At 48.8% G+C, this 56,977-nt stretch carries 55 protein-coding genes, 1 tRNA gene and 9 pseudogenes (2 of these 65 running past the window's edge); 30 read left to right on the top strand and 35 right to left on the bottom strand.

The annotated features are described in order from the left end of the window. The 4 genes from P6574_RS10130 to P6574_RS10115 form a co-directional block, all read left to right on the top strand. Window positions 1-615: the 3' portion of an acyl-CoA dehydrogenase family protein gene (locus tag P6574_RS10130; protein WP_310620164.1), read on the top strand. Its footprint begins 510 nt before the window's first position; the window shows 615 of its 1,125 coding nt (coding positions 511-1,125); the start codon falls outside the window, past its left edge; the stop codon is at window positions 613-615. Window positions 616-677: 62 nt separating this feature from the next. After that, the gene (locus tag P6574_RS10125) at window positions 678-1,037 is read left to right on the top strand and encodes a PaaI family thioesterase (protein ID WP_310620163.1); all 360 of its coding nucleotides are present in this window, start codon (window positions 678-680) and stop codon (window positions 1,035-1,037) included. A gap of 127 nt (window positions 1,038-1,164) precedes the next feature. Then, on the top strand, window positions 1,165-2,667 hold the full coding sequence (locus P6574_RS10120) for a class I adenylate-forming enzyme family protein (protein WP_310620162.1): 1,503 nt from the start codon (window positions 1,165-1,167) through the stop codon (window positions 2,665-2,667). Between the two features lie 802 nt (window positions 2,668-3,469). Continuing rightward, a complete protein-coding gene (locus P6574_RS10115) occupies window positions 3,470-3,604 on the top strand; it encodes a hypothetical protein (protein WP_310620161.1) in 135 nt (44 codons plus the stop codon). 630 nt (window positions 3,605-4,234) lie between these two features. Here the strand turns inward: P6574_RS10115 and P6574_RS10110 are convergent. Then, window positions 4,235-5,257: an IS110 family RNA-guided transposase gene (locus tag P6574_RS10110; protein ID WP_310620160.1), complete on the bottom strand. Its 1,023-nt coding sequence runs from the start codon at window positions 5,255-5,257 to the stop codon at window positions 4,235-4,237. A 122-nt stretch (window positions 5,258-5,379) separates the two neighbouring features. Between P6574_RS10110 and P6574_RS22110 the strand changes: the two genes are divergently transcribed. Next, window positions 5,380-5,484: an AMP-binding enzyme gene (locus P6574_RS22110; protein WP_405048141.1), complete on the top strand. Its 105-nt coding sequence runs from the start codon at window positions 5,380-5,382 to the stop codon at window positions 5,482-5,484. A 438-nt stretch (window positions 5,485-5,922) separates the two neighbouring features. Here P6574_RS22110 and P6574_RS10105 read toward each other — a convergent pair whose 3' ends face one another. Both P6574_RS10105 and P6574_RS10100 read right to left on the bottom strand, forming a co-directional pair. Next, a complete protein-coding gene (locus tag P6574_RS10105; protein ID WP_310620159.1) occupies window positions 5,923-7,095 on the bottom strand; it encodes an iron-containing alcohol dehydrogenase in 1,173 nt (390 codons plus the stop codon). Window positions 7,096-7,521: 426 nt separating this feature from the next. Continuing rightward, the gene (locus P6574_RS10100) at window positions 7,522-7,860 is read right to left on the bottom strand and encodes a hypothetical protein (protein WP_310620158.1); all 339 of its coding nucleotides are present in this window, start codon (window positions 7,858-7,860) and stop codon (window positions 7,522-7,524) included. 53 nt (window positions 7,861-7,913) lie between these two features. Here P6574_RS10100 and P6574_RS10095 point away from each other — a divergent pair, with 53 nt between their 5' ends. Further along, entirely contained in the window at window positions 7,914-8,393 is a 480-nt protein-coding gene (locus P6574_RS10095) for a hypothetical protein (RefSeq protein ID WP_310620157.1), read from the top strand. Between the two features lie 220 nt (window positions 8,394-8,613). Here P6574_RS10095 and P6574_RS22105 read toward each other — a convergent pair. Beyond that, window positions 8,614-8,658 (bottom strand): annotated as a pseudogene (locus tag P6574_RS22105) (hypothetical protein); the annotation flags it as partial. Between P6574_RS22105 and P6574_RS10090 the strand changes: the two are divergent. Further along, window positions 8,639-8,977 carry a hypothetical protein gene (locus P6574_RS10090; RefSeq protein WP_310620156.1) on the top strand — a complete coding sequence of 113 codons (339 nt, stop codon included), beginning with the start codon at window positions 8,639-8,641 and terminating at the stop codon, window positions 8,975-8,977. The pseudogene P6574_RS22105 and the gene P6574_RS10090 overlap by 20 nt on opposite strands. Window positions 8,978-9,056: 79 nt before the next feature. On the opposite strand, the gene P6574_RS10085 is transcribed toward P6574_RS10090, so the two are convergent. After that, window positions 9,057-10,538 carry an inorganic phosphate transporter gene (locus tag P6574_RS10085; protein WP_310620155.1) on the bottom strand — a complete coding sequence of 494 codons (1,482 nt, stop codon included), beginning with the start codon at window positions 10,536-10,538 and terminating at the stop codon, window positions 9,057-9,059. A gap of 477 nt (window positions 10,539-11,015) precedes the next feature. Between P6574_RS10085 and P6574_RS10080 the strand changes: the two genes are divergently transcribed. Next, window positions 11,016-11,321, top strand: coding sequence for an ETC complex I subunit (locus tag P6574_RS10080; protein ID WP_310620154.1), 306 nt, complete (start codon window positions 11,016-11,018; stop codon window positions 11,319-11,321). 83 nt (window positions 11,322-11,404) lie between these two features. Next, window positions 11,405-11,481: transfer RNA gene (locus P6574_RS10075), tRNA-Arg, on the top strand. Between the two features lie 54 nt (window positions 11,482-11,535). Here the strand turns inward: P6574_RS10075 and P6574_RS10070 are convergent. From P6574_RS10070 to P6574_RS10015, 12 genes are all read right to left on the bottom strand, one after another. Further along, window positions 11,536-12,060 (bottom strand): tyrosine-type recombinase/integrase, encoded by a 525-nt coding sequence (locus tag P6574_RS10070; RefSeq protein WP_310620153.1) that lies wholly within the window; start codon window positions 12,058-12,060, stop codon window positions 11,536-11,538. A 10-nt stretch (window positions 12,061-12,070) separates the two neighbouring features. After that, on the bottom strand, window positions 12,071-12,559 hold the full coding sequence (locus P6574_RS10065) for a hypothetical protein (RefSeq protein ID WP_310620152.1): 489 nt from the start codon (window positions 12,557-12,559) through the stop codon (window positions 12,071-12,073). 183 nt (window positions 12,560-12,742) lie between these two features. Continuing rightward, window positions 12,743-13,003 (bottom strand): hypothetical protein, encoded by a 261-nt coding sequence (locus tag P6574_RS10060; protein ID WP_310620151.1) that lies wholly within the window; start codon window positions 13,001-13,003, stop codon window positions 12,743-12,745. Between the two features lie 123 nt (window positions 13,004-13,126). After that, window positions 13,127-13,384 (bottom strand): hypothetical protein, encoded by a 258-nt coding sequence (locus P6574_RS10055; protein WP_310620150.1) that lies wholly within the window; start codon window positions 13,382-13,384, stop codon window positions 13,127-13,129. Between the two features lie 22 nt (window positions 13,385-13,406). Continuing rightward, on the bottom strand, window positions 13,407-13,604 hold the full coding sequence (locus P6574_RS10050; RefSeq protein ID WP_310620149.1) for a hypothetical protein: 198 nt from the start codon (window positions 13,602-13,604) through the stop codon (window positions 13,407-13,409). 2 nt (window positions 13,605-13,606) lie between these two features. After that, window positions 13,607-13,795 carry a hypothetical protein gene (locus P6574_RS10045; protein WP_310620148.1) on the bottom strand — a complete coding sequence of 63 codons (189 nt, stop codon included), beginning with the start codon at window positions 13,793-13,795 and terminating at the stop codon, window positions 13,607-13,609. Continuing rightward, window positions 13,792-14,175, bottom strand: a complete 384-nt coding sequence (locus P6574_RS10040; protein WP_310620147.1) for an HNH endonuclease signature motif containing protein — start codon at window positions 14,173-14,175, stop codon at window positions 13,792-13,794. Before P6574_RS10040 ends, P6574_RS10045 begins: the two co-directional genes overlap by 4 nt. Further along, on the bottom strand, window positions 14,176-15,096 hold the full coding sequence (bet, locus tag P6574_RS10035; RefSeq protein WP_310620146.1) for a phage recombination protein Bet: 921 nt from the start codon (window positions 15,094-15,096) through the stop codon (window positions 14,176-14,178). After that, entirely contained in the window at window positions 15,096-16,031 is a 936-nt protein-coding gene (locus P6574_RS10030) for a PD-(D/E)XK nuclease-like domain-containing protein (protein ID WP_310620145.1), read from the bottom strand. Before P6574_RS10030 ends, bet begins: the two co-directional genes overlap by 1 nt. Window positions 16,032-16,204: 173 nt before the next feature. Continuing rightward, the gene (locus tag P6574_RS10025; RefSeq protein WP_310620144.1) at window positions 16,205-16,468 is read right to left on the bottom strand and encodes a hypothetical protein; all 264 of its coding nucleotides are present in this window, start codon (window positions 16,466-16,468) and stop codon (window positions 16,205-16,207) included. Window positions 16,469-16,528: 60 nt separating this feature from the next. Next, complete coding sequence (locus P6574_RS10020) at window positions 16,529-16,720, bottom strand: hypothetical protein (RefSeq protein WP_310620143.1); 192 nt, start codon at window positions 16,718-16,720, stop codon at window positions 16,529-16,531. 210 nt (window positions 16,721-16,930) lie between these two features. Beyond that, on the bottom strand, window positions 16,931-17,920 hold the full coding sequence (locus P6574_RS10015) for an IS481 family transposase (RefSeq protein WP_310620142.1): 990 nt from the start codon (window positions 17,918-17,920) through the stop codon (window positions 16,931-16,933). A gap of 166 nt (window positions 17,921-18,086) precedes the next feature. On the opposite strand from P6574_RS10015, the gene P6574_RS10010 reads away from it, so the two are divergent. Together P6574_RS10010 and P6574_RS10005 are read left to right on the top strand one after the other, a co-directional pair. Next, window positions 18,087-18,542: a DNA cytosine methyltransferase gene (locus P6574_RS10010; RefSeq protein WP_310620141.1), complete on the top strand. Its 456-nt coding sequence runs from the start codon at window positions 18,087-18,089 to the stop codon at window positions 18,540-18,542. Window positions 18,543-18,980: 438 nt separating this feature from the next. Beyond that, the gene (locus P6574_RS10005) at window positions 18,981-19,583 is read left to right on the top strand and encodes a transcription termination/antitermination NusG family protein (RefSeq protein ID WP_310620140.1); all 603 of its coding nucleotides are present in this window, start codon (window positions 18,981-18,983) and stop codon (window positions 19,581-19,583) included. 769 nt (window positions 19,584-20,352) lie between these two features. On the opposite strand, the gene P6574_RS10000 is transcribed toward P6574_RS10005, so the two are convergent. Beyond that, window positions 20,353-21,030 carry a hypothetical protein gene (locus P6574_RS10000; protein ID WP_310620139.1) on the bottom strand — a complete coding sequence of 226 codons (678 nt, stop codon included), beginning with the start codon at window positions 21,028-21,030 and terminating at the stop codon, window positions 20,353-20,355. A 287-nt stretch (window positions 21,031-21,317) separates the two neighbouring features. On the opposite strand from P6574_RS10000, the gene P6574_RS09995 reads away from it, so the two are divergent. Next, window positions 21,318-21,569 (top strand): hypothetical protein, encoded by a 252-nt coding sequence (locus P6574_RS09995; protein WP_310620138.1) that lies wholly within the window; start codon window positions 21,318-21,320, stop codon window positions 21,567-21,569. Window positions 21,570-21,631: 62 nt separating this feature from the next. Here P6574_RS09995 and P6574_RS09990 read toward each other — a convergent pair whose 3' ends face one another. Then, window positions 21,632-22,567 carry an IS110 family RNA-guided transposase gene (locus tag P6574_RS09990; RefSeq protein ID WP_310618894.1) on the bottom strand — a complete coding sequence of 312 codons (936 nt, stop codon included), beginning with the start codon at window positions 22,565-22,567 and terminating at the stop codon, window positions 21,632-21,634. 289 nt (window positions 22,568-22,856) lie between these two features. Here P6574_RS09990 and P6574_RS09985 point away from each other — a divergent pair, with 289 nt between their 5' ends. From P6574_RS09985 to P6574_RS09975, 3 genes are all read left to right on the top strand, one after another. Next, complete coding sequence (locus P6574_RS09985; protein WP_310620137.1) at window positions 22,857-23,234, top strand: winged helix-turn-helix domain-containing protein; 378 nt, start codon at window positions 22,857-22,859, stop codon at window positions 23,232-23,234. Beyond that, the gene (locus P6574_RS09980) at window positions 23,206-23,811 is read left to right on the top strand and encodes an IS630 family transposase (protein ID WP_310620136.1); all 606 of its coding nucleotides are present in this window, start codon (window positions 23,206-23,208) and stop codon (window positions 23,809-23,811) included. Before P6574_RS09985 ends, P6574_RS09980 begins: the two co-directional genes overlap by 29 nt. Window positions 23,812-23,890: 79 nt before the next feature. Beyond that, entirely contained in the window at window positions 23,891-24,880 is a 990-nt protein-coding gene (locus P6574_RS09975) for an IS481 family transposase (RefSeq protein WP_310620135.1), read from the top strand. A 261-nt stretch (window positions 24,881-25,141) separates the two neighbouring features. On the opposite strand, the gene P6574_RS09970 is transcribed toward P6574_RS09975, so the two are convergent. Further along, window positions 25,142-25,516, bottom strand: coding sequence for a hypothetical protein (locus P6574_RS09970; protein WP_310620134.1), 375 nt, complete (start codon window positions 25,514-25,516; stop codon window positions 25,142-25,144). A 179-nt stretch (window positions 25,517-25,695) separates the two neighbouring features. Here P6574_RS09970 and P6574_RS09965 point away from each other — a divergent pair, with 179 nt between their 5' ends. From P6574_RS09965 to P6574_RS09955, 3 genes are all read left to right on the top strand, one after another. Further along, complete coding sequence (locus P6574_RS09965) at window positions 25,696-26,001, top strand: hypothetical protein (protein WP_310620133.1); 306 nt, start codon at window positions 25,696-25,698, stop codon at window positions 25,999-26,001. A gap of 89 nt (window positions 26,002-26,090) precedes the next feature. After that, window positions 26,091-27,080 (top strand): IS481 family transposase, encoded by a 990-nt coding sequence (locus P6574_RS09960; RefSeq protein ID WP_310620132.1) that lies wholly within the window; start codon window positions 26,091-26,093, stop codon window positions 27,078-27,080. Next, window positions 27,055-27,663 (top strand): IS6 family transposase, encoded by a 609-nt coding sequence (locus tag P6574_RS09955; RefSeq protein WP_405048140.1) that lies wholly within the window; start codon window positions 27,055-27,057, stop codon window positions 27,661-27,663. The genes P6574_RS09960 and P6574_RS09955 overlap by 26 nt, the downstream gene beginning before the upstream one ends. Before the next feature lie 312 nt (window positions 27,664-27,975). On the opposite strand, the gene P6574_RS09950 is transcribed toward P6574_RS09955, so the two are convergent. The 3 genes from P6574_RS09950 to P6574_RS09940 all read right to left on the bottom strand — a co-directional run bounded on the left by P6574_RS09950 (window position 27,976) and on the right by P6574_RS09940 (window position 31,423). Continuing rightward, a complete protein-coding gene (locus P6574_RS09950; protein WP_310619544.1) occupies window positions 27,976-29,004 on the bottom strand; it encodes an IS110 family RNA-guided transposase in 1,029 nt (342 codons plus the stop codon). A 228-nt stretch (window positions 29,005-29,232) separates the two neighbouring features. Then, a complete protein-coding gene (locus P6574_RS09945; protein ID WP_310620131.1) occupies window positions 29,233-29,964 on the bottom strand; it encodes a hypothetical protein in 732 nt (243 codons plus the stop codon). A gap of 97 nt (window positions 29,965-30,061) precedes the next feature. Next, window positions 30,062-31,423: an ATP-binding protein gene (locus P6574_RS09940; protein WP_310620130.1), complete on the bottom strand. Its 1,362-nt coding sequence runs from the start codon at window positions 31,421-31,423 to the stop codon at window positions 30,062-30,064. 874 nt (window positions 31,424-32,297) lie between these two features. On the opposite strand from P6574_RS09940, the gene P6574_RS09935 reads away from it, so the two are divergent. From P6574_RS09935 to P6574_RS09920, 4 genes and pseudogenes are all read left to right on the top strand, one after another. Beyond that, window positions 32,298-34,259 (top strand): glycosyltransferase family 2 protein, encoded by a 1,962-nt coding sequence (locus P6574_RS09935; RefSeq protein ID WP_310620129.1) that lies wholly within the window; start codon window positions 32,298-32,300, stop codon window positions 34,257-34,259. 12 nt (window positions 34,260-34,271) lie between these two features. Further along, entirely contained in the window at window positions 34,272-34,964 is a 693-nt protein-coding gene (locus P6574_RS09930) for a hypothetical protein (protein ID WP_310620128.1), read from the top strand. Window position 34,965: 1 nt separating this feature from the next. Then, window positions 34,966-35,652 carry an FkbM family methyltransferase gene (locus P6574_RS09925; RefSeq protein WP_310620127.1) on the top strand — a complete coding sequence of 229 codons (687 nt, stop codon included), beginning with the start codon at window positions 34,966-34,968 and terminating at the stop codon, window positions 35,650-35,652. A gap of 197 nt (window positions 35,653-35,849) precedes the next feature. Beyond that, a pseudogene (locus tag P6574_RS09920) lies at window positions 35,850-36,460 on the top strand (IS6 family transposase). Between the two features lie 174 nt (window positions 36,461-36,634). Here the strand turns inward: P6574_RS09920 and P6574_RS09915 are convergent. The 4 genes and pseudogenes from P6574_RS09915 to P6574_RS09900 all read right to left on the bottom strand — a co-directional run bounded on the left by P6574_RS09915 (window position 36,635) and on the right by P6574_RS09900 (window position 39,783). Beyond that, on the bottom strand, window positions 36,635-37,291 hold the full coding sequence (locus P6574_RS09915) for a Crp/Fnr family transcriptional regulator (RefSeq protein ID WP_310620126.1): 657 nt from the start codon (window positions 37,289-37,291) through the stop codon (window positions 36,635-36,637). A 122-nt stretch (window positions 37,292-37,413) separates the two neighbouring features. After that, window positions 37,414-38,171 (bottom strand): annotated as a pseudogene (locus tag P6574_RS09910) (IS5 family transposase). 165 nt (window positions 38,172-38,336) lie between these two features. Beyond that, window positions 38,337-39,154 (bottom strand): IS5 family transposase gene (locus P6574_RS09905; protein WP_310620125.1). Its coding sequence is split into 2 segments (ribosomal slippage): window positions 38,337-39,049 and window positions 39,049-39,154, totalling 819 coding nucleotides; the frame shifts between segments, so codons are not numbered across the junction. 302 nt (window positions 39,155-39,456) lie between these two features. Next, window positions 39,457-39,783, bottom strand: coding sequence for a hypothetical protein (locus P6574_RS09900; RefSeq protein WP_310620124.1), 327 nt, complete (start codon window positions 39,781-39,783; stop codon window positions 39,457-39,459). Window positions 39,784-39,930: 147 nt separating this feature from the next. Here P6574_RS09900 and P6574_RS09895 point away from each other — a divergent pair, with 147 nt between their 5' ends. After that, entirely contained in the window at window positions 39,931-40,302 is a 372-nt protein-coding gene (locus P6574_RS09895; protein ID WP_310620123.1) for a hypothetical protein, read from the top strand. 32 nt (window positions 40,303-40,334) lie between these two features. Here P6574_RS09895 and P6574_RS09890 read toward each other — a convergent pair. After that, a pseudogene (locus P6574_RS09890) lies at window positions 40,335-40,986 on the bottom strand (IS6 family transposase). A 572-nt stretch (window positions 40,987-41,558) separates the two neighbouring features. Between P6574_RS09890 and P6574_RS09885 the strand changes: the two are divergent. Next, window positions 41,559-42,650, top strand: coding sequence for a cadherin-like domain-containing protein (locus tag P6574_RS09885; RefSeq protein WP_310620122.1), 1,092 nt, complete (start codon window positions 41,559-41,561; stop codon window positions 42,648-42,650). Then, a complete protein-coding gene (locus tag P6574_RS09880; RefSeq protein ID WP_310620121.1) occupies window positions 42,611-44,128 on the top strand; it encodes a BspA family leucine-rich repeat surface protein in 1,518 nt (505 codons plus the stop codon). Before P6574_RS09885 ends, P6574_RS09880 begins: the two co-directional genes overlap by 40 nt. Before the next feature lie 17 nt (window positions 44,129-44,145). Here the strand turns inward: P6574_RS09880 and P6574_RS09875 are convergent. Then, a protein-coding gene (locus tag P6574_RS09875; RefSeq protein WP_310620120.1) for an IS3 family transposase occupies window positions 44,146-45,272 on the bottom strand; the annotation gives its coding sequence in 2 pieces (ribosomal slippage) (window positions 44,146-45,008 and window positions 45,008-45,272; 1,128 coding nt in all). Between the two features lie 564 nt (window positions 45,273-45,836). After that, window positions 45,837-45,998, bottom strand: a pseudogene (locus P6574_RS09870) (IS6 family transposase); the annotation flags it as partial. Between the two features lie 62 nt (window positions 45,999-46,060). On the opposite strand from P6574_RS09870, the gene P6574_RS09865 reads away from it, so the two are divergent. Next, window positions 46,061-46,183, top strand: coding sequence for a hypothetical protein (locus P6574_RS09865; RefSeq protein WP_310620119.1), 123 nt, complete (start codon window positions 46,061-46,063; stop codon window positions 46,181-46,183). Window positions 46,184-46,343: 160 nt separating this feature from the next. Here P6574_RS09865 and P6574_RS09860 read toward each other — a convergent pair whose 3' ends face one another. Further along, the gene (locus P6574_RS09860) at window positions 46,344-47,345 is read right to left on the bottom strand and encodes a GlxA family transcriptional regulator (protein WP_310620118.1); all 1,002 of its coding nucleotides are present in this window, start codon (window positions 47,343-47,345) and stop codon (window positions 46,344-46,346) included. 165 nt (window positions 47,346-47,510) lie between these two features. On the opposite strand from P6574_RS09860, the gene P6574_RS09855 reads away from it, so the two are divergent. Beyond that, complete coding sequence (locus P6574_RS09855; protein WP_310620117.1) at window positions 47,511-47,738, top strand: tautomerase family protein; 228 nt, start codon at window positions 47,511-47,513, stop codon at window positions 47,736-47,738. A 250-nt stretch (window positions 47,739-47,988) separates the two neighbouring features. Beyond that, the gene (locus P6574_RS09850; protein ID WP_310620116.1) at window positions 47,989-48,126 is read left to right on the top strand and encodes a hypothetical protein; all 138 of its coding nucleotides are present in this window, start codon (window positions 47,989-47,991) and stop codon (window positions 48,124-48,126) included. 68 nt (window positions 48,127-48,194) lie between these two features. Here the strand turns inward: P6574_RS09850 and P6574_RS09845 are convergent. From P6574_RS09845 to P6574_RS09830, 4 genes and pseudogenes are all read right to left on the bottom strand, one after another. Then, window positions 48,195-49,213: pseudogene (locus tag P6574_RS09845) on the bottom strand (IS110 family RNA-guided transposase). Window positions 49,214-49,356: 143 nt separating this feature from the next. Further along, a pseudogene (locus tag P6574_RS09840) lies at window positions 49,357-49,838 on the bottom strand (IS6 family transposase); the annotation flags it as partial. Between the two features lie 67 nt (window positions 49,839-49,905). Then, window positions 49,906-50,157, bottom strand: a complete 252-nt coding sequence (locus tag P6574_RS09835; RefSeq protein WP_310620115.1) for a hexameric tyrosine-coordinated heme protein — start codon at window positions 50,155-50,157, stop codon at window positions 49,906-49,908. Between the two features lie 80 nt (window positions 50,158-50,237). Next, window positions 50,238-50,468, bottom strand: a pseudogene (locus P6574_RS09830) (IS6 family transposase); the annotation flags it as partial. Window positions 50,469-50,756: 288 nt separating this feature from the next. Between P6574_RS09830 and P6574_RS09825 the strand changes: the two are divergent. Then, window positions 50,757-56,138: pseudogene (locus P6574_RS09825) on the top strand (amino acid adenylation domain-containing protein); the annotation flags it as partial. Window positions 56,139-56,141: 3 nt separating this feature from the next. Beyond that, window positions 56,142-56,977, top strand: partial view of an amino acid adenylation domain-containing protein gene (locus P6574_RS09820; RefSeq protein WP_310622142.1) — the beginning only. It continues 3,154 nt past the right edge of the window; only the first 836 of its 3,990 coding nucleotides appear in the window; its start codon is at window positions 56,142-56,144; the stop codon falls past the right edge of the window.

The following is a 56,977-nucleotide window of genomic DNA, read 5'->3' as shown; positions in this document are numbered from 1 at the left end:
GCTGGTGGAAAGCTCGGTCTGTTCATTGTGGATGGAAATGCCAAGGGAGTGACCCGTTACTCTCACGAGAATTTCGACGGTGTGCAGGCTGCTGAAATCAAGCTCTCCAACGTGGAAGTGCCAGCCGAAAATGTTCTGGGTGCAGTCGGCAGTGTGCTACCTGCCATTGAAACAGCCGTCGCTGCGGGTGTTGTGGCTCTTTGTGCAGAAGCACTTGGTGCAATGGAAGCAGCTCAAGCACTGACAACTGAATATGTGCGTACCCGCGTGCAATTTGGCCGCGCTATTGGTAAGTTTCAGGCGCTTCAACATCGTTTGGCGACAGTACTGGTTGAAATCGAGCAGGTTCGCTCTGCAGTTATCAATGCGGCCGGTAACCTTGAGAAGGAAGTGGCTATCCGCGAGCGCAACGTTTCTGCTGGCAAGTGTCTGGTTGGTCAGATTAGTAAGCTGGTTCGCGAGGAGGCGATCCAGATGCATGGCGGTATCGGCATGACAGAAGAATATGCCCTTTCCCACTTTGCCAAGCGTTTGACGCTGATCGACCGTCAACTGGGCGATGCCGACTACCATCTGGAGCGGATCACCAGCATGATACAGGCTGAAGTTGCCTAATGGAAAACGGCGATAGAAAATCGGTTTCGCCCCCACCTGGAGGATGGTCGGGGGCGAAGACAATGTTTGGTTTCGAATCCTCAGCGGACTTTGAAAACAATCAGGCCCATTGCTGGATTGATATTGATGAGCGCCACCTGAATTCCTTCGGGATCGTTCACGGTGCCGTTCACACCGCTATTTTGGATGTTGCCTTGGCTCTTGCTGTGTCGGTGAACGTTGGTCGCACGGACCAGCACCTGACTAACACAGTATCCCTTAATACCAACTATGTTGGAGCGGCGAGAGCCGGGCGCATAACAGCAACAGGACGTTTCACGGGAGGGGGACGTTCCATATTGTTTGCTGAGGGAGAAGTGCGGGATGAAACCGGCACTATTGTCTCCACCGCTACTGGTATTTTCAAGCGGGTCAAGAAGTAGGTACGCAGTCACTGCGTACCTACTTTCACTAACACACTGCGCAGTATTTGCGCGTAAAATTGCATGACTAGATGCGGAAAAAAAGAGTGGCGGAGAAGTCTGGTCCGCAATATTTCAGGAGGATCCCATGAGTCTAATACATGAATATCTTTCACCTATGGTTGAGAAGCATCCTGATCATATTGCTTTCATCGATTTTGATAAAACCGAACATAGTTTTAAATTTTTTGAGAAGGGAGTGCAGGAGGCAATCCAGTCTCTGAAGGAACAAGGAGCTCAGGCTGGAGACCGTGTCATTGTTCTTGGTGAAAACAGTAGCATCTATGCCGCCTACGTGATTGCATGCAGTTTTATGAAGTGCTGGGCTATTCCTTTGAATGCACGCATGACACCAGGGGAAGTGAGCAAAATTGTTGAGCATGCAACTCCGCGTGTGCTTGTTGTGACGCTTGATGCTTCTCCTGACGCTGATAAACACGTGAAAGAGTTTGGAACGCACGAGCATACAACTTGTTTGGGCCGGGTGGGAATTGCGACACCTTTTGAAAGTAACCCTGAACCTGTTTCTGATGACGGGCGTGAACAAGTGTTTGTTATGATGTATACAACAGGCACAACAGGTACACCAAAAGGTGTGATGCTTACACATGAAAACCTGCTGAGTACTACATCTTGGTCAGTTGATCGCCGGGAACTCACCCCTAAGGACAAGATCTATTCCATTCTGCCGATTTCACATGTGGCAGGTGTGACGACCGGCTTCCTGCCGACACTGCTTTCGGGGGCAACATGCTGGTTTGTCAACCGCTTCAACCCCGCAGATACCTGGGATGCCTTGCACAGCGGCGTCTCTATTTTACAAGGCATACCGCAGTTGCATGCCGCAATGGTGCACTATGGTAACTCTCAAGGGAAGGCCAAGCTGGAGAGCCCTTCACTGCGCTATGTCTCCTCTGGTGCGGCGCCGCTCGATCTTCCCAGCAAGAAACTTTATGAAGACTTTTACGATCTGAATATGCGCAATGGCTATGGGCTGACTGAGACGGCTTCGGGCATTTCCGGCTCCAACTATGAGAAGGGCAGTCCCGATATCAGTGTTGGCGCACCAATCCCTATTGTGGAAGTGAAGATTGCCGGTGCTAATGATGAAGGCATTGGTGAAATTATTGCCCGTGGTCCTAATATCATGAAGGGATATTACCGCAACCCAGAGGCAACCTCCGCAGCTTTTGACGAGGAGGGGTATTTCCATACGGGCGACCTTGGGCGGCTGGATGAACAAGGCAACTTGCATGTTGTCGGACGTTCGAAAGAGCTGATTATCCACTCCGGCTTTAATGTGTATCCGCCTGAAGTGGAGGGAATGATCAACGATCACCCTGATGTGTTGCACTGTGCTGTTGTGGGTCACAAAACGGAAAACAGCAATGAAGAGGTGATCGCCTATGTTACTCTCAAACCAGGTAGGGCCTGTTCAGAAGAAGAAATAAAGGGCTTCTTGAAAAACAAGTTGACCGCTTACAAAAGGCCTTCAAGGATTATCTTCGCCGATTACTTGCCCATGGCCTCTAGCGGCAAGATCTTGAAGCACAAGCTGAATGATATGTTTTATAAGGATGGAGTAGCTTAACTCGGGTTGTGCCTGCTTTTATTGATACTCCTGAAACTAAGGGAGGGGTAAAGGATAGTTTACCTCTCCCTTTTTTTGTTTGACGCCTTCCGTATATCGCGAGCAAAAAATCATTCCGACAGCTTCAATAATCTTATAAAATTCCATAATAAATTAGCCTGAGTGCCTATAGGAATTATTTAGTTCTTCCTAAGGGGAGGGGAAATATAAGCATGGAATGACCAGCTAGCGGGTCATTCCTTGAAGCCTGCCCATAAACAGAATTGCTTTCATAGATTTTGATAATGTAAAATTGAGCCTCACGCGGCTATTTATGAAGTTGTGCAGGTGCTGAAAGGTGAGATTTTTCTCAAGGGGGATAATTTGCCCACTCTAGAAGAGGGGGAGTCTCAACAGCCATAACGACGTGCTCACTTTACCGTCGTGTGTTCATAACGCCGACCAAAAACGAGGGGCGTGGTTCACGTCACCTTTAAATAGGGTCGCTAAACCTCGAAAGGTTACTGCTACCCCTGTGGCCTCAAGTTAATTTCATAGCTCAAGTAAGAGGTATATCCTTCTGTATTTACTGGTAAATAGTCCAAACTTCAGATGTTCAGATATTTCATGATGCCTGCTCGTATATTGTAATTTTTGATAATCTAATAAAGTTCCATAATCAAATTTCTAAATATTTCCAATAGCTATATACAGGATACACTGCTGCGTTGGTGAATGGATATGCTCCCAGAAGGCCTTGAGTATTCTATGAAATGTAAAATTTCCTTCATTAGAGTTGGCGAAATTTTCGTAGGAGGAAGGCATGAAGCGTATTGATGAACGCCTTTCATTCCAAGTAGAGGAGCGTCCGGACCATGCTGCGTTCATTGACTTTAACGGCAAGGAGTTCAGTTTCAGGCAATTGGAAGATGCAGTGGAGGCGGCCATCTTGACCTAGAAGGAGAAGGGGCGCATGTCAGGAGACTGGGTTATTATCCTCGGTGATAACTATTTTGCCTTTGCCGTGTACTTTTTGGCCTGTAGCAAGACGGGGTGTTAGGCGGTACCGACCAAAGGCCTCATGAACCCGTCAGAAATAAAGCGTGTGCTGGAATACGCCCGCCCGCGAGCTGTTGTGATAACGGTGGATGCCTCTCCCGAGCCTACTGCGTTACATCGTGTTCGGCGCTGCTCCTTTGGATGTATCTAGCAAACGTACCTTTGAAGACTTCTTTTGCCTACCTCTCGAACATGCATATGGCCTCACCGAAACTTGGAAGTTACACAAGAGGTTGGAGATAGAGAAGGGCACTTGCATATTGCCGGACGTATATGGACACCCCCGATATGCAAGCAGTGATTTATGAAACTTTGGAAGGTGAGGTCAGGCACTGACGTATATTCGGCCTCTATTTGCGACCTTACTCCGTCGCGGGCCCCTATGGAGATCCGTCGAACCGGTCCAATTCGCTTACGCGCACTTTAAATGTGCTCCGTCCGGCAGTGGTTTTCCGGTTCTGTCTCAATGACCATTTTCCTTAGCTTCTTCGGTCCTGCTCACATAGCTTATCAGGGAGCATTGCCATCTTCAGCCGATAGCAGCCTCCCGATAAGATTCTTTTGTTTGCAATAAAGCCCAGACAATACGGGCCATCTTGTTGGCAAGGGCGACAGCCACCAGCATAGAAGGTTTACGGTCCAACATCCGTTGCAACCATGCCCCCTCACGGGCACCGCGCAGCTTGGCCCACCGGACCACTGTCATTGCCCCGGTAATCAGAAGGCGCCGAATATCTCTTTGTCCCATCTTGGAGGTGCGTCCCAACCGCTCCTTACCTCCACTGGAAAACTGTTTGGGAGTTAGACCGAGCCAGGCAGAAAAATCTCTTCCCTTTGTGAAGGTTTCAGGCGGCGGCGCAAACGCCAGAATGGCAGATGCGGTGATCGGGCCGATACCAGGAACTGCCATCAAACGTGTCGCAACTTCCTCCTTTTCGGTTGTTCGGTTGATAGCCTTCAGGAGCTCATCAATTTTCTCCTGCAGGCTCACAATCTGATCGAGAAGCATATGACTATAGCTCACAACCGTTTCTGGCAGGTCCTGCCCCTTTGTTTGGAGCAGTTCTCGCAATGCCTTGAGATGAACAATCCCTTTTGCTGCAAGCAGACCATGCTCTGCCAGATGCGCCCGCAAGGCATTAATCGTTTGCGTTCGCTGGCGCACAAACAGATCCCGGGTTTTGAAAGCCATACAGCCTCCCTGCTGTTCACTGCTTTTGACGGCAACAAAGCGCATGGTTGCGCGGGAGGCTGCCTCCGCAATGGCCTCAGCATCTACTGCATCATTTTTCTGCCGTTTGACAAACGGTTTCACATAGACGGGAGGAACCAGTTTTGCCTCATGGCCGAGGCGGTTAATTTCCCGCGCCCAGTAATGAGCGGTCGCACAAGCTTCCATAGCCACAACAGTCGGGGGCAAGCTTTCTAAAAATGGCAACAGTTTTGCTCTGGAGAGTTTTTTGCTGAAAATCGGTTTTCCACTCTTGTCGGCACCATGTGCCTGAAAAACATTCTTAGCCAGATCAAGTCCTACTATGTAAAGTTCTTTCATGGACGCCTCCTATACAAGTGGTCTGACACCACTTTGGTACAGTAAAGCCTGAAAGGGGGTGTCCATCCCATCGGTTAAAGGAGTTGATCAATCACTCCGGCTTTAGTGTCTATCAGCCAAAGGTGGAGGGTGTGCTGAAGGAGTTTTCTAAGGACAAACTAGCACCTTACAAACGCCCCGCTCACATCATTTTCGTTAGCGATATGCCAAAGGCTTCAAGTGGCTAGATTTTGAAGCATAAACTGAATCCTATGCTCTTCAAAGATTATGGATTTTCAACATTTCACTTGATGATTCAGGTAGGAAAATAATGATAACCTATTGAAACTAATAAAAAGTATTGATTATCTTGTGAGGAAAGTTTCTTGGTCATTGGGTGTATGATGACTGTACAGCGTATCGCCGAAAAGTGAGTGCCGATTTAACGGGGGGAAAGGGGACTTATGATCTGGAGAACACGGTTGAAGAGGCCCTCAAACCTTGAAGGGTAAAGGGTTTAACAGGAGGGGGTAGCCTTGATACTCAAGGCGAAGGGTTACACACTCAGTTGCTGAACCCTTGTCATTGTCACTCCTTTTGAAAACGCTCACGAAGAGATATGTGAAAGTTGGGCTGAGCAAGTGGATAAGGCAGAGTTTGAACTCTGCCTTATGAAGGACTTCCCGTTATACGAAGGCTTCCTCTAAAATTTCTCTGGTTTTTTCCAGCGTAATAGACTGGTTCTCGCTCAGTTGAACGAATCCGTGTTTTTTGAGCTGGCTTACAACGGCTGTAATGGCCCTTGCCTTATCCTCGTTGTAATCGCTAAGCTGTATTGGCATGCCAAGGTCTTGATAGAACGTTTCAATGGCTTTGATGGTTCTTTCAGCCAGATCGTCGCCGTCTTTGAGATTGAAAACCGCTTTGCCCATTTGCTCCAGTTTTTCCCTCTTGTAGGAAAGTTGGTTACGAAGCAGGGACGGCTGGATAATGGACAGGGAGCGGGCGTGGTCGACGCCGTAGCGGGCGGTGAGCTCATGACCAATCATATGCGTGGACCAATCATGTGGCACTCCAAGGCCAATCAGTCCGTTGAGAGCCTGGTTTGCAACCCACATGAGGTTGGCACGCCAGTCATCCGTGTCGCGTTTGTCATATTGGTGTGCAAGTACTGTGAGATTGCGCAGCAAGGCTTCTGCGTATCCATCTTGCACCATCGCGCCGGTGGAGCGGGTCAAATACTGCTCGCAAATGTGAACCCAGGCATCCACAAGACCATTGATGATTTGGCGCTCCGGCAATGACTTCATCACATCCGGATCCAGAATAGCAAACTTTGGATAGACAGCCGGGTTATAAAAGGAGAGTTTGTCACCTGTTGCGCCATTGCTCACAACCGAAGCTGGGTTGGATTCTGATCCTGTTGCGGGCAGGGTGAGAACAACACCCAATGGCAGGGCTTCACTAAAAGTGTGCTTTTGCTCCAGAATATCCCAGCCAACGCCCTCATATAAAGTTGCCGCTGCAATGTATTTGACCCCATCAATGACAGAGCCGCCGCCAACAGCCAAAAGAAAGTCCACTTTCTCCTTACGGCAGATTTCTACAGCCTTATCAAGAGTTTCCACTTTTGGGTTTGCCTCGATACCGGGAAACTCGATCCATTCATGGTCACTAAGGGCTGCTTCAACCTGATCATAAATCCCGTTCTTTTTTATGGACCCGCCGCCATAGGCAACAAGCACTTTTGTATGAGAGGGGATTTCATCTGTGATGGCCTTGATCTGATTCTGGCCAAAGTGGATCCGTGTGGGGTTGCTGTAGGTAAACTGCATTGCAGGTCCTTTATGGTTTTCCAAGTCTACTTTTTAATAGCAGACAGGCAGAAACTATCCAACGTAGAAGACAAGTTCTCCCTTGCCAGATGGGCATCAAGACAGGGCAATGCAATAGGGCCAATGGTGATTAATAGTGCAATGACTTCAAAGGGAGGGCTCCGCTACTGACAATGATTGGGGCAGTGTAAGTGCTTCTCAAAATCCACATTGTAAGATGAAAAATATGAAGTGAACGAAGCTATTTTACTACGGCAGGTAATACATAAATAATCACAAAATATTCCATAATCATTATTTGACCATACGCTAGTTCGCTTAATACCTTAAAGAAACTCTCATGTTCCTTAGCACAGCAAAAACAACAGCTTATCAAGGAAGAGAAATGGGAAAATACAGCCTATTGTGGAGCTGAACGTGTCAGTGAGCTCCCATGCGTTGCCAGTCGTTCTAGCGAATGTCTCCAGCGGAGCTATTTACGCCAGTTCCAATCCCACCGCCAGTTAACGTATTACCATAGGGAATGCCGCCGGGGGTAGGTGCTTGAGGAATCTGGAGCCCAACAATAGGGGGGGCACTACCAAAGTCCGGTTGTCCGGGTAAGGGCAAAGTTCCCAGTAAAGGTGTGGGAGGCAATGTACCAATAGCGGACTTCAGGGAATCCTGTCTCAGGTCTGGAGCCTGTGGTGCTTGTATATTAGGCGTTACCACCGAGCGGGGCGGGGCAATTCTCGTTGAGGTGGTTCTGGAATTGTTTGATGTGAAAGGTGCCAGTTGGGCAATAATCAAAACCTGAGGGGAGTGAAGGAGCCTAGGCTCCTTCAGTAACTGTGAGTGGGGTGGTGGAGGCGGTGGTGGAGGTGCACCAGCTCCGGCTGGTGGTGGAGGTGGCGGAGGTGCACCAGCTCCGGCTGGTGGCGGAGGCGGTGGTGGTGCACCCGCTCCTGCTGGTGGTGGAGGCGGTGGTGGTGCACCCGCTCCTGCTGGTGGCGGAGGCGGTGGTGGTGCACCCGCTCCTGCTGGTGGCGGAGGCGGTGGTGGTGCACCAGCTCCTGCTGGTGGTGGAGGCGGTGGTGGTGCACCCGCTCCTGCTGGTGGTGGAGGCGGTGGTGGTGCACCCGCTCCTGCTGGTGGCGGAGGCGGTGGTGGTGCACCAGCTCCCGCTGGTGGCGGAGGTGGTGGCGGTGCACCCGCTCCGGCTGGTGGTGGAGGTGGCGGCGGTGCACCAGCTCCTGCTGGCGGCGGAGTGTTGGGATCACCTTCCTTCACTATGTCATTTACTGTCGCATCAGATTGGCTGCCTGATACGCTGCCATCATTAAACGAGCCGCCTGCAGTCCCGTCCAAGGGACCTGTAACTCCTTCCTGAGCAGGATTTACCAGACCAGTTTCAGCGGTAGCAGGGTTTGTTAAAGGACTTGGCCGTACGAGAGGGATTCCAAGCTGGGCACCTGTTTCTTGAATAGAGCGTCCATCCGACATTAAAAATCGGCCAGCAACCCACCCGTGCACACCTTCGCCTTCAACTGCGCACCAGCCATAATTGGGGCCGCAATGGTGTATCGTCGTGCTTTCACCCGCTCGCAAGACACCGGCAACCGGTTCTGAAAGAGAGGGGCCCGTTCTTACATTCACATCTGTGCTGGCTGTTGCAGCCGTGTCTGCAAATGAGAGGGAGGCATGCGAAAATCCGAACAAGGCACATGTGCAAATGAGCTTGGCCAGTTTGAACATTTTCGTTTCCTTTGTGGCTTCTTGTTTGGGCCAAGCTTACAAGCAACCGGTTAAGGGAGCCAGTTTACGCTTAAATGTTCTGCTTGCATCCTTAATCAAATTCAAATCTCAAATTCCCGGGAGAATGGAAGGGGAGTTGCTGCACCCTCATGCTTTGGAAGGCTTTGAATAAATAAGACAGGCCGATTTAAAAACAAAAAAGGCGCCCCGAATTGGAGCGCCTTTCTGCAATAGAGTAAAAAGTTGGAATATCAGGATAAAATCAACGTCAGGAGCCAATAAACGGTTCCGGAAAGAACAGCGGCAGCTGGGACTGTGATAATCCATGCAGCAATAATCGTCATGAAGTGGGAGCGGCGAACCAGCTTCCTATTCTTTTGTGACGGATCTTGCTTATAAGTTGACTTACCTGTTGTCTTTTGAACAAACTCCACGCGTTTCTTGGAGTTTTTCGTAAACCACTCACGGAAGAATCCCACACCGAATATGGCACCAACCGCAATATGGGTTGAGCTGACCGGCAAGCCCAGACCGGAAGCTACAATAACGGTGATCGCAGCGGAAAGGGCCACACAATAGGCTCTCATCGGGTTCAGTTTTGTGATTTTTTCACCCACCATCCTGATCAGTTTTGGACCGAACAACAGCAGACCGAACGAAATACCAAATGCCCCAATCACCATAACCCAAAGTGGGATGGCAACTTTAGCTTCAACCACGCCGGCCTGAATTGTGTGAACAATGGCAGCCAGTGGACCGATGGCATTAGCCACATCATTGGCGCCATGGGCAAATGACAGGAGTGCTGCGGAGAAAATGAGGGGACCACGGAACAGCTTACGCAAAGACTGGTTGCGGTTCTCCAGCCCTTCAGACTGGCGGTGGATGATCGGCTTCACAATTACCCACGAGGCGACAAATACTGCAAGGCCGATCAACAGTGCTTCCACCAAGCTGATTGAAATAATCTTTTTTAAGCCTTTGGTGGAAAGATATGCGGCAAAAGCTCCGGACATAATGGCAATGAGAAGAGGAACCCAGCGGCGCGCTGCGGTGATCTTGTCATCTTGATAGATAATTGCCAGCTTGATGAATGCGAGGAACATAGCAGCAATGACCCCGCCAAGCACAGGGGAAATAACCCAGCTGGCGGCGATGCTTGCCATGGTATTCCAGTCCACGGACGCAAAGCCAGCCGCCGCAATGCCGCCGCCCATAACGCCGCCTACAACCGCATGGGTTGTTGAAACCGGGGCACCCAGGATTGTCGCAAGGTTCACCCAGAGGGCTGAAGAAATGAGGGCTGCCATCATCACTCGGATAAAGACATCACTATTTGAAACGCTTGCAGGGTCAATAATGCCCTTTGAAATGGTGCTTACAACATCACCACCTGCAATGAGAGCACCAGCACTTTCAAATATTGCGGCAATCACTAGGGCGCCAACAATGGACAGTGCTTTGGACCCCACAGCGGGGCCTACGTTATTGGCAACATCGTTTGCACCGATATTCAAGGCAAGATAGGCACCAATGCCAGCTGCGGCAATCATGATTCCGCCGCCATAATCTCCGGTGACAAAAAAGCTGGAGATTCCCATTGCGGTAAGGAGAAAGACTGTTGCAATGGCTGGAGCGACGAACTTACGGCCCAAATCACTTGCTGCGCCCTCTAGGCGGGCAATTTTTTCCAAGTCTTTATCTAGACTTGGTTTTACAGGTGGTTGTGTCATAGTAACTCACGTAGGCAGCACCATCCAATTGTCAGGCATTTCCTTGCAATGATTGGGACCTTAAAGACCTTACTCAAATAGCCCACAATTAAGCCCATGGATATCCATGACATTTGGTGTAAGCGCGCAAGTTATGAACTGCTTTTGACTTCCGTTTTCCAGTGCTGTCGTTGCTGGTTTCATTCAACGCGGCTTTTATCTTTGGGAGTTTTCAGGTGCAAGAGTTAAAGCGGAGATAGAGGTATTTTGCCGTCAAAATTGGTCACACGTTTTACTCTCAGCGATTTTACTATAGTTTAATCCGCAATAAGTGCACCTTGCTGTGAGTATGTTGTGAACCTTCCCGCTTCCAAATTTACTCATTGTCCACTGATGTGTTGGCCCCGCACTCATTGACAGCTAGTATTTTATTAGACAATACAAGGCAAAGATTGGAAGACATTTTTACAAGGTTCAATAGAAGAGGCAAACAGCGAAATGCTCGCACGTATTTATCGCCCTGCGAAAACAGCCATGCAATCGGGAAAGGCCGGAACCGAAAGCTGGGTTCTGGACTACATCCCTCAAAGCCCCAAATCCATTGAGCCCCTTATGGGTTACACCAGCTCCGGTGATATGAGACAACAAGTCCGACTGAACTTTGAAACCAAGGAAGATGCTGTGGCTTTCGCCAAGCGAGAAAAAATTCCCTATCAGGTGGTAGAAGACAAGAAACGACAGGTTCGCGGGGCCTCATATTCAGATAATTTCCGCTTTGACCGTTTAAGTCCGTGGACTCATTGATTTTTAGCGTTGTTATCTGAAAAAAACTCGATTAAGAAGGCAACCACCTTGGAAGAAGGCCTCACCGGCCTTCTCACCCAAATGGCCCCTTAGCTCAGCTGGATAGAGCACCGGCCTTCTAAGCCGACGGTCGCAGGTTCGAATCCTGCAGGGGTCACCATTCTTTTCAATGTGTTAGCAATAAACGTCAGGGTAAAGTTTTACACTTTTGACACTATTTTTGACTTTTTTGTTCCTGTTCCATTCTCAAAATCACCCTATCTCCGAGCTTTTGAGACATGCTCAAATAGTGTTGCTCTAGTATCTTTTCTACGTCTTTTAGGGAGTGACCGGAGAGGGCGGCAATTTCTGGAACAGACGCGCCTGATTCGGCCCAGCGGGTTATAGCTGTGCCGCGTAAATCATTAAATGTAAGGCCGGTTAATCCAAGTTTTTTCTTTTCTCTACCCCAAGATGTCTGGAACCCATCTTGCGTCCACGGTTTCCCGTGAATGTTCGTTAGCACATGCGTGGACCGTATGTCGCTTTCACCCTGCTGCTGCTTGATGGACGTTAATAGGTCTTTAAGCTCTTGGGATTGGCGGATGCTAACTTTCTTTCCGGTCTTATTCTGTGTAATTTTAATGTGATCAGCTTCTACATTCGACCATAGAAGCTCAAGGAGGTCACTTTGGCGCTGACCTGTTTCAGTTGCCAATACCATAGCTGAAACAATTCGTGCGGAGGCCTTATCTTTCATGAGGTCAAGCTCAGATTGCGTCCATATATGAGACACTCGAGAGCCACTGTAGAGACGTCCGCCACCTGAACACGGATATCCCGTTGTCTTTTGCAACGTTAAATATACGCTTTAGAACAGACCATATTCGATCTGCTTTGCGTGGTGTGGCAGCGTATTGATCGCGCCAAGACTTAAATACTCCACGCGTCCTCTTATCTGAAAGGGCTGCAGTTGGAAAATCATCGAAGTCTTGTTCGATCATTTTAAAGACAGGGGCATAGTCTTTCTTTGTTCGCTCAGACAGTTTCTTATATTCAGAAGAGTTCTTATAGAGGTATAACAGCCCGCCTACGCAATCAGTCGGACGTCCCTTTCGGCTTTCATGGGCTTTATTGTAACTGGCAATGAACTCAGGCGACCCCGGCTCTCCCTTTAGCCTGAGGCCGCGCCGCCAAGCATAGTAATAGGTCTTCCCGTTTTGCCGTGTCTTGTAAACGCCTTTGAGTCTCACTCGCATTTTCTGCTCTCTAGCCATGCATCAAGAGGGTCTTCAGGACTTGCCTTCTTTTCAATACCCGACATTCTATCCAGCCGCAAATCAATGGATTTCTTGTCCCATCGCTGAGTTCCTTCAAGCGGAGGGGGCATCCTTCCCTTTTGTACCCAGTAGGCAAAGCCGCTCAGAGTTAAGCTACAATAGTCAGCAGCCTCTTGCTTTGATAGCAGCCTTTTCTCCACTTTCCTTCCCTCCCTCTCTCTGCATCCTCTTTAACAAAGCCGCTTTACTGTTTAGATAATCGTTATAATCTCTATAGCTGGCTTCTTTCTCCCACTCTGTTCCATTGAATATATACTCGCTAAACGGCCCATTTATTGAGGCTGTATTGATAGCGGTAAGTGTTGGCAGGCAAGTAATAGCTGAAACACTAACGACACCTTTCAAAAAGCGTCTTCTATTCATTCCTAACCTCCTGCTATTTGGATTGTTGGATTAGTTTGAAATACTGGGCAATCCAGCAAGAAACGGCGGGCTCGCATCAGCCACACTGTCAGGGTCAGGCCTCACTGAAAGCCACCTAATAACCTACTCAGGGGCGAGCCTTTGCGCCATTTGCAAGGGGATCATTTTTTTGCCTGTATCTACAAGCTCCCATTCATTTTCGCGAAGATCGAGGAAGAATGTGAATGGGTCAGTTTTTGAGTCGCCCGCTGCTTCGGCTGGAATATCTTCGTCAATCTGAGACAGGATCTTGTGCCCCGCCTCTAATGACTGGATTTTCCACCTTGCCAGATATACAAAGCCGTTTGCTTCATGATCTCCGACACCCAGTTCAAGATACATTTGCACCTCCTACAAATTGGCCTTATTGGGATTGTTGCTCTTGTGGGATTGAAAGGCGAATATTGAAACTGGTTCCATCCAGCTCAAAACCCCACTCTGCTACGGCTCCGGGACATGCAGAGTGAATAACCTTTAATCGATCTGCCGCCTCAACTACCTTTGAAGCAACTTCTTCGGCATCGTTGACAGACAGGCCGTGATCTTCATATTTGTCTTCCATTTTTACCCCCTGCCTGCTGATTGACTTGCCGCTCTACGAATGCTCATAAGTCTGCCTTGAGCCTCTGCTATGGACTTGTAAGCCTCTGATGAATATCCATTCACACCCCACCAGTGGATGCGGTGAAATAGGGTGCCTTTGTCATGGAAAGTCGTGATCTTGGCGCGGGGTAATGTTTGAGGTGTGGTCATGCCGCTTTTCCCTTCCTCTTCTGAAATCCTCTGGACTTAATCTTCCCTTTGGCCTCTCGTTTCTCTCCGCATTCACGCGCTAAGAGTTTGGCTCTAAAATCCGTTTGCTCTCGCACTAGCCGCTTAGTCTTTGCGCCCTCGAATTTATCAGCGCCGAGCTTACTGGCCTTGGTGCCGTTGGTTTTGACTTTGTGGCAGTCGGCATGAACTGCGCGTAAGTTGTCGTTGGTATCTGATCCGCCGCGACAAAGAGCCTGAGTGTGGTCAAATTCTACGCCGTTCAAATCTCCCAGAGGCTCATTGCATAGCGGGCAAAGTGCTTGCCTGATTGCTATTGCGAGCTTATCGGAGAGGTTAAGCTTGCGGCGGGTGAGGGGCATTTAGTTAGCCTCTATCTGGCTAATGCGAGCCTGTACGAGCTGCTCACAGAAGTCAGAGAAAGCGTCATTGCCAGCTTCACGAATGCTATCGTTGTGCTCTTGGAATATACCCGTTGCATCTGATTTGGTGAGGCAGATTGACAGTTCATCAGCAAGGAAATTTACGAGTTGAAGCTGACCCTCGTTACAGGTCGTCAGTGCATTTTGATCCATGAGCGCCAGAATAGAAGCGCCTTTACTTTCAGACTTCGCGGCACCTATTTCACCATCAATCACCTGCTGAGCCTGCGAAAAGCCTTCCTTCGCCCCTTCCAGTTGCGCTTGGGTTCGCTGCTCTAGCTGAACTTTAAGGTTGCTTTGCTTCGGCGTTTGAGCTTCATGGATCCGCTCTGCCTCGTCTTCCTCATAGATACCTGAGAAGCCGAAGGCATAACGAGCAGCTTGGATCATCGCCTTGTGGCGCAACATCCGGCGTGGCCATTTCCTCCAAGGCTCTGTGCCTTTGTCGCACTCTGCCAGATATTCAGATGCTGAAATTGGGCGCGAGCGGTCCTTGCGGTACATCCGGCAAGTAATAGAAGAGATGTTTCCTTTGTCGTCTTTGTCGTCTTCAAACTCCATGCCATCGAATTGAGGGTTGGAGTTAATGAGATTGGACCAGCCATCTATGGAGACAATGGGAGTAATGCCGCCGCCCTTTGCAGGGAAGGCATAAATTTCCTTCGTGAGCGGGTTCAGGTTGTATTCGTGAGCAACAAGAAGGAAGGCGGCAAACTCCTCTTGAGAAGGTGGACTGCTTCCCTTGCTTACTTTCATAACGGTAGCCCGCAAAGTCTTCTCAAAGGACGCGGGATCCATCATGAAACGACTTGCCATAATTTGAGTGATAGAGCGTTGCTCCAAAACTGCTACTTCTCCCATTACGCTGCCTCCAGGTGTTCAAAATCATCATTGGAAAGGTATTCTTCTGCCTTCTCGCGGTCCCATGAGGACATGCGCAGGAAGTGCGCCCCGTCATCAAAGGGTTGATGGCCTGCCCATGTGCCCGTATCTGGACCTTGGCGGATTTCACGAAGACCTTTTTCAACCATGCGCATTCCTAGATCGACGTCTGCCGGGTCCAGCTCAACTGCAGCGGAGTCGGACACTTCGTTTTTCAAGCCATAGACAAGAGAAAAGCTCTTGAAGGGCAGATCTAGGATTTGACAGACCTTTTTGATTGTGCCGGCTTGGATATGATAACCGCAGTCCCGAACTTGGTTAACTAAGAACCGCTCGGATAGATCAGCCGCTGTTTTGAAGTCAGAATACATGCCCTCTGACGGGATGCAGTCAGGGCGCATTCTCAGGTAAATTCCTGTTTCTGGGTCTTTAGCAACGATGGTGCGCTCTATTTCTCCGTCAAGAATTCCTGATTGAACGTAAGGGTTTGTTTTCAGCTCATCCGCAATAGATTTGATTGTTTCCAAGTCTTGAAGTGTCACGGGCGTTTTGCATTGCTCGTAGACTTGTACTTTCCATTCGCGAGCTTCTTTTTTACGGTAGCTATCCCAAACCTCAGGGCGAAGTGCATAGTTTGCAGAAAAGCTTTCATCTCCCAGAATGAGACAGTGAGCAGCTTTACCAAAGTTCAAAGCATCACTTGGCGGGTCAATCACATGATCAGGGTTGCAATACCAGCGGCCCCAAAATGCCTTGGGTGAACCTTTAAGCGGCCTAAAGATGCGCTTGAGAGCTGACTTGGAAACGCTAGGCCCTGCGAAGAGATTAGGGTCTTTGTGATAACGGTCGATAGGGACATCGGAATAAACCCCGCCTTTTGTGATCTGACTACCATCCCATTCAATAGAGTTCATACCGCTACCCCCGCTTTAGCCCTGTACTGTTTCGCTGCCCGTCTGTGGTAATTGATCTGTTTGAAATACTGCCCTGTGCGCTTTGCTGCCCGCTCCTAGTCCTTTGCAAGAGCAAGGTGGTTATGAGCTAGTTTGGTATAGTGTTTCTGCATGCCTTGCTCCTGAGAGGTGGGTTAGTTGGGCTTATTTAGAAACTGTCGTGCCTTCTCAAAAACAGCGTCCTCAGCAGGCCCGCAAAGACGTGCAATATCGGGTCGCGCAATGATTTGCATAAGTACGGCGCAAGTGCGCTCTTTCAGCTCATCTCGCTCAGCTCTTAGTTGCCCGATCACACCAGCGTCTTTAACAATCCGCTCAGTCGCGTACTTGCCTGCATCGTCAGGCACACCAAGATTGTCGAGTAAGTGTTCGGAATTGTAACGTGGCTCGTCTTCCATCACCCTAAGCCTCCACTGATCCGGTAGCGTCTGGTGGGTAAGACTTGTTCAGAATGTCTGCTATGTCCTGAAGGGGGTCTTTTGTTCCGACATAATGTCGCCAGCTATGAGGGCAGGAAACGACCAGCCGTAAGACCTTGTGCCGTCTTTGTTCTTTTTGGAGGCGGGAGTGTAGCGAATGGCAAACTCACCAACACCTGCGCGACCTTCATTATCGAAGGGTTCTACAGTAAATCGTTTATGCTCACTCATTCCGCTTCCTTTCCTTGTTACCCTTCGGCTCCGGTCGAAGGTTTCCCGCTATGCCCATCGAAACCCTGCTTACAGGGCTTAGAAAGGTGGTCAGCTGGTCTTGGGAGACGAGGGAGGGGACCAGCTGACCTTGGCTCTTGGGAGGTGCGCCTTATGCTGCCTTTTTAAGTGCCTCTGTTTCAGCTCTAAGCTTGACTTTCCGGGTGGTGGCTAATTGTTAAGTCCCGGGAGCAGATGGTGTGGTTGTTTTATAAATCTGTCCAGCTCTTGTGTCCATTGTCTGGTAATATAGTCGAAGGGTGTTAGGCCCCGAAGAGCCTTGAGGCGCTTGGCGAAGTTATAGGCCTGAATAAATGTGTCCAGATGGGCTCTTAGTTCGTTGTGTGTGCGGTAATAGTAGCGCCGAACGGTTGCTTCTTTAATGGTTCTGTTCATGCGCTCGACCTGGCCATTTGTCCACGGATGGGCTGGTTTGGTAAGCCGGTGGTCAATGTCATTTTGGGCACAAGCCAGAACAAATGCATGAGCACGAAACAACTGGACTGTTGTGAGCAAATGTTGAACCTCACTGGCGTTCCAGCTGTACCCTTTGGGGTCAGTGAACTGGGTGCCGTTATCGGTCAGCACGGTATGGATCTTGTAGGGAACCGCTTCAATAAGGGCCCGCAGAAAGGTACTGGCAATCCTTCTGGTGGCTTTTTCAAAGTGTTTGACAAAGGCGAACTTTGAGGTTCGGTCAATGGCAACGAACAAATAGAGCTTGCCTTCTTGCGTACGAACCTCAGCAATATCAAGATGAAAGTAACCAATTGGATAGGCTTTGAAGCGTTTCTTGTTCGCTTTCATATCCGGTGGTGGCAGGCGCGAAATCCCATGGCGCTGGAATAAGCGATGCAGGGACGAGCGGGTCAGACGCGGGATCGTTTCCTGCAGGGCGTAAAGGCAGTCATCGAGTGGCAATAAAGAGTGCTTGCGAAAAGCGACACACGCCGCTTCTTCTGCCACGCTCAGGACTGTGGAGCGGGGATTCTTCCGCCCCATAGGTTGATCTTCCACGCTATTGCGATGTTTCCACTTCATCACCGTTTTGGGATTGAAGTTATATCGGGTACTCAGCTCTTTGATTGTTGCATCCGATTTTTGGATGGCCGATCGAACCGCGTGAGTAGTCGTGGCGCTGCCGTGTAATACCTGTCCCATAGCCCCTCCTTACAAGATGGTGTCAACGATAAACTGATTCCATCTTCTCGCGGGACTAAACAACTACTACAACGAGATAGATCCTTTTGCGGCCCAATGGCTGCGCAACCTGATTTCAGAGCAATTAATTCCAGGCGGGGAAGTAGATGAGCGAGACATTAGAGACGTGGAGCCAGACAGACTTGGAAGATTTCATCAGTGCCTTTTCTTTGCGGGAATTGGAGGGTGGAGTTACGCCCTCCAGCTCGCAGGATGGCCGGAAGATAGACCTGTGTGGACCGGATCCTGTCCCTGTCAACCATTCTCAGTCGCAGGGAAAGGAGCACAAGACGAAAGGCACCTGTGGCCAGTCTTCTTTAGCCACATTAAAGAGTGCAACCCTCCAGTCATTTTTGGAGAGCAGGTTGCGAGCAAGGCAGGGCTTGAATGGCTCGACACTGTACAAGCTGACCTGGAAACAGAGGACTACGCAACAGGGGCGGCGGATTTGTGCGCTGCGAGCGTCAAAGCTCCCCACGTCCGACAGAGACTATACTGGTTGGGCCACTCCGACAGCCAGGGACTACAAGGACAGGGGCGACTTGTCGGGCGGCATGATCCGGAAGGATGGAAGGCTCAGTGACGACACTGTTCCGCGACAGATTTTTGGAGCGACGTTGATCGGGTCAATTGCTGGAGTAGAAAAATACGACCAATTAAATCCGGCTCATTCGGGGTGGTTAATGGGGTATCCGGAACAGTGGGACGCCTGCGCGGTTTTGGCAACGCCATAGTGCCTCAAGTAGCTGCAGAATTTATTCGTGCATTTGAGGAGGCTAGGGCAGCATGAAAGACACAGCTATAAACATAGATCCTATCGCTTTGGCAGACCGGCTATGCAAGCTTTCTTATGATCTCACAGAAGAGAACAGGCACACTGATGCATTCCTAGTAGAACTGGCGTCTGATGTGATTGCAGCGCAGGCAATGAAGTTTAGGGACTCAGTAAAATCCAACAGTAATTCAGTTAGTTAATTCACTTTTCGGCGCAATAGGAACTCAGCCAGCGGTGGGCAAAGACATGAGTACAGATATACTCAAAGATACCAATCGGGCAATGCAAAGGGATTACGCATTCTTAAAGGCTTTGATAGAGCGATCTACTCTCACTTGGGTAGTTGCGCAAACGAACCCGAATTGTGAGGAAAGGGCGGCGCTTAGCTTGAGTACAGCTGGGACAGTGTCTTACTTACCTATGATGCCGTACACCCGCAAAGTGCCCCGCGCAAAGAGACGCATAGACAACAGCAGGCCAATGTTTGTCCGTTATGTCTTTGTTGGGCTGGACCCAAGGGACGGAATAACAACAAGCCATTTGAGGGGCTGCGATGGCGTGGAAACATTCCTTGCGAGTAGGCGGGATATTGAGCCTCATGTGGTCTGCGTAAAGGAGATGATGAATATCGTAGATGCAGCTCATGACGCTCAGCTCAAGAATGAGAATATTCTAGGCAAGCACTTTGCCATTGGTGACAATGTGATGCTGGTTGCTGGTGCGTTTGGAACGGTTAAAGGGACAGTGCGGGACATTCGCGGCGGGGGTAAGTCGGTACGGGTTGACCTAAAAGACACAGGCTCAGTTAAATCGGCGGTTGTGCCAATTGACAGCTTAGCGCTTGCTTAATATAGTTTTGCTCAGGACGATCTTGCGGATCTCTAGTGCACGGGCTTGACTAAGTCGCCATACCAAACGTAGCGAACTAGACGTGGACCCAGTCAACACAAGACGCTGAAAAGCGGAGTTGGCGCGAAGGGTTTTTATTGCCGGAATTTAGATAGACCAACCTGCCGTGTGCCGTAGGCTCAAAGGCCACTCACTAAACTGGGGGGCTTTTGCTTATCTTGGGGAAGAGTTACCGTCTCTACTTAAGTCTAGGGTTACCTAGTATAATATCGCATGTATTTAGCTTTTAATTAAATTTTTAGTTGGGTTAGATATGCATAAAGAAAGAAAAAGAAGGCAAGGAAAATAGTAATATATTTATCGCCGAAATAATCGGGCTTTCAGTACTTCTAGGGTATGGTTCTGGTTCATGGTTTGTAGGGGGCGGCATCTTTCTACTCTTTATGATTTTGGTCCAATTTAAAGTGTTAGGAGTAATAATTTCCGTGGTATTTAGTGCCGGATATGCAAGTACAGTCTTTGTATTAATGGACGATTTTGAATCACTAGGGGCGCAAATAGTGCTCTCAATTGCAGCTTTTCTTATCTTTCTCGGTATTCATCTTTCTGCGATGGAGTGGTTTCAGAACGAATAACCAAGGGGCTTACACACTGTGTACGGGTGGCTTTTGCTTTTCTCAGAGGCCCTGCCTAGCATCCTCATCTAAGACCCTACCAAGGGCCGCTAGGGTTGATCTCCTAGCGGGGGTATTGAATTCGGTAGTAAAATTTAGCCATCTTCTGATTGCGCAAGACTGAATGTCAAAAAGCTATCCTTAGACTGTAATTTTAGCGGTGCCGGACTCTCCCCTACAGTCACAAAATTTGTGGTGGAGTTCATATTGTTCGTGTCTTCCGGTAAGGGAGCTGGTGTTGTCAGGTTAAGCATCCACATTAAACTTTGTGTGAACCCCATTCGTTGTACAATAGGTTCAGATTTTTCAAGTAAATACTCCTCCCAATTACTCTCGTCTTGTACTAGAAGAATTTGATCTACTCCATTCAGATAGTTTATGTAGTGAACGTCTGTGGTAACTTTAAAGCTCGCAGAGCCACTTGGGTGGTAGAGAAAATCTTCACCAGAGCGGTAAAATGACCATTCCAAGACATATGGGATTGCCTCGAAGTATTTATCTCCTACGCCTGGAGAGGTCTGTGGAATGGTTTGTGTTTGAGTAAGTAAGCGGCTTCCGTTTCTTTGAATTGTTTCTTCGGGCAACGCGCCTGAAGTGTCATAGTACACATCTACTGGGTAATTGAGAAAATTCACAAATCTCACGGTAATGGATAAAACTCTGTAACTGGTCATCTTGCGTCCTCTTGCTTTTGTCATAAGAGAGACGACACAAAGAGCGATAAGTGAGCGTGGTGGGGTATTTATGGTTCCTATTGGGTGAAGCTTGCCCATAGGAATTAGTTTCTTTGGTCTTTAATCGGAGCGCTTAAACCATTTCTTCTTAGGCACCTTGTACCCCTTAGGCGGTACATGAGTTATAGGCCCGTAGTCTGGAATTATCAGGCCGATCAGCAGACCTACAAGCCAGCTTATCAACTCAACAATGATAAAAAATGCTATTATAGCAAGCACTAGAAGTATTATTAAAAGCCACATGAAGCACCTCGCGTAACGTCATAAGCAAACTCTTCTCCAGAGCTGTTTGATATCCCCAGAATCTACTAAAACGAGAGAAAAACATGGACTCACTCATGGCTCTCTGGCTTGGCCTTTATGCATTCAATGTCAATTGCTGGTTACAGGTAATGAAGCAAATGGGAGTGGATCTGGGTGATTACCAAAAGCATTACACAGACAGTAAGGGCCGCAGGATCAAGCTACGCATTGCTAAGCCTGTTCCAGAAGGCCAGAGGCGAACAATAGAAGAGACACATAAGTACTGCGTTGAGAACTATAGAGAGACGCTGGATAGACTGGCAAAGGAGAGCTGATCTTGACCATTCTTCTATACATAGCCGCATTTATACTGTTCTGCTTAGAGTATCCGTCTTGGTCAAGCCGTTTTTGGTTGCCATTGCCGGTCCGCTTTTATGAGAGCGTTTGCCAGTTCGATTAGCTTACGCATGAGAGCTATTATGGCGATTTTGGGAGGCTTACCAGCCGCTCGCATCTGGTTGTATTTGGCTTTCAGGTCTGGATTATAACGGCTGGCAACAACGGCAGGCATGTAGAGTGCATCGCGTACCGGCTTGCGCCCTGCTTGAATAAAAGCAGCGCCCCGCCAGCGTCCTGACTGGCGGGTCATGGGGGCCAGCCCCGCCAGAGCAGCGGCCTGTTTACGGGATAATTGTCCAAGCTCTGGCATTTCAATCACCAGCGCCGCGACGGCGACCTGTCCCAGCCCGGGAATAGAGTGTAAAATCTTTGCTGCCCGCGCCCTTTGAGGGCTCTGCTCAATTTGCTTTTGAGTTTCGGCGTTAAGGGCCTCCAATTGCTTTCGCACGAGTTTCAGGCGTTGCTGTGTCTGTTTGCGAACCAGGTTCACCCGTTGTGTTTTCAACCGGTTCTCCAGTTGCGTGGCTTCTTTTACAAGAGCTTGACGTGCAACGCGTATCTCTTTGAGATGACATAGGCTTGCATCGACTGGCTTGTCTGGTTCCAACTGGAAATCCTGCCCCATTTGGGCCAGCAGGCGCGCATCAATCCGGTCCGTCTTCGCCCTCTTGCCTTTGGCCTGTGCAAACCGGCGTGCTTGCCATGGGTTAACTTTGCTCAGAGGATAGGAACCCGACAATGCCAACTCAAAAGCGCCGTGATAAGAACCTGTGGGTTCAAAAATAATTCGAGCGACAGGCAGGCCTTTCAGCCAGCTTTTTAACTGTCTGTACCCTGCAGCTGTATTGGTAAACTGCTTGCTCTGCTCATCCGGCAGGCAGTACACATCAAGATGGTCTTTCGAAATATCGACACCAATGGTAACCTCAGACATCTTCGCAAGTATCCTATGCTTGTCGTGCAGAGCTTTGGGCTGCTGCGTATCCGTTCAGGCCTGTTGCGAAGACGGTGGCCGATCATACTCTAAAACGGTCCCTTGTGACCTAGCGCGTCCCGATCCGACCACCGCCACTGCCCTCCCGACTCAATACGGTGGCCATTGGCCTATATTCGCAGAAGACACTAAAAAGCATAAGACAAGCGTGTCGATACAGATTGGGTTCAGGATTCCCTAAACCAGTAATTTGTGATTCCATGTCTTTGAGGTGAGACGGGAGCCAAGCATGGGAAAACCACATCCAATTGAATTGCGAGAACGTGTTGTGTGCATGGTCGCAGAGGGGCACAGTCATCGATCAACAGCGGCACATTTTCGTGTTTCTGTTAAATTTGTGAATGACATGGTCCGTCTAAAACGGGAGACAGGCTCTCTTCTGCCCAAACGACAAGGTAATCCCGGTCGCGGAAAATTGAGTGGAGTTAAGGGGTGGGTCCGGCAACGCTTACAGGAAAGAGGAGAGCTGACCCTTGATGAATTGGTTTTGGAGCTATTCGAGCAACACGCCATCAAGGTGCACCGTTCTTCTGTTGGTCGACTCTTGCACCGCCTCGGGCTAACACACAAAAAAACACTTGCTGGCCGCAGAGCAAAAGCGCGCTGATATCCGCCATGAGCGTCATGTCTGGATTGCTCGTCGCCAACCTTTTATGAAGAGCCATTTGCATAGGCTTGTGTTTATTGATGAAACCAGCCTTAAAACCAATATGGTCAAGACAACCGGTTGGGCACCTAAAGGCGAGCGACTTCTTGATCACGCCCCTTTTGGTAACTGGAATACGCAAACCTTTATCGCCGCCCTCAGGCATGACCGCCTAGAGGCGCCTTGGGTCATAAATGCGCCCATGAACCGTCAGCGATTTGAACGGTATGTGGAAACGCAATTAACCCCAACTTTGAAAAAAGGAGATGTCGTTGTTCTGGACAACCTATCCTCACACAAAAGCACGAATGCGGCAAAAGCTTTGCAGGCTGTTGGAGCTTGGTTTCTATTCCTTCCCGCTTATAGTCCAGACCTTAATCCCATCGAGATGGCATTTGCCAAACTTAAAACTCTTATTCGAAAAATTGCAGCCCGTAGCTATGACGATTTATGGAAAGCTGTCGGCCAAGTATGCGACCTATTCTCAGAACAGGAATGTTATAACTTCTTCAATGCAGCTGGATACAAATCCGATTAAAGGCGACACGCTCTAATTGTTAAGTCCCGCGAGGAGATGGAATCGGTTTAACATTGACTTCATCATTTCGGGAGGACTTATGGGACAGGTATTACACGGCAGCGCCACGACTACTCACGCGGTTCGATCAGCCATACAAAAATCGGATGCAACCATCAAAGAGTTGAGCCGGCGTTATAACATCAATCCCAAAACGGTGATGAAGTGGAAACATCGCAATAGCGTGGAAGATCAACCTATGGGGCGGAAGAATCCCCGCTCCACAGTCCTGAGCGTGGCAGAAGAGGCGGCGTGTGTCGCTTTTCGCAAGCACTCTTTATTGCCACTCGATGACTGCCTTTACGCCCTGCAGGAAACGATCCCGCGTCTGACCCGCTCGTCCCTGCATCGCTTATTCCAGCGCCATGGGATTTCGCGCCTGCCACCACCGGATATGAAAGCGAACAAGAAACGCTTCAAAGCCTATCCAATTGGTTACTTTCATCTTGATATTGCTGAGGTTCGTACGCAAGAAGGCAAGCTCTATTTGTTCGTTGCCATTGACCGAACCTCAAAGTTCGCCTTTGTCAAACTCTTTGAAAAAGCCACCAGAAGGATTGCCAGTACCTTTCTGCGGGCCCTTATTGAAGCGGTTCCCTACAAGATCCATACCGTGCTGACCGATAACGGCACCCAGTTCACTGACCCCAAAGGGTACAGCTGGAACGCCAGTGAGGTTCAACATTTGCTCACAACAGGCCAGTTGTTTCGTGCTCATGCATTTGTTCTGGCTTGTGCCCAAAATGACATTGACCACCGGCTTACCAAACCAGCCCATCCGTGGACAAATGGCCAGGTCGAGCGCATGAACAGAACCCTTAAAGAAGCAACCGTTCGGCGCTACTATTACCGCACACACAACGAACTAAGAGCCCATCTGGACACATTTATTCAGGCCTATAACTTCGCCAAGCGCCTCAAGGCTCTTCGGGGCCTAACACCCTTCGACTATATTACCAGACAATGGACACAAGAGCCGGACAGATTTATAAAACAACCACACCATCTGCTCGCGGGACTAAACATCTAGCAGGTCGCTGGTTCTATCTCTGCATAATGGCTGAAGCATTTACAGACACCCGCGCCCCCGGCGTACGCTCACCTATATCCTACGGTATTCAATATGGAGTGCTGTTATCTGCCGCTGGCGCTGCTTGCATATGGCTGGCTCTGTAGCATTCCATTCCATATGGTCACAGGTTAATAAAAACCATATTCCAACATAATCACTAGATTGGTGTGATTGAATAAGCCCCCAGATAAACTGAAGGCTCTATCCAAAACAAAGCCTCTACACGTCACCGCAGGTGGCAGTTCCTCCGATAATTTTTTCACCATTATGATCGACGATTTTGAACATGTAGTAGAATGGGTTTTGCTCGTCGCTTACCGTACCATCTGCTGTACACGTGTAAGAGGTTCCATCTTGAGCACATGCGCCTCTAAGGTTCTCGATGTACTCATGAGAGTAGGTAAGAAGAGCGCCGGATATATTAGCCGGTGAGGGGTCTTGTCCTACCTCAATTACCTGCACTTCAACGTGAACCTGCAAATCTTGTACTCCTTCTCCATAAGTGCAGTGTTTTTTTGAAAACGCCACTGCAAAAGAAGGAGAAGCAAGTGCGATGCAAGAGCAGCAGGTCAAGGCTCTAAGTAGGTGTTTCATAGGAACTCCGATTGATTGTTCTTGTGATTGCCAACAAGAAGCAGACGAGCCAAGAGTGCACCTGTGAACTGAGGGTGAAGTGGGGGTAAATAGAGGGTGATTAGAGCAACTAAAGGACCTGCCCGGTACGTTAAAAGGCCAGTAACACCTATGCTTGTTGTTAGAACAAAGGATACGCTATGCCTGCATTAAAGAAGGGAGAAGAGGAGAGTAAGAGATCAACTGCACTGGTGCCTGTAGAGGATGTAGAAGGTAAGACACTCTCTAAGCCCAAAAAAAAGAACGGCAGGCCAACAATCTTCACGCCTGATTTAGCAGATACGATATGCGATCACTTGATAAATGGGATGAGCTTAAGGCAAATAGCTGCGATAAAGGGAATGCCTCAAGTCGGGACTAAACATTTAGAGCACATCGCGTTCTTTCGCATTCACGCTGTGCACTCTAACATATTTACTTTGAGCGAATTCTTGTCGTTTGATTGAACCCAATCAAACGGAACGCACTCTAAGTGTTTAGTCCCGCGAGAAGATGGAATCAGTTTATCGTTGACACCATCTTGTAAGGAGGGGCTATGGGACAGGTATTACACGGCAGCGCCACGACTACTCACGCGGTTCGATCGGCCATCCAAAAATCGGATGCAACAATCAAAGAGCTGAGTACCCGATATAACATCAATCCCAAAACGGTTATGAAGTGGAAAAAACGTAGCAGCGTAGAAGATCAACCTATGGGCCGGAAAAATCCTCGCTCTACCGTTCTTACTGTGGCTGAAGAGGCTGCGTGTATTGCTTTTCGCAAGCACTCTTTACTCGCGCTGGATGACTGCCTTTATGCTCTGCAGGAAACGATCCCGAAGTTGACCCGCTCATCCCTCCACCGTCTATTCCAGCGCCACGGGATTTCGCGTCTGCCAGCCCCAGATAAGAACAAGACCAAAAAACCTTTCAAAGCCTATCCGATCGGTTACTTTCACATCGATATCGCGGAGGTGCGAACTGCGGAAGGCAAGCTTTATTTGTTCGTTGCCATTGATAGAACGTCGAAGTTTGCCTTTGTGGAACTGCATGAGAAAGCCACCAGAAGGATTGCTGGCAACTTTCTTCGCAACCTCATCATGACTGTACCTTATAAAGTCCACACCGTGCTGACTGACAACGGGACCCATTTCACCGATCCCAAAGGCGACAGTTGGAATGCTCAGGACGTGAAGCGTATGCTCGCGACCGGTCAGCGGTTTCGATGCCATGCTTTTGTTCTGGCCTGCGCTCAAAATGATATTGACCACCGGCTAACGAAACCGGCCCATCCCTGGACCAACGGTCAGGTCGAACGTATGAACCGCACCATCAAAGAGGCCACGGTTCGACGCTATTATTACCAGACACACAACCTGCTGCGCACTCATCTGGAAACGTTCATACAGGCTTATAACTTCGCCAAACGCCTCAAGGCTCTCAAAGGACAAACACCCTTTGAATACATTACCAAACAATGGACAAACGAGCCGGACAGGTTCATAAAACAGCCTAACCATCTCCTCGCGGGACTTAACATCTAAGGAGGAGCGGAGTGTTGATCTTGACCACGCCACCCTCAATCGTTGGGTTGTGAAGTATTCACCGCTGATTGCAAAAGAAGCCAGAAAGCAAAAGCATAATGTGGAAACCTCATGGCGCATGGACGAGACTTACATAAAGGTAAAAGGTGTATGGGTTTACTTATATCGCGCCCTTGATAAACACGGCAAAACCGTTGACTTTATGCTTTCAAAGATCCGTGATGAAGAGGCAGCGACGCTCTTCTTTGAGAAAGCCATTGGCAATAATGCATTGCCGGAAAAGGTGGTGATGGACAAGTGCGGAGCTAACAGGGCTGGGCTCAACAACATCAACCTATATTTGTTGCTCGTCGGTTGCTGGTTGTCATTCATCGCCATCCTACAGGTCAAATACCTTAACAATATCATTGAGCAAGACCACCGGTCTGTTAAGCGCCTGACCAGAGCAATGATGGGTTTCAAAGCCTTCCATTCTGCCGAAGCTACACTTGAGGGAATTGAAACTGCTCATATGATCAGAAAAGTCCAGATCGGACAGCAGGACATTCCAGCCTATCGTCAGTTCATGGCACTCGCCGGATAATTCTGTCTAGACCATAGATTGAATCTGTGTTCACACAAAATTTGCGACATGTATGGATGCCTTAGTCAATGCGAGAGTTACTCAGACGTAAAAACCATGGGATCAAGTGCGCACGTGTATCAGGCCTTTTTGCAAGATTTTGTCCTCGCGGGCCGTTATGGATAAGCGCCGATCAGGTCCAATATCATAACCACGAGCTCAAAGCTCCGTGTCGCAAACTGGTTTTCCTGATCCGATCTTAGTGATCCTGGGTCCTTAACTGTCAGATGTCCCTTGCAATCCCTCCCGGCTTACCGACGAGACAAGCCACGTTCACACAGCCATGCTTGCCGGATCTCGATAGGTTTCTCCCTTTGTTATCATTGCCCATACTGTTCGCGCCATTTTATTTGCCAGCGCCACAGCGGCCACCAGAGGAGCTTTTCTTGCCAGCAAGGCCTCAAGCCACGGATGCCGGGGCGCGCCTTTTTTGCGGGCCCACCAAATAACTGTTGTCGCGCCAATAATCAGCAGCCTGCGAATATCACGCTGGCCGGCTTTAGACGTCTTCCCAAGCCGCGTTTTGCCCCCCGTTGAGTGCTGCTTGGGAACCAGGCCCAGCCAAGCGGCGAAATCCCGCCCGCGCTTGAACGTGGCCATTGCGGGGGCAAAAGCCTCTATCGCTATCGCGGTGATTGGGCCGAGCCCGGGAATGGTTTGCAGAATTTTTGCCGTACCACTGTTTCTGGCCAATGTCTGAAGTTTTTTCTCAAGCACCTTAATCTTTTGCGTATGCTCGCCAATCTGTTCAAAGTACAACCTCGCCATTTCATGAACAATCTCAGGAAGATGTCCCCCATCCGCTTCAAGACGCTGCCTCAGCTTCTCAACATGGACCGCGCCATGAGGGACGACCAGTCCATGTTCGGCCAAATGCGCCCGCAGCGCGTTAATCATTTGGGTTCGCTGGCGCACCAGAATCTCACGGGTGCGGAACACCATCGAACGGGCCTGTTGAAGTTCGCTTTTGACCTCCACAAAGCGCATGGTGGGACGGGCGGCGGCTTCGGCAATGGCAAAAGCATCGTTGGCGTCGTTTTTCTGGCGCTTAACAAAGGGTTTGACGTAAATCGGCGCAATCAAGCGAACCTCGTGCCCCAGCTTTCCCACCTCTCTTCCCCAATAATGGGAACTCGCACAAGCCTCCATTGCGACAAGACAAGTTGGCAGCTTACCCAAAGCCTTCAAAAAACCCGCACGAGAAACCTTCTTTGAAAACACGACATGTCCGTCTGCAGCGGCTCCATGCAGTTGAAAAACGTTCTTTGATAAATCAACTCCAACAACGGCAAGGTTCTTCATGGTTGCGTCCCTCTTTTTCCAAAAGCTACACTCTGCTCAGTATTGCAGAAATGCGCCGGGAGAGGCATCCATTCCATCACTACCCACCAAACGAACGCATAGTGCTCTGGACTACCGCCCTCCAGTTCCGGAAGTCATTATTCCGATAGACCAAAGGCCAACCATGCACTAGCTTTCAAAGCGGACCACTCAAACGGGGCTGCTCAAATCTCCCTATACTCTAAACGGTTATGTCGAGATAAAAAGATTATTTTTCTGGTATCCGATGTTCGCCTCAACTTCCCAAGGAATGTGAGCATTCATGACGCCCATTTCGCTATCCGTAAACGGTTCGGGATTGACGTATTTCTCAAGATACTTGTTTTCGGTCTTGTATTCCGGCGCAGTAGAACTGTGAAAAAGGCTCGGAAAATTGTCGATAATTTCCTGAATAATTTGAGTTGGTCTCAGTAATAGTTCTTCATATGTCAAAAACACGGCGCTATCCACATGATCAATGAGGCCTTCCCAATTCTTGATCTTGTGACGGCGCAGCTCGAAGATGGTAGTCGCTTCACCAGTTTTGGGGTGAACATCTGGAATCAGATTGCCATGAACATTCTTTCCGGTAAGCAACAGATTTGGCAAGTCTTCGATCCGCTTACCTTCAAGGTCATCCCGAAAATGGTATGGCTTGACCATGGTTGAACGAATCCAAGTATAAGGGTTTTTATAAATAACCAAAAAGAGCGCTTCTTTTTGATCATTGGCAAGCTTTTCCTGTCTCGCGTAATAGTGTTTGTAACCGAACCGCCTAGTGGTGTTATTCGGTTTATTCTTAGAGCCGTAGGAACCTAGGAAGTTTAGAGGCTCTTTCATGCTCTCTTGCACCAACCTGCGCAAGTGGTTAGTGCCGCTGTTGCGCTCGCCAAAAATTTGAATGTAACTGAGGTTTCTACCTGCTTTCTTGTGTGTCCGCATTGGTTCTCGTCCTGAAGCTTTTATGTAAATTTGTAATAGGTGATTACAGCACTTCATTTCGGGGCATAACCCCAATTATTTGCCCCCGCTAAATACCCTAACTGGGGCAAGAAAGAGCATCTACAGCCGCCAGAATCTCGTCATAGCTTGAGACCATGATGTCGTGATTCTCACGTACTTTCTGTCTCTTGTTGGAGTTTTGCAAAATTTCATCTTTTAGGTGGATGCGCCCTCGTTCCTTCATGCGCGACAGATGCATTTCTTGAGGGATGTCGATTAGCAGATGTGTGAAGATGATTGGGAGGCGGGCTTCTAGCCAAGTATATATAGACGGCTTATTCCGCGAAGTGGGAAATGGCAGTGCCCCGCAGGTAGCCACCACAATCTTATTGTCTGGAGCGGTTAGCGTTTCGGTGATCATCCCGTGCGCCTGCTGCAGGAGATAACCGATGTTTCGTTGAGCTTTGACGCTGACCTTAAGCACAAGATCCATCAGATCTTGGTAGCCCTGTTGCGTGACATTCGGGACAATAGCTCGGACTTGGTTCTTCTCCAGCGCTGGAGGATAGTCGTCCCAATAACGGCAATCGTCCATCTCTAAACTGATTATCCCATCTCGCTCTTTCTGCAACCGCTTGATGGCATAGGTCTTCCCTACTGCAGATGACCCGTGCAAGATCACGAAGGTCAGCCTGTCCGAAGCTGGCAGGAAGTAATTGTTCTTTTCATATCCAATAGAAGCCTCAGTATTCCAATGGATGTTTTCATTTAGGACGCGAATTTCCTGCGGCGAGAACACCTCAGGCTTTGAGTATTGCCGGAGAAGCGCCCGTGGAGGGACACGCTCTTGATTCAATTTCGGCACAAAGCCCGTTCGATAGTTTTGTGAGAGCGCCTGCATCATCGAGGACGGATCACTCAATAGCGTCTCCATATTTATGAATACAATATTTTCAACATAGTTTTTCAGGTTTTCAAAACTCTCAATCTTCAGACGCCTTAACTCAAACAGATCAACCTTTTCTCCGGTATTTGGATGAAATTCGTTCAAGGTGTCCTTCCCATTTATGTGGCCAGCAAGTTTAAGTCCAGGTAGTTCTTCGACGCTGCGCCCGGAGATTGACTGAGACAGGGCGTACGGCTTCTCCATCATGGAGCGGAACCAAGTATACGGATTTCGATAGATGACAACAAACAGTGTTTCGTTGCTGCGAGGATCTTTGAACTTCTCCTGATTAATAAACCAGTGCTTGTATCCAAATATTTTTGTACCCAAGGGCGTCGCGTCGCTCGCCCTCGTACCTAGGAAATTTCGAGGCTCCTTCATGTTATCCTTTAAAATATCACTTAAAAAGGAAGTTCCGCTGTTTCGTTCACCATAGATCTGGACGTAGCGGATTGAAGGGTCGTTCGCTTTGTGTATCCGAAGACCACTTTCAATGAATATCTTGGATTGCATTGCTTTTGGGGTCGATGCCTTTGAAATACTATTGAGTGAAATACTATTGAGTTTTTGATAAATATTAAACCTATCTGGTTATACATTATTAAAATATTTGATTGATGTTGGAGTAACTTTATAGGTGAGTTATTAGGGAATCAAGTCAATATACCTCTAAATATATTTAAGTATATTTAAAATCTATATAGAATAACTTAAAGGTTGAGTTTTATTGTGTTTATGCTAATTAATATAAAGTATAGGATTAGGTATTCCTTCCCATATAATTGATTAACTCATAAGTAACTGACTGTTATAGGACCTTGGATATGTTTACGCACATGAATGAGTAGGGTTGGGTTGGCACTCTGTAAGCGCTTGCCGTTGACGACGAAGACATTTCTATAGCTCTAGACTAATGCCCTTCGGCTAAAGAGGTTCTCATTTCGGAGGCCCAAAGGCAAAGTATGCACTGATTTTCAAGTTGGTCCAACAGATAGGGACTGCCAACTTTTTTGGGTATGGCGGCATTTTATCCAAAGATACGAAACAGCCCCCAGCAAACTATGCGGATGGCCCACAAAACTATATCTGAGCCTAGGTGGATGCAATTCGGTCTTAAAAAGACGCCTTCGCAGGTCTGGTTACTCCCAGGGACCAAATTTAGTCGGGATCTATAGACTTACTATGAAAGTAGGGTCTGACAATGTCGGGGTATCATTTGAACAGCGTTTTATGAAAAGATTAAAGGTCAAGTGAATTGAGGTCATTATCTATGAGCCCGCGATGAGGGAGGCTGGCTTTTGTGGGGCTAGAGTTATTCAAGGTATCACAGACTTCAAGCAGAAAGCCGATGTTATTATTACCAGTCGTAAATCAGGTGAACTAGAAGATGTTGAAAGAAGATATCAAAACTGACGTAAGTAGACTGAGCACGCCTTGGAAAGTATCGTACTCGCCAATCAGATCAGATCAAAAGTCGACAAACGCTCATTTTGTGAGCCAACATGACACAGATAACTCTATTCACCTAGACCTTTCGGAAGAAGTTAAATGGCTGCGTTTAGAATATGAAATTGACGAAAGTCTCTTAGCAAAAGGAGCGCTTGAATTTCACTTTGAATATAGAGCCTTAGCTCCAGCAGCAGGTAACGGTCCCAGTTTAAAAATACTTGAATATAAGAGCGGCATTGGAAAGACATTTTGCAAAGTCTGCGCCTCCATAGCTAGATCAGGAAAAGCTAGAAAACTCTCCAAACATATAGAACTGCCACACCCTCCGGCTGCAGAGGCGGAGTATCGACTTGCGTTTGAGTTCCAAAGGCCAGTTAAGTTCTGGCTAGATAGTTTTAATATAGAAAGTAATATTAATCCTATTATTCCATCTACTGAAGTGGAAGAGACTGATTACACAGGAAATATACCCTATAGAAATTTGAATTATCAAGTCTCTGAAACTTTACGGTCCTTAAACGATGATATGGACGCTCAGTTGAGAAAGGATCCCAGCGCATGGGTTGGGAAAATGATCAGAGTAGCATTGCTACTAGAAGACTACGAGACAGCGCAAGGTTTATCAAAGTACTTCCTCCAAAGCTTTGGAACGAATGCGGCCGCTCTAAAACTCTTTCAAAACTACCTTTTGAGATCATATGTTGGTACAGGGAGTTTCCAAGAAGCACTGGATCTCATACGATATCTAGCGATGTACACAGAGCTCTCTGAAGAGACCTTTCAGCTTGCTCGCATTTTGGAACCACCAGAGCCTGAACTTCATAAATCCGACTATATTCTCCCTTCCGGAAAAGCTGATATATTCAATCTCTCGAGAAGCCTCGAAAAGAAAAAGCTGATTTCATTTAGAGAAATGCTTGAAGCAACTCCCAAAAACTACAATGCATTTTTACTATGGGCAAACTACTACTTGGATATAAAAGAAGATAGCTACATCAGATATATAAACTGCTTTTTCGAGAGTTTTAAATGTCCATATCAACTATGCTTTGGAAGCTATTCTGAAAATGTACTCAAGAGGATTACATTTTCTCCGATTAAGCCCATTGAGCAGAGGAAAGACGGTCCACTTGTCAGCATTATAATTGCAACTTACAATGCTGAATCAACTATTGATTATGCAATAAAATCAATTATCAATCAAAATTATAGTAATTATGAAATATTAATTTGCGATGACTGCAGCACTGACGCCACCCAAGGCATTATAAGCAATTACAAAGATCTGCCAAACGTCAGAGTTTTTGCTAGTGATGTGAATCAGGGGCCATATAATATTCGAAATGAAATGATTAAAAATGCGGTAGGTGATTTTATAACATTTCATGATGCAGATGATATGGCGCTCCCCCATCGGATCACAAGCCAAGTTTCAAAGATGATTGAGCAACAAGCTGAAGTCTCTCTGGCTAGTTGGGTAAGAATAAAACGAAACGGGTATCTGGTTGCTTTCAAAGATGGTGCTTATCTTCGTGATTGCCTGAACAGTATAATGTTTTCAAGAGAGGTATTTGAGGAGCACGGACCCTATCGGGAAGTGCTTTGCGGGGCCGATTCAGAGTTCTATGAGAAATTACGCGGCGCACTTCACCCGGACCAAATAGTTAAACTTAAAGAACCACTTGTTTTGGGTCTTTGGGGGGACAGCTCCTTAACTAGGACATCCGGCATTGAAGCCGATGAAATTGGATTCCGTGCTAAAGCGAGAAGGGAGTATTCGGCAATTGCTGGAAGGCAGAGGATCTTGGGGTCAGAGATTATTCCGGAAGAAAAAGTAATTGAAGCAATCAAAAGCGCTAATATTTACCGTGAACATCAATTGATTACCGAAGTTATTTAGGACTATTTAGTTATGATCATTGCAAATATTGCCACATATCCTGCTCGTGAGGGAAATCGACGCAAGGCCTTAGATTCAATTACTCCTCAAGTTGACACTCTTAATATTGCTCTAAATGGATATAGTGAGGTCCCCCAAGACTTGGAGTCTCTCGAAAAGGCGAACTTCTTGTTCCCTGAAAAAGATCTCAAAGATGTCGGAAAGTTTGCCTTTGATGTCCAAGACAATGATGATGTATTCTTGTGTGATGATGATATCATTTACCCAGAAAATTATACCGAACGCCTTCTGTCCTTGAACGATGAAATCGCCATCGAGAACGTAATCATCGGTCTTCATGGCGTAACATACTCCGATTACTACGACGGAGTAAAAAGAAGCGGCCGATTGGTAAGGGTCTTTCATCATAGTCTAGAGAGTAATGAGCGGGTAAATCAACTGGGTACAGGTACTGTGTACGCTAAAGGCAAGCAGCTCCCTTCTCTAGAGTTTATGCTTGGTTCTAGTGGTTATGTAGACATCAGATTTGCTCGCCATGCTTATACGAGGAATTACCCGATGATCTGTATAAAACGTGAAGCAAACTGGCTTGCGGAAGTGAAAAACAAAGATGCTTTGTATCTATCTGTCACGAACCAGCTTCCCAATGAAGCGTTGAGGGAAGTTCAAGAGTTCTGCGGTCTCGGTAAACTGGTTAGGACGTGAAATGGAGGGTGAAAACCGAAGAAAATACTATGAGACCAAAGTTTCATATGCCGGCCAGCGCGCTGTCCTAGCGGACACCGACCCTGAAGATCACATATTCAGGACCGTATCAAAGTCAAAACAGTTTTATGAGAGAGATTTATTAAACTACATCTATCATTCGGCAATGCCCGACTGGATATTTGTAGACATTGGTGCTCATATTGGAAACCATAGTATTTTTTTTGGTTCTATATTAGGCTTAAAAGGCTATGCCTTCGAAGCGAATTCAGAAACTTTTACGACCCTAAAGCACAATATAGAGAAGAACAGTCTTATTAACAGAATCGAGTTCTACAACAAGTCTGTGGGAAGTAAAAATGGATCAGGCTCTATTATTAAACCGAAAAAAGAGCATAACTCTGGCATGAGTAAATTTTGTGAAACATCCCAGGGGGAGGTTACGATGGTTGCTCTGGACTCTCTTCAGTTGCCTAAATTAGATTTACTTAAAATCGATGTTGAAGGTTTTGAGATGAATTGCCTCCTTGGTGCCACCTCCACCTTGGTACGGACTAGTCCCTTACTTGTTTTAGAGATAATTCAGAGTGACGATTTTTTTGAAATTCGAGACTGGTTGCAACCCTATGGTTATCGACCAGTCAAACGATTTAACTATACTCCAACATATGTTTTCTCGCCAACTTGAGCTCCTAAGGGTCGGAACATAGAGTTAGGGTAATGATGGAATGGATGCCTCTCCCGACGCATTTCTGCAATACAGAGCAGAGTGTAGCTTTTGAAAAAAGAGGGACGCAATCATGAAGAACCTTGCCGTTGTTGGAGTTTATTTATCGGTGATGTCACGTTAACTCTCGGGCTAGATTGATAGGGTAGCAGAAGCGTATGACCTCAGCTCCGATCAGTTACAAGCGCCATCGTTTTCCACCCGAGATTCACATTGTTTGCCTCTATCACCGCTTTTCGCTCAGCCTGCGCGAGGTGGAAGAAATGCTGCTGGAACGGGGTATTGTGGTTTCGTATGAAACCATCCGGCGCTGGGGAATTAAGTTTGGCCCAGCTTATGGTCGTCAGTTGAGCTGGAAAAAGGCCAGCAACGATGATGTCTGGTATCTGGATGGGGTTGTGATCAAAAATCAGGGGCAGCGATATTACTTGTGGCGGACAGTTGACCAAGAGGGCTATGTGCTCAACGAAATCCTTCAAAACGGCGCAATACCAAAGCGGCAAAACGCAAAGTGATGCCAACTGTCGAGCACCGCAGCCACAAGGGTCTCAACAATCGCGCAGAGAACTCGCATTTGCCCTTGCGAAAACGAGAGCGAGCCATGCAAAAGTTCAAGTCGCCGGGCCAGCTTCAAAAATTTCTGGCAGTCTTCTCCGGCCTGCGTAATCTCTTCGTTCCACCTCACCATCAACGGTCCGCAATCGACATTCACCTCCACCGCATCAACGCTTTCTCACAATGGAAACGGGCAGCTATCCTTCACGCTTGAAATCCGCATGGCGAAAGCTCTTGCAGCCAAATTCAGGTTAAGTTGATGGCACCCTTTTGACCCATACTCACCACATTTCGCAGCATCTACTGACTCCCTCATCAAAAAAAATCTACCTGAAAAGTTTTTATATGCGTCAAAAAACCTGATGCTGCCACTGTAGCGGTGCTGTATTTAGGAAAGCCCCTTAACAAATCCTGTTAAATTGCAAACATTACAAACGTTTTTAATATAAATAGTACTGCGAGAGTCGATCTCAATAAAACCCTCTCGCTGCATCTTTGACAGGGATCGACTAACAGTCTCAATTGTTAGCCCCAAATAGTCAGCAATTTCTTGTCGGGTCATATTAAGTTGCACTGTCTTGTCATCCATACACTTAGAAGGGTCAGGCCCAATACACTCAGCGCCCCCTCTATTCGGCACTAACTCCATAAGGAAAGAGGAGACGCGCTCGAATGATGTTTTACAGCCCAGCCTTACAATATGATCTTGCAAGCGTTGCATCTGTAAAACCAAACGGCGGTTTATGTAGTTCTGCAAAGGGGCAGAGGAGTCAATAGTTTGCCGATCATATACTTTCAGTGTGACGTCACTTAAGGTTTCTACTGTGCAATCAAGCAAATTGCCCGCATAAAATCCAACTATATCTCCAGTGCTTGCTACATAGATAATCTGCCGCCTCCCGTCAGGCAGCAGCTTGTAAAGCATTACAACACCAGATGAAATTTCATAGATATGATCTGAATGATCTCCCTCATGAAAAAGTACTTTATGGGGCTCGAGAACTCGGTTATGCGTCGCCCTATTTTCATAGATTATTTGATTCATGAAGGGTCTCTAATCTTATTAATTGTATGCCGTTAATTCCATTAATTTTGATATAAGTCAATTTTCAATGAAGCAATACTACGTTTGATATTGTTTATAAAAAATAGGACTAGGGTCCAGACTCATAACCAGTAACAGATAGCGGCGACTAGACTGAGCGCGGAAAGAAAGTTCTTTGCGCTTCGATCATATCTAGTTGCGATCCTGCGGAAATCCTTGATCCTACAAAACATCCGTTCAATGGCATTGCGATCCTTGTAAAGGGTTGGTGAAAAGCAGTTTTTCCACTTTCGATTGGCTTTTGGCGGGATGTTGGGTACAGCGCCTTGTTCTTCGATTTACTTGCGTAAAGCATCACTGTCATAGGCTTTATCAGCGTGTAGCATACGGCACTCAGGCAGTTTTTCCAACAACAGCTTTGCCGCAAAGCAGTCAGCCACTTGGCCGCCTGTCAGTAGAAACCTGAGGGGGCGGCATGCTGCATCCGTTAAAGCATGGATTTTTGTTGTCCGGCCACCGCGTGAACGGCCTATGGCCTGAGTTTTCGCCCCCCTTTACCGCCTGAAGAACAGCGGTGTGCTTTCACTGCTGTGCTATCGATCATGATATGGGCGGGAGGTCCGTCTGCCGCTGCTAAAGCCGTAAACAGTGATTCCCACACGCCTTTCGCCGCCCAACGAACAAACCTGTTATAGAGCGTCTTTCTGGGGCCATAAATTTCAGGAGCATCAACCCAACGACATCCGGATTTGAGAACATGAATAATACCACTGATTACGCGGCGATCATCCACCCGAGCTTTACCCCGTGTGTTGGTAGGAAGGTATGGTTTTATTTGATCAAACTGGTCTTGTGAAAGCCAAAAATGGGAACACGGCATTATTCTCTCCTGTTGGAGAGCTTGAATCATAACTCAGTTTAAATGACAAATACTTTTATGGGTCCGGAGCCTAGAACGCCTTGCCAGTGCGCACAAAGAAATCTCACAACAAGCCTCCATACAGCTACGTCATGGCATTGAGCACCTAGGGGCATTAGAGTCTATTTAAGAATTGTCTTTTCGGGCAATTCTTCTCACCATTAGCTTGACCATAGCAAAGCTCATAAGAGCTTCGGAGGTAACTGCATATCGTTCTACATCCTTTGACAGACGCCGGTTTATACCAAGCCAAGCAAAGGTTCTCTCTACAATCGAGCGTTTTGGTAGAAGCTGAAATTCTTTCTGGGTTCGCTTGACAATTTGGAGTGGTAACGGACTAGCATTTTGTGCGATTGGACCTTGATATCCACCGTCGGCACAAATTCCTTTAATAGCTGGAAAGCAGGAGGTGAACCGCTCACACACGATAGCAAGCCCGTCGCGATCGTGAATACCTGCCGAGTGAACCTTTCCTTTGAACATAAGCCCTAAAATATCAACTAGGATATGACGTTTTCTCCCTTTCACCTTCTTTCCCGCATCGTAACCAACATCACCGCGGGCATCAGGGCCAGTTTTTGCTGACTGGCTATCTACAATGGCGAAGGTTGGGCTATCTTGGTGCCCTTCAAGTTGACGAGTTTTCCGATAAAGAGCTTCATGGAGACGCTCCAACGTCGCATCGTGGCTAAAGCGTTTGAAATAATAGTACACGATACTGCTTGGCGGAAAGTCCTTTGGTAAAAACGACCACTGACAACCGGTCTGTAGAAGGTATAATATAGCATGGATGATGGCTCGCAGATCTGTGCACCGACGGCGCCCCTCGTAGGCTGATCCGGCATATACGGTTCAACCAACGCCCATTCTTCATCAGTCAAGTCACTTGGATAGCTTAGGCTTTTGCGGCAATGAAGCTTACGCGTATTCGGTGTCCATACCATTCGTAATCTCCGGTTTTTGAAGATCACGGTAAAGGAGAATTCTACAAATAGTTCAAGAACATATTTCTAAACAGACTCTTAGCGCGATCCTCTAGCCTCGTTACTTGCCTAAGAGCCTTAACGGCCATGCTCTCAATGAGATTTACCCGATCCTCTTGACTGAAAGATGAGGTGATAGTTTTAGCATCTTCCGCCGTCTTATTCCCCATAGCAGCGTTTCCTTTCACTCATACGTTGCTGTGTAACGAGCGTCCCCGCCTTTTATCCTTGGGGCGGGGCGTTCGAGCGGTTTGGGACAGGCCTTATGCAGGCTCAGTTTGTTTCTTTGGAGCCAGCCTCCAGTGCAGCGAAGCAAGCAGGTTGGACCAGTCTATCAATTCCTCATCAAAGTTCTCACTGTCAATCTCTGGGAACTGGAGGTGGGCCATAGAGAATAGGCTCCTTTTCTTTATGGGAAGGCTGGGCGCTGCGGCTTTTACCGTTTGGTCAGCGTTCAATTGCTCGGCCTTTTCGATAGCTAAGCCTAAAAGAGCTAGCCTCTCAATCAGGCGCTTTACTGAGTTGTTGTACTGCTCAATGCAATCCAGAACTTCATTATCGGTTACAACTTTTTCAATTACCTCACTCATAGCAGCGTTTCCTTTTACTCATATGTTGCTGTGACCTGAGCGCCCTGTTTGATCCGACTCCGGCGGGGTGCTCCCATAGATTTACGTACGGAAAGTAAACCCTTGAATACCCCAGTGTCATGGTCTTAACCAAAGGATTTGACTGCCATGAACAAAACCAAAACAGAGAACCGTATTAAGAGGTGGGTCTGTTGGGCTACAAAGAAGCTTCTGGATGCTTACAATCTTGAGTCCGCAGCATCCGATTTAGGCATCCGTGCTGCAACCCTCAGTAAATGTTACAATGTAAATCAGGACAGGAATCTTACCCTTGTGAACATGGTGTTCCTTGAGGAGAACAGTGTCCGGCAATTTGGTATTGATCCGGTCTTTACCAAGCCTCATTTAGAGCGCCTTGGCTACGAGATTAAGAAGCTAAACACAGAGCGTATCCAACATGGCCCTTGCAAGTATGCAGACGAGATTATTCCGGCTGCTTGTCAGGTTATTTCTGATATCGGTGATGTCACGTTATCCTGACGATAAACGCAAAAGGCAGTGGTAGACCGATTTCAGGTCGGAGTTTGGGTAGCGCGTTTCCATCCGTTAAAAGCTTTGATGCAGTGAAGGTGAATGTCAATTGCTGAGCGTTGATGGTGGGATAGAACGAAGAGATTACGCAGGCCTGAGAAGACAGCCAGAAATCTTTGAAGCTGGCCCAGCGACTTGAACTTTTGCATGGCTCGCTCTCGTCTTCGCAAGGGCAAATGCGAGTTCTGTGCGCGATTGTTTAAGCCCTTGTGGCTGCGGTGCTCGACAGCTGGCATCATTTTGCGTTTTGCCGCCCCATAAGAACCGAGTTTGTCGGTAACAATTCGTTTTGGAGTAACTCCTTGGCTTGATAACAGACGCGTCAACAAACGTTTGGCAGCTTTGGAATTGCGCCGTCATTGAAGGATTTCGTCCAGAATGTAACTAGCCTGATCAACGGCCCGCCACAGATAGTATCGCTGGCCTTTTTCCGGCGCAATTGGCAACTGTAAGCTGGGCCAAACTTATTTCTCAGCGCCGGATGGTTTCATATGAGACCACAAGGCCCCGTTCCAACAGCATTTCTTCCACTTCGCGCAGGTGAAGTGAGAAACGGTGATAAAACCAAACGACATGGGCAATGATTTGAGGCGGAAACCGGTGGTGCTTGTAGCTGATCGATGATGTCTTCATGAGACATCCGGTAACCCATTCAACTGGTGCCAAAGTTTACGTGACAGCGCCCTATCTGTATAGAGGGCACCTCTAAAAGATAATTTTCAATTAACTTTTGCATCAACTTGGCTCCCTCCCGATCACTTATATTTTAGAACAACGTTACTCTAAAACTGTTAGGGTTTATTACAAATAGTTCATAATAGATAACTCCAGTTCGTCGTTAAAACCTAAATTCCTTTCTCTAGAAATTTACCACGTATCTGCGTGGACAAGAAAGTCTCTTAGAAATAAGGAATGGATTATGGCCGATCAACCAAGATGAACCACTTAACACAGTCTTCTAGCGCCGCTCACGGTCTGGTTAAGACATTGGCCTTTTATTCTTCAGTTCATTTTATTTCTAGTCCTCAAAACCCAGTTCAATTTAGCATTTTCCAGCAGTCTCCATTCGATAAATTTCCAAGAATAAATGTCAGAAAATTCACGTACAGAGCATTCCAGCTCATTTGGCGTCTTGCCTCCATCAAACTCATGTCTCGACCCAATACCCAACAACAAAAAGACCATTCAAGGTCAGGAGCCCGATCATGACTATCATCAAAGGCACACGAGGTGACGATACTCTCTCCGGCTCTGATAACAATGACCTCATACTCTCTGGGAACGGGGACGATACCATCACATCTGGCGATGGCAACGACTTAGTCTATTCCGGCAGGGGGGATGACACGGTTTATGCCGGTGATGGCAATGATTTAGTCATTACAGGCAAAGGGGACGATACGATTGATGCCGGTGATGGCAATGATTTGGTCATTGCAGGTAAAGGCGATGATACAATTGACGCAGGCGATGGTAGCGATTTTGTGTCCGCTGGTAGCGGGAATGATACCGTTATTCATATTGAAGCCGAAAACGTGGATACCTGTGATGTTTACTGCGGTGACAAAGGCTGGGACACCATTGTTTTAGTGGTCTCGCAGACAATATTTGACTCTGAAGCTTTTCAGCAAGATTTGGCTTACTTTCAGGCGATGATTGACTGCACGGGTTCGGCTTCAGGTTACTTTTCAAGCCTTGGAATTCAAATTCATTCCTTCGAAGTCTTAGAAGTGACTATCGATACGGCTGGCAATAATGCGCCCATTGCAACCAACGTGAACCTTGGTGCCATGGAGGAAGATGGAAGCCGGCTTATTACTGCTGCTGAATTGTTTGATGGTGCCGCAGATGCGGATGGAGATACGCTGACCATCACCAGCTTGAGCATACAAGCAGGCAATGGCGTCTTGACTGATAACCTTGTTGGGACGTGGACGTACATTCCTGCTGCAGACGATGACAGTGACGTCACCTTTGCCTATGTTGTGTCTGATGGAGCACTTACATCCTCTGCTTTGGCAGCCTTGGATATGACACCTGAAAATGATGCGCCTGAGGCGACCGCTGACACAGCAACTACCATTGAGGGCAATGCTGTCACTATTGATGTTTTGGCAAACGACAGCGATGTAGATTCTGCAAATCTGAATATATCACAGGTGTCGCAAGCTCAGTCTGGCACCGTTACGATTGATGGGGCCGTACTTGTTTATATTCCCCATGAGGCTTCTTTGGCTCCGATACATTTACTTATACTGTGTCAGATGGAGCGGGCGGGTTCACTGGCGCACAAGTAACTGTCACCATTGATCAAGATCCAGATAAAGTCGCGGTGTTCTCCGAAATACTAGAGGATTCTTCGTCTCCAGATGGTGCCATGAATGCCAATGGGGTTGCGGTGAGCGATGATCAGTTAGCGCTTGTCGTTAACCGGGTTCTGGAGGGTAGCGAGAGTGCATCTTCTCCAATGGAAGCACGCTATCAGGCCGCCATTCAGGCCGAGACCGGCTTTTCCAACCTGCCAACTTCAGCGCAGGTACAGGCCATTATTGATGCCGAGAACTTGGATTTAGGTACACTGTTCCAAGGCCAATCCTTATTTAACGAAAGTTATGTGACTGGCTGGGATGTAAGTCTTGTATCCAACATGGAGAAGATGTTTGAAAATGCGAATGCCTTCAATCAGGATATTTCCAACTGGGATGTGGGTAGTGTCACGAACATGAAGGAGATGTTTGAGGGCGATCATGTATTCAATCAAGATATTTCGGCGTGGGATGTAAGTAACGTCACCACAATGCAAGATATGTTTGATGACGCACGGGTCTTCAATCAGGATATTTCTGGCTGGGATGTGTCCAATGTCGTGAATTTTGAAGAAGTATTTGAAAATGCCTATGCGTTTAATCAGGATATCTCGAGTTGGGATATGAGCAGTGCCACCACGATCAAGGGCATGTTTGAAGGCGCAAGTTCATTTGATCAGGATATCACCGATTGGGACATTAGCAATGTCACCAATATGATTGGCTTATTTGAAGGGGCTGATGTCTTTAACCAGAATGTGGGTATCTGGGATGTCTCGGGCGTCTCTGAAATGCGAGGCATGTTCGACAGAGCATCCGAATTCAATCAGGATATTGGTGACTGGGATGTATCCAACGTTACCGATTTGTCGAGTATATTCAGTCAAGCCCTGGCGTTTAATCAGGACATTGGCAATTGGGATGTGTCCAACGTATTGAATTTAAGCTCTATGTTCAATCAGGCAAGTTCCTTTAATCAGGATATTAGTGGATGGGATGTTAGTAGCGTAGAATTCAGTATCTCTATGTTCACAGAGACCAGCACCTTCAATCAGGATATCAGTGGGTGGGATGTTTCTAGTTTATTTAATTCCAATGATATGTTTCGTGATGCCCAAGCCTTTAATCAGGATCTTGGAAACTGGGATATTTCTGCACTCCGTTTTGCAGATAGTATGTTCGACAATTCCGCGTTGAGTATTGGTAACTTTAACAGTCTTTTGGCGGGCTGGTCCACGCTTGATACAACCTCAGGTGAAACAGCAATCCAGCAAGGGGTGACCCTTGGCACCAGCGGCCTAACCTATGTGGATGCCACATCCTTTGATCATTTACAGACTGTCTATGGGTGGACGATTGAGGGAGCAACGCTTGCCGATGGCGTCGATCTTGGGACTGCTAGTGGCGATGTAATTGATGTATCACAGGGCAATAGCCCCCAAGTTATTCATGTGAGCAGCCCCGTTTGAGTGGTCCGCTTTGAAAGTTAGTGCATGGTTGGCCTTTGGTCTATCGGAATAATGACTTCCGGAACTGGTGGGCGGTAGCCCAGAGCACTATGCGGTCGTTTGGTATTGTAGTGTTTCCTCCAGCGTTCTATGATTATTTGAGCTTCATGTAGCGAGTAGAAGATTTCTCCATTCAATAATTCATCACGCATTCGCCCATTGAAACTTTCGCAATATCCGTTTTCCCAAGGCGATCCTGGCTCAATGTAGGCTGTTTGGGCTCCGACGGCTTTGATCCACTTTTGAACCGCCTCCGCCACGAACTCCGGGCCGTTATCTGAACGAATATAGGCAGGTGGCCCGCGCAGGATAAACAGGTCCGTCAGCGCATCGATGACTTCGCTCGCATTCAGCTTTCGCTTCACCCGAATAGCAAGGCATTCACGCGTATACTCATCCAGAATATTCAACGTTCTCAATGCCCTGCCATCATCAGTGCGATGATGGACAAAGTCATAGGACCACACGTGATTGCGATACTGTGGCCGGAGACGTATGCAAGACCCATCATTGAGCCAGAGCCGCCCCTTTTTCGGTTGCTTCATGGGAACTTTCAGCCCCTCTCGTCGCCACAGACGTTCAACACGTTTATCGTTCACTTGCCATCCAGCCTCTCGGAGCAAAGCGGCAATGCGACGGTAACCGTAACGGCCATATTGGCGTGCCAGCTCAATCATATCTGCAACCAGCTGATCTTCATCCGCTCGCCCTTTGGGGACGCGACGCTGTGTGGAGCGATGCTGGCCAAGAACGCGACAAACACGCCGCTCGGAAACCTTCACCTGACTGCGTATATGGTTAATGCAGGCTCTGCGACGAGCAGGGCTCAGAAGTTTCCCTTTGCAGCCTCCGTAAGGATCAGCTTGTCCAATGTCAGATCAGAGACCGCACGGCGTAAACGTTCATTTTCTTTCTGCAGCCGCTTCAGTTCCTTGAGTTGCTCCGTACCCATTCCGCCATACTTCTTCTTCCAACGGTAATAGGTTTGCTCGGTAACGCCGATCTGGCGGATCGCATCCATGCGCGCCATTCCTTGCCCCATCAGGACTTCAACTTGCCGCAGTTTAACGACAATCTCTTCTGGTTTGGGTCTCTTGATTCCCATATCGAGTCCTCCGTTTTCCTAATCATAAACGTGGACCACTTCTTTGGGGGAGGCTCAACGTTGTAAACTGCGCTATCGTACCTGTTCGCCGCCGGGTAGGCGGCTGAGAGAAGGAAAGAAGAGTAGGCAACACAAGGCCCACGGTTCGCCGCCGGGTAGGCGGCTGAGAGACATTGTAAACTAAGGGGAGATGGAAGCAGATAGACTGTAGGACGCTTATAAGGACGGACCTTTATGGAACGTTAAAAATAAGTCATTGGGACCATACTGAAATGCTGTAAGTTTAAAAGTTGGAAGGCTGAGATGAATATTGGTATCACAGTTCTCGAAATACTGACAAAGCTTGAATATCCAGCGTTTGAACTGGTAAGCGCGATTTGAATTAGACAGGTAGGAATAAACGATAAGCAAAAATTTCTCCGCGTAACAGGACAAACATGAAGGGTCTCGTTTTTGGTGAAAGTGGTCAGCTTACATACTCGTCAATGGAGGACTTATGTAACAACTCACTTTTGCAACTGCTCTGTATGCTAAACACTATGGTTTTGGAGTTCACCCCAGTTTCCGGACAGTTTCGCGACTAATGATAACACTATGTTCCGCTAAAAGGTCTTCAACATCGGCCGTACTCATGGCAAAACGGTGATACACCCAAACAACATAAGCGATGACTTCACAAGGAAAACGGAATCCCTTCAAACGGGGAAAACTGCTGGGTATTTTCACCGAGACTATGTACTTGAAAATCTAAACGCAAACAACTTTGCAATGCCGCTTGGGGGAGCGTGATGAACCGGACATACATCACTGCGGTCCGTATTCAACCACGTGCGGCCAGAAGGCTTTCGGCCTGCGGCAGCCGATGTTTACACCAAGTCCCGGCATTGGTGCGCGCCCCGCATCTGGGATAGCTGTCAGCTGCAATCCATGCGTGATAGTGTGCCCAACTCACGCCCACATGGTGGACGCACAATCGGTCCTTGTCCGCCAAGAAATCAGGTAACCGTTTCCACCAGAAGACAATTTCACCACCCTATTTAGCGTTGGCGGTCCATGATCATATGAACGCTCTCAAACTCCAAATCGGCGGCGGTATTCTCCCGGAGTTAGTCCGGTGAGCCGTTTGAACAGGCTGCGGAAGAAGATCAAGTCTTCGTAGCCGACTTCCAGAGCGATTTTTTGGATTGAGGCGCGGCCAGTTTCCAGAAGCCGTTTTGCTTTCGCTATTCGAAGTTTTTGCAAGTATGCGACGGGCGTATCACCGGTTGCATCTTTAAAACGCCGATTGAAATTGCGCGGGCTCATGCCAAAGCTCACTGCCACATCCTCAAACCGGAAGCTCTTTACCGCCTGATCGTGGATGAACGCCTGAGCCCGATGGATAACTTCATCATCATGCTTCATATTCATATCAAGGAGTGCAAATGCCATCTGCCACGTTCTTGGCATTTCAAGGAGCAGTGATTTTGCGCAGCCGACGGCCACTTCCCTGCCACAAAATTTCTCGACAAGATACAGGCTGAGGTCCGCTGCAGAATTTATGCCCCCTCCGCAGTAGATGCCAGTGCTGTCGGTGACAAGGTAATCAGGCTGCCAGTCCACCTTTGGAAACTTCCGCGCATAGATATCAGCAAAAGCCCAGTGCATTGTGCCCCGCTTCCCGTCTAGCAACCCTGCCTTTGCAACCAGAGCTGTGCCCGAACATACAGCCGCGATCTGCGCGCCCTTTTCTGCCTGATCTTTTATCCATGGGACGACGCCGGCGTTTCTAGATAGCACAGCATCAATATCATAACCGGAGACCATCATTTCCAGATCCACACCAGAAGCTGGAACAAAGATCAGGTCCGTATGCTCGATCTCATCCAGAGAATACTGCGGGGTAATCGCCATAGGTCCATCAGGCACAACAGCCCTGCCGTTCAGCGATGCTGTTCGCACATTAAAGTAGGCGGAGGGCTCGTCGCCATTCAGCAGGTTCCAGAAAACTCCTGCGCTTCGAAACACCTCGACAGCGTTAATTGCAGTTGAAATATATCCTCCTTCTAAAAATAATACGGTTATATCAATCACTTGAATAATATATCCTCCGGAAATTCAGTTTTGGCTAAAACACCCCTATTAGTTGTCTTTTATGCCATCTGTCCCGCTGTAGTTCAATAGTGAATGATGATCATCACAGGCCAGAGCTTGTTGCCAAGCAGCCTGCGAACAGACAGATACTATAAGGAATGACAAATGCCATTTGCTAATATTCGAACTGTTAAGGGCCTATTATCGGAGAAGCAGCGCGAGGAACTTCGGGAAAAGATTTTTGATGTGCTGCTTGAGGTGGAAGGGAGAGGTAATCCCAACTTTGCAAAATACATCATGGTGCTCGTGGAAGAGCATGAGCCATCCGCATGGAACGTGTCTGGCGACAATTTAACCACAGATGCTGTTGCGTCACTTCAAGCCGATCTTTAGGTGCGCTCTCTTTAACCCCTCCAAGGTGCCCTCATCAGGGCACCTTTTATAAAAATTCTACTCTTCAAGCCGTAGAAACTGCTTTCTGCCAGTCATTGACCGGAGAGGCTTGAGGACAGCAAACTCGCCTCAATTGATTAACGACTATCAACTGTAATTCTATTTATTGTGACAACAATAATAAGCGCTATTGGCAAAGCCCTTGGTTGGCATTGCCATCTATGAACACGCCCCGGATTGCAAGCGTTTTATGAGTTTTAGCAATGTAGGTTTTCAGTCATCTATCCGGCCTGTTTGCGCGGTCTATTCCGCTGCCCCTGATGGAATTCGTAGACCAACACCCAATCAAGTTGGCGAGCTCGAAGCTCCGACAATGCCACGGGGTTAGTTGGTCCCGGTTACCCTGTTTTGCCATCACATCACGATCACCCTCGCAATTGGTTTTAGTACGACGCTTTATACTTCCACTGAGTTGTACCGATATGTTTGCGACTTGCTGAGCAGGGCCCAGACGGTGCGCGCCATTTTATTGGCCATGGCAACCAGGACTACGTTGGTCGGGCGCCGTTCAAGCAATGCCTTTTGCCACTGGGACAAACCGTCCTGTTTTCGCCGGGACCAGCCCAAACTTGTCCTTGCCCCGTGAACCAGAAGCTTGCGCAGATAGCCGTCACCGCGTTTCGATATTTTTCCTTACCGCCGCTCGAGTACTGTTTAGGCACCAAGCCGAGCCATGCGGCAAGCTGGCGGGCACTGCGGAACTGGGTAACATCGCCGATTGTTGCAACCAGCGCGGTCGCAGTGATGACGCCAACTCCGGGAATCGTCTCCAGCCGTTTGCTGTCTTCATTGTCGGTGTGCCACTCGTTAAGCTTTCTTTCCAGCGCCTTGATCTGTGTTTGCGTTTCTTTCAACTGCTCTGCCAAAAAATTCAGGGCTTTACGTGCTAGGGCTGGCAGACGAGTGTCTTCCGAGTCTTTGATGACTATGATAAGTTCGCTAACCTTTGCTGCGCCAGCGCCTACCACGAGGCCGAACTCGCCGCAATGGCCGCGGATTGCATTGATCAACATTGTCTTCTGGCGTACCAGAAGTTCGCGAGTGCGATGCAGGACTAGAAGAGATTGCTGTTCCGCGCTTTTTATTGCTGCAAAACGCATAGTCGGGCGCTGAACCGCTTCGGCGATTGCTTCCGCATCAGCCGCATCGTTCTTCTGGCTCTTTACAAACGGTTTGACATATTGCGGTGGAACCAGCTTCACCTCATGGCCCAATGCTTGCAATTCACGAGCCCAGTAATGCGCGCTGCTGCAAGCCTCCATGCCAACGAGGCAGGGCTCGATACCCGCAAAAAACTCTATGACTTGACCACGTCGCAACCGCTTGCGAAGCAAAGGGGTTCCCGCTTCATCCGCGCAGTGTACCTGAAAGATGGATTTCGCAAGCTCCAACCCAACCGTTGCAATCTTAGTCATGAACGTTCCTCTTGATCGCTTAACTAACGCACATCAGTATGCCTCACTGCGAGGCCGGAGGGGCGTGTTCATTTCATCAAGTTGTTTTTTGGGCGCTATCAATTTAACCTGAAGTTGGCTGCACTCGTTTTCTGCGGACGCATTTAGGTGTGAAGCATTGCAGCCTGTTTCCATTGTGAGAAAGCGTTGATTCGATGAAGGTGAATGTCGATTGCAGAACGTTGGTGGCGAGGGGGCGGACAGATTACGCAGGCCAGAGAAGGTTGTCAGGAATCTTTGAAGCAGACCCGGCGATTTGAACTTTTGCATAGCTCTCTCTCGTTTTCGCAAAGGCAAATGCGAGTTCTCTGCGTGATTGTTTAAGCTCTTGTGGCTGCGGTGCTCAACAGTCGGTATCACCTTGCGTTTTGCCACTCCATAGGAGCCGAGTTTATCGGTAACAATTCGTTTTGGAGTAACTCCCTGCAGTGATAACAGACGGGTCAGTAAACTTTTGGCGGCCTTGGTATTGCCGCCGTTTTTGAAGAATTTCGTCCAGAGTGTAACCATCCTGATCAATGGCTCGCCACAGATAGTATCGCTGGCCCTGTATCTTGATCACAACCTCATCAAGATACCAGATATCTGAGCTATGTGCTTTTTGCTACGTGACAACGCCCCTGCGCCGTCGGTTGTGTGATACCGGAGCAAGCCTACTCAAGCGCGCTGGAAGGCGAACTGTCGTCGCGCCAATAATTATTTGCTTGTGCGACGGTCTGGAAATGAGTCGCGACCACCTGTGATACTTTTGTCAAACTATCGGCATTGTTGGCGTAGTCTGGACGCATCCGATCCCGCGCCATTGCATCCGGCTGGGTAAATTTTACAGCCATCCGTGACAGCTTAATCGCCAGATCAAAGCCTTCTTCTGGGGTTGCGGTGATTAAAGTTGGAAGCCACGACATCATAAATTCCCCTAATTTTACAAGACATTTGTCACGTATCATAAAACCGGACCAAGTCAAAGGACGGGACGCTCACCGCCAATGGCCCGCCAAAGCCAATATTTCTTGCCGTTGATTGTAATCACAACTTCACCCAGATGCCATTTCCGAGTGGATTTTGGCTGATCTTTGTGGATGCAACCGGAAAAATGGCGACCAAAGCGGTTAACCCACTGGCGTACAGTTTCCCTGCTGACAATAACGCCACACTCAGCCAGAAGATCTTCAACATCAGCCGTGCTCATCGCAAAAAGGTGGTACGCCCATACAGACTATGTACTTGAAAATCTAAAAGCAAACAACTTGGCTATGCCGGCGTCCCCGTTCTTAATAAATTGACTGCATTCAGACGTCCCGTGTGGGGCGTATCAGTGTGATCTTAATGTCAACGGAAAGGGCAAATTGTACGCTGCACGGGATGTGTGCATCCGGTCGTACAGACCAAAGAATGACCATATATTACATATAATAAATTGTTAGGAGATTAGGCCTAAGTTTGAGAAGGCCGGTACATTTCTTGAGCTACAGGTGGGGGCTTGTTATGGTAAAAGAGCACCCAGATGAGCACATTTTCGCTTCGTGTCAAGACTTTGCGTCACCTTGTTGAGGGGAGGGCGCTTGCAACTCCAGATCAGCTTGCTTTCCGATTTTACCGGTTTGGAGGTGCGAAGCGCGGAAGTTCCACCCAGCTATCCTATCAGCAGCTGTGGCAGCGGGTGCGAGTGGTTGGCGCGCAGTTGGCCCATCGGTTAGAGCCGGGCGAGCGGGCCTTGGTGGTGTGCCCGCCGGGGCTGGATTACATCATCGCCTTTCTTGCCTGTCAGCTGGCCGGAGTGATCGCCGTTCCTGCCTATCCGCCGCGCAATAGCAAATACATGGAGCGGCTGGAGGAGATCCTCAAAGATGCTGATGCGCGTTGTGTTTTGTGCCTACAAGATCAGTTGGACAGATTAAAGCCTTGGGAACTGGCTGATTACGCACTGGCCTGTCTGGCGGTTGACCAAAGCGATCTGAGGGACTGGGAAGACTGGCAGCCTGTCAACTGCAGTCCCGATGCCATCTCTTACCTTCAGTATACATCTGGCACTACCGGCTTACCCAAGGGCGTGATGGCCACCCACCGGCAGATCTTAGAGAACTTGTGCCACATTCAGGAGCTGGTCTGCGGCGGGTATGAGGGAGACGATGAAACGGAGGAGGCCATGTGCAGCTGGTTGCCGCCGTTTCATGATCTGGGCCTCATCGGTACCATCTTGCTGCCGCTGTATCTGGGGTGCCCGGCCCACCTGATGGCTCCGGCCAGTTTTGTGCAGCGCCCCTTGCGCTGGCTGGAGGTGATCAGCCAGACCCGCTCCACCCTCACCATGGCCCCCAACTTTGCCTATCAACTGTGCTGTGATGACATCTTGCCGGAACAACGGGCAGGCCTTGATCTGTCCAACCTGCGGTTTGTATTAGTTGGCGCTGAACCTGTCCAGCTTTCCACCCTTGAGGCGTTTACCCATGCATATGCCGCCCATGGCTTTCAAGCCTCTGCGTTCTGCCCTGCCTATGGTATGGCGGAAAATGTACTGGTAGCTACTGGCCGGCAGCCGTGGAAAGAGGAGAATTCTACTTGCAAAGAGAGATCAGGTCACATTCATAGTTACCCCGGAACTGTGTTTGATCAAGCGGGAAATGTTCAGCTTGGGGAACGAGCTGTGGTCTCGTGTGGACAGGTGTTAAACACCCAGCAGTTGGTTATCGTGGATCCGCAGACCAGCGCGAAACTGCCGGAGGGAACGGTAGGCGAGATCTGGCTGTCTGGTCCCTCCACAGCCAGCGGGTATTGGCGCAAGCCCGAGCTGACACAGCAGGTGTTTGAGGCACAGGTTTACGGTGAGACCAGCGGGCAGACATGGCTGCGCACCGGCGATCTGGGGGCTTTGCGGGAGGGAGAGCTTTACGTTCTGGGCCGAGTGAAGGAAATGGTGATCGTTCGCGGGCAGAATTACTATGCGGTGGATCTGGAGGTGACGGCTAACGGCAGCGATCCACTTTTGGGAAATGACCGCACCATTGCCTTCGGGGTGGAGCAAAGTGGCGGGGAAGAACTGGTGTTCGTTCATGAGCTTAGCCGCTCCAGTATGAAGCGGTTCAACCCTGAAGTTCTGGGGGAAGCCATTGGGCGGGCGGTACGGCAGGACTACGAAATTGAGGTCTCTACGGTGGTGTTCATTCGCCCCGCCAGCCTTCCTCGGGCCAGCTCCGGGAAACTACAGCATCTCAAATCCCGCAGCCAGTATGTCAGCGGGATGCTGAGCGAGGTGGCCCGATGGGAAGGGGCAACGGGCCTGTGTGTGGTGCAGGAGGCTCCTGTCGTTCGCCGGTTTGCCGGTTGGCCGGGGGATATAGCTGTGCCTTCGACGGCACAGATGGAAGAGTGTCTGAGCGCCGTTCCGGCCTGCGCACAGGCCCGGGCTCTCTGGTGTGTACAGGGCGAGGAGCTTTTCTTGCAGGTGGGAGTGGTGCTTGCGCAGCTGGGACCGGTATCAGATCAAGTGCAAGTTGATGATCTGTGCTGTGAGGTAGCACAGGTGTTACAGCAAAATAATCCTCAGGTCTCACAGTTTCTGGAGTGTTCTTTGATAACAGCTGAGGAACTGGCGCAGTGGAACGGGGGGGGCACCCGCAATGACACCGCAGCCGCAGCCGGAACCTCTCCTCAGGGACGGCTGGAAGAGCTGGTGGCCGATTGTTTTGAACTAGTTCTGCACCGATCCCCAATTTACCGGGAAACAAATTTCTTCCAGTGCGGTGGGAACTCTTTGCAAGTGATCCGTTTAACAGGACGATTGCAGGACAAAAGTGGATATGAGGTGCCCCGGCAACTCATTTATGAGGCACCCAGAGTTTGGCAAATTGCATCTGCCATGAAGGCCTGTAAGCCCTGTACAACGGTGCGGATCATGCCTGCAGATCCCTCTCAGCCTATCCCTTTGTCCTTCCAGCAAGAAAGCCTGTGGTTTTTTTCCCGCCTCGATGAACGGGCCAGTGTGGCCTATAACGAGGTCTTTGCCTTTGATATCCATGGTTTACTCGAACCCTTGGCTTTAGAAGTAGCTCTACAGAATCTAACGGCACGTCATTCAATATTGCGTACAACCTTTGTCAAGGGAGTAGGTGAAATACCATGTCAGCAGATTGCGACTGATATGGACACAAATTGCCTGAAAGTGGAAGAGACTAGAGAATTGAACTCTCAGGAGGTGGCAGATCATGTGCGATCCCTTCGACAGTGCCCCTTTGATTTGGCACGCGGTCCTTTGTTCCGTGCAACCTTGCTCCGGTTCTCCTCCCACTCCCATATACTGGTGATTGGCGGGCATCACAGTGTTGTAGATGGCTGGTCTTTGGGAATTTTGTGACAGGAGCTGTCGGCTCTTTATGTGGAGGCTAGTGAGGGTACTCCGGCCCTGTTGCCCGAACTGCCTGTTCAATATGCCGATTATGCGGTGTGGCAACGACAGGAGTTGTCGCAAGAGTATTTATCGAGGGAACTGGCGTGGTGGAGGACGCAGTTATCAGGGGTATCTGAGGCTATGGCCTTGCCCTTTGATCACCCCCGTCCCCCGGTGATGGACTATCAAGGGGGCGTTGTTGCCTTTACCATCCCTATTAATACACGCGAGGCTTTGAAACAACTGGGGAGCAAACACAACACTACGCTGTTTATGGTGTTGGAAACCGCTGTTGCGGTGCTGTTGTCCCGCTTGGGAGCGGGAGAGGATGTGGTGATTGCCACTCCTGTGGCTGGGCGTCCCAGGGAGGAGCTGGAAGGTTTGATCGGCTTCTTTGTTAATACGGTTCCCTTGCGCAATCGTGTTGATCTGAGCAGCTCGTTTGAAGATCAGCTGCTGGTCTGCCGGGACATAATCCTGTCAGCTCTGGCCCATGATACGGTGCCGTTTGGCAAGATTGTGGAGACTGTGGCTCCCCAGCGCTCCTTAGGTCATACTCCCGTGACACAGGTACTTTTGACATTGCAAAACGTACCTGACTGGAAAGGGCATCTGGTTCTTGGAGAGACGGTTGCCACTCCCTTGCCGCCACAGGGCGAGGTGCCAGCAAAGTTCGATCTGGAATTCACTTTGTGGGAGAGTGCACAAGGTCTGGAGGGGCACCTCATTTATGCTTCTCAGGTGTTTGAGCGCCCCAGCGCCGAGCGGATAGCAAGTATGCTGACCCGGATGCTGACACAGATTACCCATGCGCCGCACACGCGCTTGTACGAGCTGCAGTTGCTGGCGGTGCAAGAGCAGGATCAACTGCTGTATGGGCTCAATGACACAGCTGTCACTTATCCAGAAGATCAAACGGTTGTGGATCTGTTTGAGGCGCAAGCCCTTCAGCGGCCTGAGGCGGTTGCGGTGGTGGATGGGGAACACCAGCTGAGCTATGGCGAGTTGGATGCCGCATCCAACCGTCTGGCCCGTTATCTAGTCACCCAAGGAGTAGGGCCGGAGCAGGTGGTGGGGGTATGTCTGGAGCGCTCCGCTCAGCTGGTCATCACCTTGCTGGCCATCTGGAAGGCGGGCGGGGCCTACCTGCCGCTGGATCCTGAGTATCCGCCAGAGCGCCTCGCCTTCATGCTGGAAGATGCAGAGATAAAGTTGGTGGTGATGCAAAGCAGTGAGGGGTACGCCTGTGTTATTGGGAACGTGGTAATTGAGCTACGCCTGATTGATTTGGAGGATCTTGATACACAAGCAAAACTTGCCAGCTATAAAGGCAGTGGCCTTGAACCCGATGCATATCATCGTCCTCTCACACCATACTCACTTGCCTATGTGATCTACACTTCCGGTTCCACTGGCACCCCAAAAGGGGTGATGGTCAGTCATAAAGGGCTTAGTAACCGCTTGGCATGGATGCAAGAAATGATGCCGTTGGGGCCTGAGGATGTGCTGTTACAAAAGACACCTTACACCTTTGATGTCTCGGTCTGGGAGCTGTTCTGGTGGGCCTGTTATGGGGCACAAGTGATAATACTGCCGCCATGGGCTCACCGGAACATTGATTTGGTGTGTCAGGCCATGAGTGCGCACAGGGTGAGTGTAGTACACTTTGTGCCCAGCTTGTTTAGCCCCTATCTAGACTACCTGAAGGCTGGGACAGGGCGTGAGAGTCTTGCTGCGTTGAGGGCGGTGGTTACTAGCGGAGAAGCTCTGCCACTTTCTTGTGTAAGGAGCTTTCATGAAATTTTAGTTCAAGAGCGATGCTCCGCCGCACTGGTCAACCTTTACGGCCCGACCGAGACCACCATTGATGTGACGGTGTATCAGACCACAGGCACTGAGGACGTGGTGCCCATTGGTTCTCCTGTGCCCAACACACAGGCCTATGTGGTGGACCCAAGGCTCCAGCCTGTCCCGATTGGAGTTTCTGGTGAACTGTTGATTGGCGGGGTTCAGGTGAGCCGCGGCTATCTGGGGCGGCCGGGGCTAACTGCGGAAAAGTTCATTGCCGATCCGTTTTCCGGCAAAGCGGGGGCACGGCTGTATCGCACCGGGGATCTGGCCTGTTGGCGATCTGATGGCACGCTGGAATTCCTTGGCCGTATGGATACTCAGGTCAAAATCCGCGGCATGCGGGTGGAGCTGGGTGAAATTGAAGCGGCGTTGCAAGCGCAAGAGAACATTGCTCAGGCTGTTGTCGTAGTGCGCACAGATAAAGAAACAGGAACCGAGCTTGTGGCCTATGTGGTGCCAAGCCCGGATCTTCAATTCGCAAGTGACGCAGTTCCTGCATCTGATAGCCCTATTGCCCCGTGCTCTCAAGAAGTCTTGCCCGAGCTGGTCCTGCTTCGGACGGCTTTGCTGCGCCTGCTTCCAGAGCATATGCTTCCAGCCCGTTTTGTGGCAATGCCTCGCCTGCCACTCACCTCTTCAGGTAAAGTGGACCGCATGGCCCTGCCAGATGTTCAGGGAAAAACTGTACAAACGAACTACGAAGCTCCCCGCAGTCCAGTTGAGTGGCAGGTTGCGGCGACCTTCTCCCAGTTGTTGCAAGTGGAGGCCGTGGGCCGTGCTGATCACTTTTTTGCCCTCGGCGGACATTCGCTCAATGCCGTGCAGCTAGTGGGTAGATTGGAGGCCTTGAGCGGAAAACGGGTCACTGTTCGGGATATATTTGAAGCACCGACTGTTCTGGCTCTGGCCAGGCGCATGGAAGAGGCTCCGGCTCTGAATGAGTGGGTGCCGCTTGTGCCTGTAAAACGCTTCCGGATCATGCCTGTGTCATACCAACAAGAACGGCTGTGGTTTTTGGACCGTCTGGATCCACAGGCCGGGGCTGCCTATCACATTGAACATGCCTTTCAGCTTGAAGGCGACTTGGATGTATCAGCTTTTGAGCAGGCCCTGCACAAGCTTCTTCAACACCACGAAGCCTTGCGTACGGTGTTTAGCTACACAGAAAATGACCGTCTCTCTCAGGAGATCGCCCCAGAGCCGCTGGCTGGATATTTTCGTTTGGAAGAGGGAGAGGGGATGACAGCAGAGTCGCTGGCGACCCAAGTGCGCGACCTGTTGGGACGTCCCTTTGATCTGATGGCAGGTCCGCTGTTCCGTGCAACTTTGATCAAGAAAACGCCTCAAGCGTATATTCTGGTTATTGGTGGTCATCACAGTATTCTGGATGGCTGGTCTGTGGGAATTTTATGGCGGGAGCTCTTTGTCCTGTATCGGCAAGCCTGTGGGGGTGCCCCTGTAGCGCTGCCAGCGTTAACGGTGCAATACCC

Origin of the sequence: Pseudovibrio sp. M1P-2-3 (genome assembly GCF_031501865.1) — a bacterium.
Classification (GTDB): domain Bacteria; phylum Pseudomonadota; class Alphaproteobacteria; order Rhizobiales; family Stappiaceae; genus Pseudovibrio; species Pseudovibrio corallicola.
Note: the sequence above shows the minus strand (reverse complement) of the source record. Positions and strands in the feature narration are given on the sequence as shown.

Bases quoted from the DNA above. Each gene is read 5' to 3' on its own strand.
- P6574_RS10125 (WP_310620163.1), top strand. From the start codon at position 678: ATGTTTGGTTTCGAATCCTCAGCGGACTTTGAAAACAATCAGGCCCAT.
- P6574_RS10120 (WP_310620162.1), top strand. From the start codon at position 1,165: ATGAGTCTAATACATGAATATCTTTCACCTATGGTTGAGAAGCATCCT.
- P6574_RS10115 (WP_310620161.1), top strand. From the start codon at position 3,470: ATGAAGCGTATTGATGAACGCCTTTCATTCCAAGTAGAGGAGCGTCCG.
- P6574_RS10110 (WP_310620160.1), bottom strand. From the start codon at position 5,257: ATGAAAGAACTTTACATAGTAGGACTTGATCTGGCTAAGAATGTTTTT.
- P6574_RS10085 (WP_310620155.1), bottom strand. From the start codon at position 10,538: ATGACACAACCACCTGTAAAACCAAGTCTAGATAAAGACTTGGAAAAA.
- P6574_RS10080 (WP_310620154.1), top strand. From the start codon at position 11,016: ATGCTCGCACGTATTTATCGCCCTGCGAAAACAGCCATGCAATCGGGA.
- P6574_RS10070 (WP_310620153.1), bottom strand. From the start codon at position 12,060: ATGAAAGATAAGGCCTCCGCACGAATTGTTTCAGCTATGGTATTGGCA.
- P6574_RS10065 (WP_310620152.1), bottom strand. From the start codon at position 12,559: ATGCGAGTGAGACTCAAAGGCGTTTACAAGACACGGCAAAACGGGAAG.
- P6574_RS10060 (WP_310620151.1), bottom strand. From the start codon at position 13,003: ATGAATAGAAGACGCTTTTTGAAAGGTGTCGTTAGTGTTTCAGCTATT.
- P6574_RS10055 (WP_310620150.1), bottom strand. From the start codon at position 13,384: ATGTATCTTGAACTGGGTGTCGGAGATCATGAAGCAAACGGCTTTGTA.
- P6574_RS10050 (WP_310620149.1), bottom strand. From the start codon at position 13,604: ATGGAAGACAAATATGAAGATCACGGCCTGTCTGTCAACGATGCCGAA.
- P6574_RS10045 (WP_310620148.1), bottom strand. From the start codon at position 13,795: ATGACCACACCTCAAACATTACCCCGCGCCAAGATCACGACTTTCCAT.
- P6574_RS10040 (WP_310620147.1), bottom strand. From the start codon at position 14,175: ATGCCCCTCACCCGCCGCAAGCTTAACCTCTCCGATAAGCTCGCAATA.
- bet (WP_310620146.1), bottom strand. From the start codon at position 15,096: ATGGGAGAAGTAGCAGTTTTGGAGCAACGCTCTATCACTCAAATTATG.
- P6574_RS10030 (WP_310620145.1), bottom strand. From the start codon at position 16,031: ATGAACTCTATTGAATGGGATGGTAGTCAGATCACAAAAGGCGGGGTT.
- P6574_RS10025 (WP_310620144.1), bottom strand. From the start codon at position 16,468: ATGGAAGACGAGCCACGTTACAATTCCGAACACTTACTCGACAATCTT.
- P6574_RS10020 (WP_310620143.1), bottom strand. From the start codon at position 16,720: ATGAGTGAGCATAAACGATTTACTGTAGAACCCTTCGATAATGAAGGT.
- P6574_RS10015 (WP_310620142.1), bottom strand. From the start codon at position 17,920: ATGGGACAGGTATTACACGGCAGCGCCACGACTACTCACGCGGTTCGA.
- P6574_RS10005 (WP_310620140.1), top strand. From the start codon at position 18,981: ATGAGTACAGATATACTCAAAGATACCAATCGGGCAATGCAAAGGGAT.
- P6574_RS10000 (WP_310620139.1), bottom strand. From the start codon at position 21,030: ATGGGCAAGCTTCACCCAATAGGAACCATAAATACCCCACCACGCTCA.
- P6574_RS09995 (WP_310620138.1), top strand. From the start codon at position 21,318: ATGGACTCACTCATGGCTCTCTGGCTTGGCCTTTATGCATTCAATGTC.
- P6574_RS09990 (WP_310618894.1), bottom strand. From the start codon at position 22,567: ATGTCTGAGGTTACCATTGGTGTCGATATTTCGAAAGACCATCTTGAT.
- P6574_RS09985 (WP_310620137.1), top strand. From the start codon at position 22,857: ATGGGAAAACCACATCCAATTGAATTGCGAGAACGTGTTGTGTGCATG.
- P6574_RS09975 (WP_310620135.1), top strand. From the start codon at position 23,891: ATGGGACAGGTATTACACGGCAGCGCCACGACTACTCACGCGGTTCGA.
- P6574_RS09970 (WP_310620134.1), bottom strand. From the start codon at position 25,516: ATGAAACACCTACTTAGAGCCTTGACCTGCTGCTCTTGCATCGCACTT.
- P6574_RS09965 (WP_310620133.1), top strand. From the start codon at position 25,696: ATGCCTGCATTAAAGAAGGGAGAAGAGGAGAGTAAGAGATCAACTGCA.
- P6574_RS09960 (WP_310620132.1), top strand. From the start codon at position 26,091: ATGGGACAGGTATTACACGGCAGCGCCACGACTACTCACGCGGTTCGA.
- P6574_RS09950 (WP_310619544.1), bottom strand. From the start codon at position 29,004: ATGAAGAACCTTGCCGTTGTTGGAGTTGATTTATCAAAGAACGTTTTT.
- P6574_RS09945 (WP_310620131.1), bottom strand. From the start codon at position 29,964: ATGCGGACACACAAGAAAGCAGGTAGAAACCTCAGTTACATTCAAATT.
- P6574_RS09940 (WP_310620130.1), bottom strand. From the start codon at position 31,423: ATGCAATCCAAGATATTCATTGAAAGTGGTCTTCGGATACACAAAGCG.
- P6574_RS09935 (WP_310620129.1), top strand. From the start codon at position 32,298: ATGTTGAAAGAAGATATCAAAACTGACGTAAGTAGACTGAGCACGCCT.
- P6574_RS09930 (WP_310620128.1), top strand. From the start codon at position 34,272: ATGATCATTGCAAATATTGCCACATATCCTGCTCGTGAGGGAAATCGA.
- P6574_RS09925 (WP_310620127.1), top strand. From the start codon at position 34,966: ATGGAGGGTGAAAACCGAAGAAAATACTATGAGACCAAAGTTTCATAT.
- P6574_RS09915 (WP_310620126.1), bottom strand. From the start codon at position 37,291: ATGAATCAAATAATCTATGAAAATAGGGCGACGCATAACCGAGTTCTC.
- P6574_RS09900 (WP_310620124.1), bottom strand. From the start codon at position 39,783: ATGAGTGAGGTAATTGAAAAAGTTGTAACCGATAATGAAGTTCTGGAT.
- P6574_RS09895 (WP_310620123.1), top strand. From the start codon at position 39,931: ATGAACAAAACCAAAACAGAGAACCGTATTAAGAGGTGGGTCTGTTGG.
- P6574_RS09885 (WP_310620122.1), top strand. From the start codon at position 41,559: ATGACTATCATCAAAGGCACACGAGGTGACGATACTCTCTCCGGCTCT.
- P6574_RS09865 (WP_310620119.1), top strand. From the start codon at position 46,061: ATGAACCGGACATACATCACTGCGGTCCGTATTCAACCACGTGCGGCC.
- P6574_RS09855 (WP_310620117.1), top strand. From the start codon at position 47,511: ATGCCATTTGCTAATATTCGAACTGTTAAGGGCCTATTATCGGAGAAG.
- P6574_RS09850 (WP_310620116.1), top strand. From the start codon at position 47,989: ATGAGTTTTAGCAATGTAGGTTTTCAGTCATCTATCCGGCCTGTTTGC.
- P6574_RS09835 (WP_310620115.1), bottom strand. From the start codon at position 50,157: ATGTCGTGGCTTCCAACTTTAATCACCGCAACCCCAGAAGAAGGCTTT.